The sequence below is a fragment of the Sphingomonas pseudosanguinis genome (genome assembly GCF_014196255.1).
GTDB lineage: Bacteria > Pseudomonadota > Alphaproteobacteria > Sphingomonadales > Sphingomonadaceae > Sphingomonas > Sphingomonas pseudosanguinis.
Window position 1 is genome coordinate 114,504 of sequence record NZ_JACIDH010000002.1, and the last position, 57,305, is coordinate 171,808.

General features: G+C 66.8%; 48 protein-coding genes (2 of these 48 cut by a window edge). 21 read left to right on the forward strand and 27 right to left on the reverse strand.

Going from position 1 to position 57,305, the window contains the following annotated elements; translation table 11 throughout:
- Positions 1-146 carry the 3' end of a TonB-dependent receptor gene (locus GGR48_RS04655; protein WP_338110494.1) on the forward strand. It extends 2,242 nt beyond the left edge of the window, so only the last 146 of its 2,388 coding nucleotides appear in the window; its start codon lies off the left edge, out of view; the stop codon is at positions 144-146.
- On the opposite strand, the gene GGR48_RS04660 is transcribed toward GGR48_RS04655, so the two are convergent.
- Positions 147-1,379, reverse strand: coding sequence for an SGNH/GDSL hydrolase family protein (locus GGR48_RS04660; protein ID WP_183950730.1), 1,233 nt, complete (start codon positions 1,377-1,379; stop codon positions 147-149).
- Positions 1,380-1,495: 116 nt separating this feature from the next.
- Between GGR48_RS04660 and GGR48_RS04665 the strand changes: the two genes are divergently transcribed.
- Positions 1,496-3,961, forward strand: a complete 2,466-nt coding sequence (locus GGR48_RS04665) for a glycosyl hydrolase 115 family protein (RefSeq protein ID WP_183950731.1) — start codon at positions 1,496-1,498, stop codon at positions 3,959-3,961.
- A gap of 6 nt (positions 3,962-3,967) precedes the next feature.
- On the opposite strand, the gene GGR48_RS04670 is transcribed toward GGR48_RS04665, so the two are convergent.
- Together GGR48_RS04670 and GGR48_RS04675 are read right to left on the reverse strand one after the other, a co-directional pair.
- Positions 3,968-4,972, reverse strand: coding sequence for a cupin-like domain-containing protein (locus GGR48_RS04670; protein WP_183950732.1), 1,005 nt, complete (start codon positions 4,970-4,972; stop codon positions 3,968-3,970).
- The gene (locus GGR48_RS04675; protein WP_338110493.1) at positions 4,969-5,658 is read right to left on the reverse strand and encodes a SapC family protein; all 690 of its coding nucleotides are present in this window, start codon (positions 5,656-5,658) and stop codon (positions 4,969-4,971) included. Before GGR48_RS04675 ends, GGR48_RS04670 begins: the two co-directional genes overlap by 4 nt.
- A 265-nt stretch (positions 5,659-5,923) precedes the next feature.
- Between GGR48_RS04675 and GGR48_RS04680 the strand changes: the two genes are divergently transcribed.
- Both GGR48_RS04680 and GGR48_RS04685 read left to right on the forward strand, forming a co-directional pair.
- Positions 5,924-8,953, forward strand: coding sequence for a TonB-dependent receptor (locus tag GGR48_RS04680; protein WP_183950733.1), 3,030 nt, complete (start codon positions 5,924-5,926; stop codon positions 8,951-8,953).
- Between the two features lie 69 nt (positions 8,954-9,022).
- The gene (locus tag GGR48_RS04685; protein ID WP_183950734.1) at positions 9,023-10,567 is read left to right on the forward strand and encodes a tryptophan halogenase family protein; all 1,545 of its coding nucleotides are present in this window, start codon (positions 9,023-9,025) and stop codon (positions 10,565-10,567) included.
- A gap of 220 nt (positions 10,568-10,787) precedes the next feature.
- On the opposite strand, the gene GGR48_RS04690 is transcribed toward GGR48_RS04685, so the two are convergent.
- The 6 genes from GGR48_RS04690 to GGR48_RS04715 all read right to left on the reverse strand — a co-directional run bounded on the left by GGR48_RS04690 (position 10,788) and on the right by GGR48_RS04715 (position 20,669).
- Entirely contained in the window at positions 10,788-12,344 is a 1,557-nt protein-coding gene (locus tag GGR48_RS04690; protein WP_183950735.1) for a glycoside hydrolase family 43 protein, read from the reverse strand.
- Positions 12,341-14,005 (reverse strand): glycoside hydrolase family 43 protein, encoded by a 1,665-nt coding sequence (locus tag GGR48_RS04695; protein WP_183950736.1) that lies wholly within the window; start codon positions 14,003-14,005, stop codon positions 12,341-12,343. Before GGR48_RS04695 ends, GGR48_RS04690 begins: the two co-directional genes overlap by 4 nt.
- Positions 14,002-15,111, reverse strand: a complete 1,110-nt coding sequence (locus GGR48_RS04700) for an endo-1,4-beta-xylanase (RefSeq protein ID WP_240455986.1) — start codon at positions 15,109-15,111, stop codon at positions 14,002-14,004. The genes GGR48_RS04695 and GGR48_RS04700 overlap by 4 nt, the downstream gene beginning before the upstream one ends.
- Before the next feature lie 105 nt (positions 15,112-15,216).
- Positions 15,217-17,139: an NPCBM/NEW2 domain-containing protein gene (locus GGR48_RS04705; RefSeq protein ID WP_183950738.1), complete on the reverse strand. Its 1,923-nt coding sequence runs from the start codon at positions 17,137-17,139 to the stop codon at positions 15,217-15,219.
- A 108-nt stretch (positions 17,140-17,247) separates the two neighbouring features.
- Positions 17,248-19,584: a glycoside hydrolase family 95 protein gene (locus GGR48_RS04710; protein WP_183950739.1), complete on the reverse strand. Its 2,337-nt coding sequence runs from the start codon at positions 19,582-19,584 to the stop codon at positions 17,248-17,250.
- Positions 19,584-20,669, reverse strand: coding sequence for an alpha/beta hydrolase (locus GGR48_RS04715; protein WP_240455985.1), 1,086 nt, complete (start codon positions 20,667-20,669; stop codon positions 19,584-19,586). Before GGR48_RS04715 ends, GGR48_RS04710 begins: the two co-directional genes overlap by 1 nt.
- Before the next feature lie 327 nt (positions 20,670-20,996).
- On the opposite strand from GGR48_RS04715, the gene GGR48_RS04720 reads away from it, so the two are divergent.
- Genes GGR48_RS04720 through xylA form a run of 3 tightly spaced genes read left to right on the forward strand, consistent with a single transcriptional unit; the run spans position 20,997 to position 24,914 of the window.
- Positions 20,997-22,139: a glycoside hydrolase family 43 protein gene (locus tag GGR48_RS04720; protein WP_240455984.1), complete on the forward strand. Its 1,143-nt coding sequence runs from the start codon at positions 20,997-20,999 to the stop codon at positions 22,137-22,139.
- A gap of 9 nt (positions 22,140-22,148) precedes the next feature.
- Positions 22,149-23,597, forward strand: a complete 1,449-nt coding sequence (gene xylB / locus GGR48_RS04725; protein ID WP_183950740.1) for a xylulokinase — start codon at positions 22,149-22,151, stop codon at positions 23,595-23,597.
- Positions 23,598-24,914: a xylose isomerase gene (gene xylA / locus GGR48_RS04730; protein ID WP_183950741.1), complete on the forward strand. Its 1,317-nt coding sequence runs from the start codon at positions 23,598-23,600 to the stop codon at positions 24,912-24,914.
- Between the two features lie 219 nt (positions 24,915-25,133).
- Here xylA and GGR48_RS04735 read toward each other — a convergent pair whose 3' ends face one another.
- On the reverse strand, positions 25,134-26,324 hold the full coding sequence (locus tag GGR48_RS04735) for an amino acid aminotransferase (protein ID WP_183950742.1): 1,191 nt from the start codon (positions 26,322-26,324) through the stop codon (positions 25,134-25,136).
- A 541-nt stretch (positions 26,325-26,865) separates the two neighbouring features.
- Between GGR48_RS04735 and GGR48_RS04740 the strand changes: the two genes are divergently transcribed.
- The 4 genes from GGR48_RS04740 (at position 26,866) to GGR48_RS04755 (ending at position 30,276) form a co-directional block, all read left to right on the forward strand.
- Positions 26,866-27,585, forward strand: a complete 720-nt coding sequence (locus GGR48_RS04740) for a Crp/Fnr family transcriptional regulator (RefSeq protein WP_183950743.1) — start codon at positions 26,866-26,868, stop codon at positions 27,583-27,585.
- Positions 27,586-27,719: 134 nt separating this feature from the next.
- Positions 27,720-28,310, forward strand: a complete 591-nt coding sequence (locus GGR48_RS04745; protein WP_183950744.1) for an SRPBCC family protein — start codon at positions 27,720-27,722, stop codon at positions 28,308-28,310.
- Complete coding sequence (locus GGR48_RS04750; protein ID WP_183950745.1) at positions 28,307-29,482, forward strand: zinc-dependent alcohol dehydrogenase; 1,176 nt, start codon at positions 28,307-28,309, stop codon at positions 29,480-29,482. Before GGR48_RS04745 ends, GGR48_RS04750 begins: the two co-directional genes overlap by 4 nt.
- 11 nt (positions 29,483-29,493) lie before the next feature.
- Positions 29,494-30,276 (forward strand): SDR family NAD(P)-dependent oxidoreductase, encoded by a 783-nt coding sequence (locus GGR48_RS04755; RefSeq protein WP_183950746.1) that lies wholly within the window; start codon positions 29,494-29,496, stop codon positions 30,274-30,276.
- A gap of 114 nt (positions 30,277-30,390) precedes the next feature.
- Here GGR48_RS04755 and GGR48_RS04760 read toward each other — a convergent pair whose 3' ends face one another.
- From GGR48_RS04760 to GGR48_RS04810, 11 genes are all read right to left on the reverse strand, one after another.
- Positions 30,391-31,098 carry a ZIP family metal transporter gene (locus GGR48_RS04760; protein ID WP_183950747.1) on the reverse strand — a complete coding sequence of 236 codons (708 nt, stop codon included), beginning with the start codon at positions 31,096-31,098 and terminating at the stop codon, positions 30,391-30,393.
- 114 nt (positions 31,099-31,212) lie between these two features.
- Positions 31,213-31,944: a 3'(2'),5'-bisphosphate nucleotidase CysQ gene (locus GGR48_RS04765; protein ID WP_338110492.1), complete on the reverse strand. Its 732-nt coding sequence runs from the start codon at positions 31,942-31,944 to the stop codon at positions 31,213-31,215.
- On the reverse strand, positions 31,941-33,854 hold the full coding sequence (gene cysN / locus GGR48_RS04770) for a sulfate adenylyltransferase subunit CysN (protein ID WP_183950748.1): 1,914 nt from the start codon (positions 33,852-33,854) through the stop codon (positions 31,941-31,943). Before cysN ends, GGR48_RS04765 begins: the two co-directional genes overlap by 4 nt.
- Entirely contained in the window at positions 33,854-34,753 is a 900-nt protein-coding gene (cysD, locus tag GGR48_RS04775) for a sulfate adenylyltransferase subunit CysD (RefSeq protein ID WP_183950749.1), read from the reverse strand. The genes cysN and cysD overlap by 1 nt, the downstream gene beginning before the upstream one ends.
- Positions 34,754-34,802: 49 nt before the next feature.
- Positions 34,803-35,021: a hypothetical protein gene (locus GGR48_RS04780; RefSeq protein WP_183950971.1), complete on the reverse strand. Its 219-nt coding sequence runs from the start codon at positions 35,019-35,021 to the stop codon at positions 34,803-34,805.
- 43 nt (positions 35,022-35,064) lie between these two features.
- The gene (locus GGR48_RS04785) at positions 35,065-36,312 is read right to left on the reverse strand and encodes an N-succinylarginine dihydrolase (RefSeq protein WP_183950750.1); all 1,248 of its coding nucleotides are present in this window, start codon (positions 36,310-36,312) and stop codon (positions 35,065-35,067) included.
- Positions 36,313-36,317: 5 nt separating this feature from the next.
- Complete coding sequence (locus GGR48_RS04790) at positions 36,318-37,337, reverse strand: arginine N-succinyltransferase (RefSeq protein WP_183950751.1); 1,020 nt, start codon at positions 37,335-37,337, stop codon at positions 36,318-36,320.
- Positions 37,334-38,527 carry a hydrolase gene (locus GGR48_RS04795; protein ID WP_420854055.1) on the reverse strand — a complete coding sequence of 398 codons (1,194 nt, stop codon included), beginning with the start codon at positions 38,525-38,527 and terminating at the stop codon, positions 37,334-37,336. The genes GGR48_RS04790 and GGR48_RS04795 overlap by 4 nt, the downstream gene beginning before the upstream one ends.
- 60 nt (positions 38,528-38,587) lie before the next feature.
- Positions 38,588-39,499 carry a DUF481 domain-containing protein gene (locus GGR48_RS04800; protein WP_183950753.1) on the reverse strand — a complete coding sequence of 304 codons (912 nt, stop codon included), beginning with the start codon at positions 39,497-39,499 and terminating at the stop codon, positions 38,588-38,590.
- A gap of 11 nt (positions 39,500-39,510) precedes the next feature.
- On the reverse strand, positions 39,511-40,026 hold the full coding sequence (locus tag GGR48_RS04805; RefSeq protein WP_183950754.1) for an RNA pyrophosphohydrolase: 516 nt from the start codon (positions 40,024-40,026) through the stop codon (positions 39,511-39,513).
- A gap of 2 nt (positions 40,027-40,028) precedes the next feature.
- Positions 40,029-41,009 (reverse strand): alpha/beta hydrolase, encoded by a 981-nt coding sequence (locus tag GGR48_RS04810; RefSeq protein WP_183950755.1) that lies wholly within the window; start codon positions 41,007-41,009, stop codon positions 40,029-40,031.
- A 19-nt stretch (positions 41,010-41,028) separates the two neighbouring features.
- Here GGR48_RS04810 and GGR48_RS04815 point away from each other — a divergent pair, with 19 nt between their 5' ends.
- Together GGR48_RS04815 and GGR48_RS04820 are read left to right on the forward strand one after the other, a co-directional pair.
- On the forward strand, positions 41,029-41,952 hold the full coding sequence (locus GGR48_RS04815) for a histone deacetylase family protein (protein WP_183950756.1): 924 nt from the start codon (positions 41,029-41,031) through the stop codon (positions 41,950-41,952).
- Positions 41,953-41,959: 7 nt separating this feature from the next.
- The gene (locus tag GGR48_RS04820; RefSeq protein WP_183950757.1) at positions 41,960-43,327 is read left to right on the forward strand and encodes a cryptochrome/photolyase family protein; all 1,368 of its coding nucleotides are present in this window, start codon (positions 41,960-41,962) and stop codon (positions 43,325-43,327) included.
- A gap of 93 nt (positions 43,328-43,420) precedes the next feature.
- On the opposite strand, the gene GGR48_RS04825 is transcribed toward GGR48_RS04820, so the two are convergent.
- From GGR48_RS04825 to GGR48_RS04835, 3 genes are read right to left on the reverse strand one after another with little or no spacing between them, the layout of a single operon-like run.
- Positions 43,421-43,561: a DUF2256 domain-containing protein gene (locus tag GGR48_RS04825; protein WP_183950758.1), complete on the reverse strand. Its 141-nt coding sequence runs from the start codon at positions 43,559-43,561 to the stop codon at positions 43,421-43,423.
- Entirely contained in the window at positions 43,561-44,661 is a 1,101-nt protein-coding gene (aroB, locus tag GGR48_RS04830) for a 3-dehydroquinate synthase (protein WP_183950759.1), read from the reverse strand. The genes GGR48_RS04825 and aroB overlap by 1 nt, the downstream gene beginning before the upstream one ends.
- Complete coding sequence (locus GGR48_RS04835; RefSeq protein WP_183950760.1) at positions 44,658-45,200, reverse strand: shikimate kinase; 543 nt, start codon at positions 45,198-45,200, stop codon at positions 44,658-44,660. The genes aroB and GGR48_RS04835 overlap by 4 nt, the downstream gene beginning before the upstream one ends.
- A gap of 81 nt (positions 45,201-45,281) precedes the next feature.
- Here GGR48_RS04835 and GGR48_RS18285 point away from each other — a divergent pair, with 81 nt between their 5' ends.
- From GGR48_RS18285 to GGR48_RS04850, 4 genes are read left to right on the forward strand one after another with little or no spacing between them, the layout of a single operon-like run.
- On the forward strand, positions 45,282-45,416 hold the full coding sequence (locus GGR48_RS18285) for a hypothetical protein (protein WP_276207995.1): 135 nt from the start codon (positions 45,282-45,284) through the stop codon (positions 45,414-45,416).
- Positions 45,400-47,244 (forward strand): hypothetical protein, encoded by a 1,845-nt coding sequence (locus GGR48_RS04840; RefSeq protein ID WP_240455983.1) that lies wholly within the window; start codon positions 45,400-45,402, stop codon positions 47,242-47,244. The genes GGR48_RS18285 and GGR48_RS04840 overlap by 17 nt, the downstream gene beginning before the upstream one ends.
- A complete protein-coding gene (locus GGR48_RS04845; protein ID WP_183950761.1) occupies positions 47,241-48,140 on the forward strand; it encodes a tyrosine recombinase in 900 nt (299 codons plus the stop codon). The genes GGR48_RS04840 and GGR48_RS04845 overlap by 4 nt, the downstream gene beginning before the upstream one ends.
- Positions 48,141-48,153: 13 nt before the next feature.
- Entirely contained in the window at positions 48,154-49,104 is a 951-nt protein-coding gene (locus tag GGR48_RS04850; protein ID WP_183950762.1) for an acetyl-CoA carboxylase carboxyltransferase subunit alpha, read from the forward strand.
- Positions 49,105-49,229: 125 nt separating this feature from the next.
- On the opposite strand, the gene GGR48_RS04855 is transcribed toward GGR48_RS04850, so the two are convergent.
- A complete protein-coding gene (locus GGR48_RS04855) occupies positions 49,230-49,406 on the reverse strand; it encodes a Flp family type IVb pilin (RefSeq protein WP_183950763.1) in 177 nt (58 codons plus the stop codon).
- 126 nt (positions 49,407-49,532) lie between these two features.
- Positions 49,533-49,727: a Flp family type IVb pilin gene (locus GGR48_RS04860; RefSeq protein ID WP_183950764.1), complete on the reverse strand. Its 195-nt coding sequence runs from the start codon at positions 49,725-49,727 to the stop codon at positions 49,533-49,535.
- 32 nt (positions 49,728-49,759) lie between these two features.
- Between GGR48_RS04860 and GGR48_RS04865 the strand changes: the two genes are divergently transcribed.
- Positions 49,760-50,227: a (deoxy)nucleoside triphosphate pyrophosphohydrolase gene (locus tag GGR48_RS04865; protein WP_183950765.1), complete on the forward strand. Its 468-nt coding sequence runs from the start codon at positions 49,760-49,762 to the stop codon at positions 50,225-50,227.
- Here GGR48_RS04865 and GGR48_RS04870 read toward each other — a convergent pair.
- Positions 50,173-52,917 carry a DUF5695 domain-containing protein gene (locus GGR48_RS04870; RefSeq protein ID WP_183950766.1) on the reverse strand — a complete coding sequence of 915 codons (2,745 nt, stop codon included), beginning with the start codon at positions 52,915-52,917 and terminating at the stop codon, positions 50,173-50,175. The two genes, GGR48_RS04865 and GGR48_RS04870, sit on opposite strands and share 55 nt — an antisense overlap.
- Positions 52,918-53,018: 101 nt before the next feature.
- Here GGR48_RS04870 and GGR48_RS04875 point away from each other — a divergent pair, with 101 nt between their 5' ends.
- The 3 genes in view from GGR48_RS04875 to GGR48_RS04885 are tightly spaced (at most 15 nt apart) and all read left to right on the forward strand, a layout consistent with a single transcriptional unit that may run on beyond the window.
- A complete protein-coding gene (locus GGR48_RS04875; RefSeq protein ID WP_338110491.1) occupies positions 53,019-55,394 on the forward strand; it encodes a beta-L-arabinofuranosidase domain-containing protein in 2,376 nt (791 codons plus the stop codon).
- On the forward strand, positions 55,391-56,401 hold the full coding sequence (locus GGR48_RS04880; protein ID WP_183950767.1) for an Ldh family oxidoreductase: 1,011 nt from the start codon (positions 55,391-55,393) through the stop codon (positions 56,399-56,401). Before GGR48_RS04875 ends, GGR48_RS04880 begins: the two co-directional genes overlap by 4 nt.
- A gap of 15 nt (positions 56,402-56,416) precedes the next feature.
- Positions 56,417-57,305: the 5' portion of a DUF885 domain-containing protein gene (locus GGR48_RS04885; RefSeq protein ID WP_240455982.1), read on the forward strand. The gene runs 914 nt beyond the window's last position; 889 of the gene's 1,803 nt are visible here — the first part of the coding sequence; it begins with the start codon at positions 56,417-56,419; its stop codon lies beyond the right edge, outside the window.

Here is a 57,305-nt window from a genome sequence, read left to right on the forward strand (position 1 = left end):
CGTTCGGGCTGAGCGCCAGCGTCACCAATCTGGCCGATGTACGGGGCAACCGCTTCGCGCTGGGCACCCCCTTCACGACGGGGCGCGACCAGGTGACGCCGCTGCGCCCCCGGACGCTGCGCATCGGCCTCGACACCGCCTTTTGATCAGCGGCGCGGGGTGGTGAACAGCGACAGCGGGATGGCCGCCGCCATGGCCTTGTAGCCGGCCATGCTCGGGTGGAGGTGATCGCCCGAGTCATAGGCCGCCAGCAGCCGGTCGGGACGCGCCGGATCGCGCACCGCCCGGTCGAAATCGACGACGCCGTCGAACACGCCCGAGGTTCGGATGAAGCTGTTGATGGCCTGACGATCCGCCTCGGTCTCCGGGCCCGGGTGATAATAGTCGCTGCCTTGGAACGGCGTGATCGTCCCGCCGATCAGTCGGATGCCATGCGCATGGGCGCGCGAGGCCAGCTGGCGATAGGCGGTGGTGATCTGCTCGACGATGGCCCGGTGGCTGGCCTGGTCGACGGGATGCTCGCGGGTCAGTACGCCCAGATCGTTGACGCCCTCCAGCAGGATGACGTGGCTGACGCCCGGACGGGCGATCACGTCGCGGTCGAAGCGCGCCATCAGGTTCGGGCCCAGCCCGTCCAGCAGCACGCGGTTGCCGCCGATCCCGGCATTGACCACCGAGAAGCGGCGCGTGGCGGCATTCGCAGCCAGCCGCCGGGCGAAGTCGTCGGGCCAGCGGCTGTTGCTGTTATCGGTGATGCCATAGCCGTCGGTGATCGAATCGCCGATGGTGACGATCGTCGCGGTCTGGGCGGCGTCGCGGACCTCGACGTCCGACAGCGCCCACCAGCCGCCGATCTTCTCCGCCTCGGGCAGGGCGGGGCGCGTGGTGGCGTCGCCGGACGTCAGATAGGTGGTCGACCGGGCACCCGAATGGCCGGTCGGCAGGGTGACGGCCTCGGGGAAATAGAGGCTGACCGTCACATCGCTGCCCGGCGTGACCGGCAGGGCGATGTCGTCTGAATACAGCTCCGCGCCCGGCGGGATGAGCACTGAGGACAGACCGCCGAACCGTACGGGCAGGATTTGCGCGACCTCCGACCGGCCCGGCGTGCCGGCACCGATGGTGGCCGCCCCGATCCGCAGCGGCGCGGTGCCGGCGATGTTGGAGAGGCGGAGGCGCAGGACGCGGCCGCCGGCGGTCAGGTGGACGGTCTGGCGGATCGTCGCGGGGCCGGCCTTGGCCAGCTTGTCCGCATTGGGACCGTCGATCCGCATCTGCGACGAGCCCCAGGCCGGCGTCCAACGCGCGTCGTGCGCGGTCGCGCCACCGGGTAGTGCCACCGCCAAGACGGCCGCCGCCGTGAAGCCCCAACGCGTCATATTCGATCCTCTTCCTGTCCATCCGCGCTTGCGGCGCGGTATGTGGTAGCGATATCAGGAAGAACGCCAAAGGAAAACGCCCGCCGCTGTCACGCGAGACGGGATCGGGAGAGACGATGCCCCATCTGCTACTGTCCGCCGCGCTGATCGCGCTGTTGCCCGCCGCCGCGCAGGCTATGCCCGCCTGTCCGCAGCCGGTCATGGCGTGCGAGCGCGCGACGCCCGGTGGCCTGGCGCTGATCCTGCCGGGGCGGGTGTCCACCGTGGTGGTCGACGATGCCGATGCACCGGGTGTCCGCCGCGCGGCGCAGGATCTGGTCACCGACCTGAAGGCGGTGGGCGGCGGCGAGGGCCGGCTGGCGAATGTACCGGTGGCGGGCGCGACGGTGATCGCGGGGACGCTGGGCCAGAGCCCCGTGATCGACGCGCTGGTGCGGGCCGGCAAGATCGATGTCAGCGGCCTCAGGGGCCAGTGGGAAGGCTATGTCAAGCAAGTTGTCGACAACCCCGCACCGGGCGTATCCCGTGCGCTGGTGATCGTCGGCGCGGATCGGCGCGGCACCATCTTCGGTCTGTACGACATCAGCGCCAAGGCCGGGGTCAGCCCCTGGACCTGGTGGGCCGATGTTCCCGCGCAGCGCCACCCGAGCCTCTATCTGACGGCGGGGCGCGTCGCGGATCATCCGGTCGTCAAATATCGCGGCATCTTCATCAATGACGAGGAACCGGGCTTTGGCGGCTGGGCGCGCGCCACGTTCGGCGGCGTCAATCACCGGGCCTATGAGAAGGTTTTCACCCTGCTTCTTCGCTCCAAGGCGAATTTCCTGTGGCCGGCCATGTGGGGCAAGTCGCTATGGGAGGACGATCCCGCCTCCGCACCGCTGGCGCAGGAAATGGGGGTGCTGCTCGGCACCTCGCACCACGAACCGATGCAGCGCGCGCAGGCCGACTGGAAGCGTGAGGGCAGCGGGCCGTGGGATTACACCAAAAATGCCCCCGCGCTGCGCACCTTCTGGCGCAAGGGTATCGAGCGGCGGGGCAAGGCCGAGGACCCCGTGACCATCGGCATGCGCGGCGACGGCGACGAGCCGATGACCGAGGGGACCGCGATCGACCTGCTGCAGGGGATCGTCGCCGACCAGCGCAGCATCATCGCCGACGTCACCCAGCGCCCGGCGGCCGAAACGCCGCAGGTCTGGGCGCTCTACAAGGAGGTGCAGGATTATTACGACAAGGGGATGCGCGTCCCCGACGACGTGACCCTGCTGTTCGCCGACGACAATTGGGGCAATATCCGCCGTCTGCCGCCACCGGGGCAGACGCGCGCGGGCGGCGCGGGCGTCTATTATCATTTCGATTATGTCGGCGGGCCGCGCAATTACAAATGGCTCGACACGAACGCCGTGCCCCGCGTCTGGCAGCAGATGCGGATGGCCAGCGATTACGGTGCGGACCGGCTATGGATCGTCAATGTCGGCGACCTGAAGCCGATGGAATATGCGACCAGCTTCTTCCTTGCCATGGCGTGGGACCCGGCGCGCATGGACCTGGCCGCGATGCAGGCCTATCCCGCCCGATGGGCGACGCAGCAATTCGGGCCGGCGCAAGGTCCCGCCATCGGCGCGCTCCTGACCCGCTATGGACAACTTGCCAGCCGCCGCAAGCCCGAGCTGATCGACGCGACGACCTATGACTTGCCCAGTGGCGAATGGGCGCGGGTGTTGGCGGAATGGAACGCGCTCGACGGTGATGCCCGGCAGGTCGAAGCGACGCTGCCCGCCGCCCGGCGCGACGCCTATTATGAACTGGTGCTCCACCGCATCGAGGCGATGACGAACCTGCACCGGCTCTATCACGCGGTCGCCGCCAACCGTGCGGCGGCGAGTGCCGGAGACGGCGCGACCGCCGAGCGCATGGCGCAGGCGGCGCGCGGCTTCTTTGCCCGCGATGCGGCGATCCGCCACCGCTACGAGGTCGAGATGGCGGGCGGCAAATGGACCAGCATGATGGCGCAGACCCATATCGGCTATACCGGCTGGCAACAGCCCGACACCGACACGATGCCCGCACTGGCGACGGTGGCCAAGCCCTTGCCGCTGCCGGCGTCCACGCTCCGTGCCGCCCAGACGATCGCGGCCGATAGCGGCCGGGCGGTCGATGGCGGCGGCGTGCGGTGGCAGCGTGTGGCGGGCTTCACGGCGGCCGGTGCGGCGATGATCGCCACGCCCACCACCGCGCCCGCGATCGAGCGGCCGGGCGGGGCCAGTCCGCATATCGTCTATGACGTCCGCTGGGATCGCGCCGGTCCGATGACCTTGGGGGTGGTCGCCGCACCGGGGCTGGACGCCCGGGGGAACGGCAAGCACCGGGTCGCGATCTCGATCGACGGTGGCGCGCCGGTGATGCTCGATCTGATGGCCGGCGAGACGGCGGAGACTTGGGAGCGCTCGGTGATCGAGAACCGCCGGGTCGCGACGACCACGCTACCGGCGGTCACGGCCGGGCGGCATCGCATCACCCTGTGGCTGGTCGATCCCGAGGTGGTGATCCAGGGTTTGACGCTCAGCCCAGCCGGGAGCTGAGCCGGCTCAGCCGCCGCGTAGCATCCGCATCGCCTGCGCCCGGAGCATTTTCATATTCTCCGGGTTGTCGCCGAGCACGCCGTGTCGCTCCTCTGGCAGATGCGCCAGCGGATGGCCATCGGGGCGAAAGGCATAATGGTCGAACCATGCGGCCCAGGCCGCCCGCTCGGGCGCGGGGCGCGCGGCGATCGCACTCATCGCCAGCAATAGTGTGACGAAGGGCTGATCGGGCCCGACCGGAAACGCATCCCACCAGTAATTGACCAGCAGGTTGAGCGCGCCGCGCGCCTCCACCCGGTGCCACCAGAGCTTGGGCATGTAGAGCGCATCGCCCGGCCCCAGATCGACTGTGATCGCACGCGCCGCCGCGTGTTCGAAACGCGGATAGCGCGGGTCACCCGGCGTGGCCTCTGCTGCCAGCGCGACCGGCTGGCCCGCCATGGTGTGGTCGATCGGGCCGACATAGAGGTCGCCGATCGCATCCGGCGGATAAAGCGTGAAGCGCCGCTCCCCCGCGACCACGCAGGCGATATTGTCCAGCATGTCGTAATGGCAGGCGATGGTCGAGGCGTGACCGATCCACAGCCGGGGCGACACACCCGCCGGCGCGAAGGGCAGGGCGTTGTCGGCCGCCAATCCCGGCAGGAAGACCTCGGTCGGCAGCGAGCCGGCATAGACGCTTTCGGTCGCTTCGCCCGGCTTGGTGATGCGCGCGACCGCCTCGCCCAGCGCCATGCGTTCGCGCCGGAAATTGAACCCCGCCAGATCGTCGGTGTAGTGGTAGCGGCCGGCGATCGCAGGATCGCCGACAAAGGCCTCGACCGGATGGCCCGCTTCGAAGCGCGCCAGATAGTCGCGTAGCGCCGCACCGTCCTTGACCGCTTCCGCCAGTGGCCATCCGGCGACCGCGCCACGTATCACCACCGGCTGGCAGGGTTCGGCGACCAGCCGGCGGAAGGCCGCCGGATCGGTGAGCGCCGCGCGATCGATCTCGACCGCTGCCCCGCTCACGCCGCCAGTCCGCTCAACCGGTCGTTGCGCCGCCGGGCGAGCGTGGGGATGTGGCGGACCGAATTGGTCTGAGCATAGATCAGCTGCATGTCGCCCGACCGGAACAGCGACAGCGCGACGTCGTCGGGCAGCGCATGGAGCGCATCGAGGCTGATCGTATAGAGCGAGTCGAGTTGCAGGCTTTCGCCATTGTCGAAGCGGAAGCTCAGGTCGATCGGCTCGACCAGCTTGTGCGCCAGCAGCGCGGTGACGAAGCGTTCGGTCTCGGGCAGCCCCTTGTGCAACCGGCGCAAGGCCGCCTGGACCCGCTGCAACATCGGGGTCGGTGCACCGTCCGCATCGAATACCGGCTCGCCCCCGGGCTGCCGCAGCGCGGCGTGATGGGGATCGATCGCGATATTCTCGCCCGAGACGTAGAAACCCTGCCGCTCCAGATCGGCGGCGCGATATCCCACCAATGTGCGATCGGCGTTCAGGCAGAGATTTTCGTCCGGCACCAAGCCCATCAGCGCCCCCGGGTAGAGGTCACCCGTCTCGGGGTGCCGGGTGAACAATATGGGATAGTGGAGCGAGGCGGCGATGAACTCCTCGGCCACCAGCTGCACGAAATGGCGCGTCGCGTCGGGTGCGGTGGATACGCGCAGGGCCGCATGCCGCGCGCTGTCGAGCAATTCCATATCGGCCATGGTCGTCGGTCCTCTCGCGTCGCACCCTCTCATGACCCCGGGCGGATGCGATGCCGGCCGGGGCGACGATGGCGGGATTGTGTCTGGGGCGGGGTTGTGTCCGGTCCCTCCGTCCTTCGTCAAGCCATGCCGATACCGGCATTCGCGCACTCTGACAAATCGCTTGTTATAGCGCTATCATAGCGTTACCATCCTGGCATCATGTGGGCGGTACGGCGGCATAACGTCGGCCGCCCATGGACATAAACATGAAGGAGAGGGGAAGATGGTGGTTCGCACTGTTCTCGTGAGCACGCTGACGTCGCGGCGCAGGCTGATGACCGGCGTGTCGCCGCTGATGGCCCTGGCGCTGCTGTCGCCTGACGCGGCCTTGGCCCAGACCGGAGCCGGTGTCCGCCCGGACGTCGCGGTTCAGGCCAACACCACCACCGCCCAGGAGGCAGGCACGCCCCAAGGGCAGGCCACCGACCCCGCCGCGCAGGATAACAGCCCGTCGCCCGATGGCGAGGCGAGTTCGGCCGACATCATCGTCACCGGCCTGCGCAGTTCGCTCCAGCGCAACCTCGACATCAAGCGTACCGCGACCGGCGTCGTCGATGCTATCTCCGCGGAAGACATCGGCAAATTTCCCGACTCGAACGTCGCGGCCTCGCTCCAGCGTCTGCCCGGCGTATCGATCCAGCGCTCGGGCGCACGCGGCGAGCCTACCGGCATCACCGTTCGCGGCTTTGGCGGCGACTTCAACACCACGCTCTATGACGGCCGCCGCATCTCGACCGCGACCGGTGGTCGCCAGATCGACTTCAGCACCGTCGGCTCGGATTTCATCGGCGGCATCAGCGTCCTGAAGACGCCCGACGTGTCGCTGGCGTCCAGCTCGATCGGCGCGACCGTCGACATCCAGTTCCCCAAGCCGTTCGACCATCCCGGCTTCCGTGCCGCGGTCAGCGCCTCGGGCTCGTTGCAGGACCGTGCGGGCCATGTCGTGCCGACGCTCGGCGCGCTGGTCAGCGACACCTTCGCCGACGATACGCTGGGTATCCTGTCGAGCTTTATCTACACCCGCCGTGATACCGATACCAATCGCGTCTTCGTATCGGGCTGGCCGGGCAACGGCTTCGCTCCCTGCCAGTTGCAGGGCAGCACCGCCGCCACCTGCGCGCCGACGAACGACGTCAATGCCGCACCCTCGAACCGGCGGACGCTCACCGGCTGGTTCCCGCAGCAATATGGCGCGGAACAGCAGCGCGTGCAGGACGAGCGTGTCGATGGCCGCATCGCGCTGCAATGGCACCCTTCCGAAGGGGTGATGGTCACGCTGGACAACAACTTCTCGCGCCAGACGCTCAACACCGACGTGTACGGCTTTGGCGTGTGGTTCAGCCAGGAGTCGCTGCGCAACGTCAAGCAGGACGCCAATGGCACGGCGGTCAGCTTCACCCAGGCGGGGTCGCCGACTGACTTCACCAGCGCGCATAACCGCCAGATCCTTCAGACCAACCAGACCGGCCTGAACGTCAAGTGGGACGTCACCGAAAAGCTGACGGTCGAAGCCGACGGCGCCTATGCCAAGAGCTGGCTGAACCCCGGCAATGTCATCGGCAGCCAGAATGGCGACATCGGCTATGGCGGTCGCCTGGGCACCAATCTGGGCTTCAACATCACGGGCGACAGCAACAAGGCGTTCCCGACGATCAGCAATTTCGGCCCGGCCGGAAACGCGGCGGCCTGGGCCGATCCCGCGCTGATCGGCTCGCACGTCACGGTCAACCAGACCCAGCAGAATACCGACGAGCTCAAGCAATTCCGCGGCGTCGCGACGTGGAAGGAAGAGAATATCACGCTGAAGCTCGGCGGCCAGTATGTCGAGGACAATTTCCAGCTGTTGAACCGCAGCACCTTCACCAATAATTTCTGGCAGGCCTATTCGGGCTATGGCGCGCCGTCGGGTCAGGGCGGTGGCGTGTCGCCGCTGCCGTCCAGCCTCTATCAGGGTACGATCAGCCTCGACAAATTCATCCCCGGCTTCGCGGGCGGCCTGCCGCCGTCCGTCCTGATCTACAGCCCGCAGGCCTATCAGGCCTATCTGTCGGGGCTGGGCAATCCCTATGCCCAGAATATTCCGGGGTTCAATTATCCGGGCGCCACCGACACGGCGAACGGGCTGCGCGGGTTCCGCGGCCAGTTCACCGAGGCGGTCGACCCGGCGAGCATCCTGACGGTCAACGAAAAGACGCTGTCCTTCTTCCTCAGCTCGGCGATGGAAGGCCGGATCGGCAACATGCCCCTGCATGTCGCGTTCGGCGTGCGCACCGAGAATACCCGTCTGCGCTCGATCGGGCAGGGACGCCAGCCGACGTCGATCACGCGCAGCACGACCGACCCGTCGCTGCTGACCATCGGCTTCTCCGACACGCAGCCCGTGGCGCGCCGCAACAGCTACACCTATGTGCTGCCCTCGGTCGACGCACGACTGGAAGTGACCGACAATCTGCAGCTGCGCTTCGACGCGTCGCGTACGCTGACCCGTCCGGGCCTCAACCTGCTGAACCCGGTGCTCAACGTCGGTATCGGCCAGCGCGTCGGTGCGCTGTCGGGCAGCGGCGGCAACCCCAATCTACAGCCCTATCTGGCCGACAATTTCGACGTCGCGGCCGAATGGTACTACCAGCGCAACTCGTACCTCGCGGTCGACTTCTTCCTGAAGAACGTCAGCAACTTCATCGTCGGCGGCGTGACGCGCCAGACGGTGAACGGCGTGATCGATCCGACGACCGGCCAACCGGCGAGCTTCGCCATTTCGGCGCAGGTCAACGGTCCGGACGCAACGGTGCGCGGTGTCGAAATCGCCTGGCAGCAGGTGTTCGGCGACAGCGGCTTCGGCTTCCAGGCCAATGCGACGCTGGTCGATACCAACAAGCCCTATGACGCGACCAACATCTCGCAGACGGGCTTCGCGGTCACGGGCCTGGCCAATTCGGCCAACTTCGTCGGCTTCTACGACAAGAACGGCTTTCAGATCCGAACCGCGCTCAACTGGCGTGACGAGTATCTGGCGGGCTTCGGCCAGAACCAGAATACCGGGGCGTACGGCGCCGAGCCGACCTTCGTGAACCAGAGCTTCCAGGTCGATCTGACCAGCAGCTATGACGTCACCAAGGACTTCTCGATCTTCGGCGAAATCCTGAACCTCAACAACAACAAGCAGAGCACGCATGGCCGGTTCAAGAACCAGCTGCTCGATGTGTTCGACTATGGCCGGCGCTTCACGCTCGGCGCGCGCTACCGCTTCTGACGATAGCGCGAGGGCGGGGATGTCGGGCTTCGGCTTGACATCCTCGTTCGCTTTTGGACCTTCTCGACCATGGTTCAGCCCGTACAGAATATCGTGATCGTCGGCGGCGGCACCGCCGGCTGGTTGACCGCCGGTGTCATCGCCGCGCGGCATCAGGGGCGGCGGCCGCATGGCTTTACCGTCACACTCGTGGAGTCGCCCAATGTGCCGATCATCGGCGTGGGTGAGGGGACTTGGCCGACGCTGCGCACGACCTTGCGCAAGATGGGCGTGTCGGAGACCGCGTTCTTCCGCGAATGCGACGCCTCGTTCAAACAGGGCGCGCGCTTCAACCGCTGGACGACGGGTGCGGCCGATGACGGCTATTACCACCCGCTGATGCTGCCGCAGAGCTTCGGACAGGTAAACCTGGCCCCTCACTGGCTGGCGGCGGGCGAGGAGACCAGCTTCTGCGACGCGGTGACGCCGCAGGGGCGGATTTGCGACGCAGGGCTGGCACCCAAGACGATCGCGACGCCCGAATATGAGGCGCTGGCCAACTACGCCTATCATCTCGATGCCGGCAAGTTCGCCGACTTCCTGCGCCGCCATTGCTGCGAGACGTTGGGCGTGCGGCATGTCCTGGCCGATGTCGAAGAGGTGTTGCTGACCGAGCAGGGCGACATCCGCGCGGTCCGCACGGCGCAGGCGGGGGAAGTGACCGGCGACCTGTTCGTCGACTGTACCGGTTTCCGCTCGCTCCTGCTCGGCGAGGCGATGGGGGTGCCGTTCAAACCGCTGGGCGATGTGCTGTTCTGCGATACCGCGCTCGCCATCCAGGTGCCCTATGACGATCCCGAGGCGCCGATCGCCTCGCACACCATCTCGACGGCGCAGTCGTCGGGCTGGATCTGGGACATCAGCCTGCCGACCCGGCGCGGGGTGGGGCATGTCTTTTCGAAAAGCCATATCGGCCGCGACGAAGCCGAGCGCGAGCTGCGCGCCTATCTGGGTGACGCGGGGCGTGATCTGCCGGTGCGCGAGTTGAAGATCCGGGCGGGACATCGGACGCGCTTCTGGGAACGGAACTGCGTCGCCGTCGGGCTGGCGGCGGGGTTCCTGGAACCGCTTGAGGCCTCGGCTATCGTCCTGATCGAACTGTCGGCCAAGCTGATCGCCGAGCAGATGCCGGCGTGCCGCGAGGTGATGGATACCGTCGCCCGGCGGTTCAACGACACGACCCTGTACCGCTGGGGCCGGATCGTCGATTTCCTGAAGCTGCATTACGCGCTGACCCAGCGGACCGACAGCGACTTCTGGCGGGACAATTGCCGGACCGAGACGATGCCCGATCGCCTGCAGGACCTGATGACGCTGTGGCGCTATCAGGCGCCGTGGATGCATGACGAGTTCGACCGGGTGGAAGAGGTGTTCCCCTCGGCCAGCTATCAATATGTCCTGTACGGCATGGGCCAGCGCACCGAGATCGCGCCGGGCAGCCTGGCGGCCGAGACGATCGTCGCCGAGCGTGCCCGGCGGAAAAATGACGTGCAGACCGGGCGGATGCTCGCCGGTTTGCCAAAGCACCGTGACCTGATCCGCAAGATCGTCGAGCGGGGGCTGCCGACGATCTAAAGCAGGATGACATAAAATGAACCCACCCCTCCCCTTCAGGGGAGGGACTCGCGTTGATTGGATGCAATGTCATCACAATCCAGATGGTCGGCGTTTCGCGTGGCCTTCGACTTAGCTCAGGCTGAACGGAGCGGAGGATCGAAGGCCATATATTCCAACCTCCGTTCAGCCTGAGCGAAGTCGAAGGCCAAGGGAGGGCGAGCCACTCCGCCCGGCGGGCTTACCGCCCCGACAGCGCGAAGCTGTCGACATCCATCCACCCGCCTTTGGCACCCGGATTATAGCAGAACAGCGCATATTGCTGTCCCTGGAACGTCCCCGTCCGCCAGTCGAAGGCGAGAGGGAAATCGCCGCCCAGCGTCCGCCAGTCGCGCCCGTCGACGCTATAGGCGACGCTGCCCCGATCGGTCTTGAAATCCATGTCGGTGCGCAGGAACAGCCGCTTGGCGGCGATCGGCTGGGCATCGACCCGGACGTCGGTCTTCTGGGTGTCGGCCAGATCCTCGATCACGCGCATGGTGAGCGTCAATCGGCCATCGCGTCCCCGGCCGACCGCGATATGGCCGTTATATTTGCCGAAGGTGCCGAAGCCGCACTGGTCGCCGGCGGCGATATGCGACGGGTCGATCGCCACCATACCCCGGCTGAACGGTCCCTGTCCCTTTTGCAGCAGGGTGTTGCGGGCGCTCCAAAGGGCGGGAGCTTGGCCCGCGCGCAGTCGCATCCAACCCGGCCGCTCGGTCAGCGACCAGCCGCTGGCGACGGGATTGTGGTTCCACTGCCATTGCAGGCCCAGCTTGGACGCCGCGAAATCGTCCGAGGCGGGGAGCAGGCTGACCGGCTGGCCCTGGATCGGTTTGGTCGCGGTGGCGGGCACGCGGCCAGGCGCGTCCGGCGTGCCCCAGACCGGCCAGCCGTCCTTCCAAAAGACGGGGCTGATGTTCGTCATCCGTCCGACCGCACCGGCATCGATCATCACGAAGCCATAATCCGTGCCATCGGGCAGATCCACGATCGCACCCTGATGCCCGCCGGTCTTGTCGTCGATCTGGTCGTGCGTTTCCCACGGCCCGAACAGGCTCTTGGCGCGCGAGACGGTCATGCCCAGCCGGAAGGGAATGGCGTTGAACATGTAATAATAGTCGCCGCGCTTGACGAGCTTCGAGCCCTCGGCGCCCTTGTTGAAATAGACGACACGCTTGTCGGTGACGGTGCGCAGGTCACGGTCGAGGCTGAGCAGCGTATTGGTGCCGTCCGACCCGACCGAGGTCATGATATAGGCGCTGCCGTCGGTGTCGAAGAACAGCCCCGGATCAAAGGCTTCCTCGCTGATCCGGTTCATCGTCCAGGGGCCGCGAATATCCTTCGAGCGATAGATACGCGTCTTCTCGCCGACCGGCGTCACCGCGATGTAGAAGACGCCGTCGCGGTAGCGCAGGCTGGGGGCGAAGATGCCCTTTCGATAGGCGCCGCCCTTCTTCAGCTCATATTCAGGCAAGACCTCGAGGCGATCGATGACATGGCCGACGAAGCGCCAGTTCACCAGATCGCGCGAGGTCATGATGGTCAGGCCGGGGACGTTGGCGAAGGTCGTGGTGATGAAGTAGAAGTCCTCGCCCACCCGGATGATGTCGGGATCGGGATAATCGGCATAGAGCGGCGGATTGGCATAGGTGCCGTCGCCGCGATCCGACTGCCAGGCTTGTGCACCAGCCATGGCGGACAGCCCGGCCAGCGATACCGCCAGCGCGATCGCGAAAGGTCGCTGCGCCGTCATCGCGGCGTATACGCATAAGGGCCGATGACCGTGCCGACGAACCCGCCCGCGCGCGCGGTGCTGAGGAAGCGGACATCGACATCGGATGTCAGCGTCATCGGCTTGCCGCCTGTCTGATAATCGAACGTCATCATACCGCCTTTCGCATGGATGCTGAGCGTGACCGGTCCCTTTGCGGTCAGCGGCGCGGAGGCCACCAGCCTTTCGGGCGCGGCTTCGTCGCGCGTGTTCTTGCCCTCCCGGACATAGAGCGCGATGCGCGGCTGCCCGTCGATGCGGGTCAGGCCGAAGAACAGATAGGCATAATCGTTCTGGATCGCCGCCAGCCCGGCGCGTGCGCCGTCCCTGGTGGGGGTGAAGGTCAGCGTCGTCGCGACATCGGCGACCACATGCTGCTGGCGACGCCCGACAAAGGCGGGCACGCCGCTCCGATCGCCCAGCGGCGCGCCGCTGTCGATCGACAGGCGGCCATTGGCGACGCGGTAGAAGGGAGTCTTGGGTGTGCGGATGCCGATCCACGGCATGGCGAGCCTGTCGCCGTCGAAGCTGTCGACATAGCCGAAGTCGCCGCTGGTCGGCAGTTTGGGGGCGGGGCTGGCGGGCAGGTCGGGCTTGGCATGGGTCCAGGGCACGGGCTTGCCGGGCTCCAGGATCATCGGCCATCCGTCTTTCCAAGTGACGGGCAACAGGAAGGTCTCACGCCCGATATTGTAGAAATCCTCGGCATAGGGGCGCGTCGCGAGGAAGGTCGCCCACCAGTCGCCATTCTGCGTCTGGACCAGCTCGGCATGGCCCGCCGCGCTGATCGGATGCGGGCGGTTGGGGTCGAGGTCGCGTTGGGTCAGGATCGGATTGCCGGCGAAGGGCACGAACGGTCCGCGCAACGCCTTCGAACGGAAGACGACCTGCGAATGGTTGACGCTGGTCCCGCCCTCGGCGGCGGTCAGATAATACCAGCCGTCCTTCTTGAAGATGTGCGGTCCTTCGATCCAGACGGGCTTCTTCGACAGGTCGACGCCACCATTGATCAGCTGTGTGCTCTCCCCCACCATCTTGCCGGCGCGCCAGTCATATTCTTGGACCCAGATGGCGCGGTGGCCATCATAGCGCGGCGTCTCGTCGGGTGCGCGGTTGTTGACGATATAGGCGCGGTTCCCCTCCCAGTAGATGGACGGGTCGATCCCCTCGAAGGGGAGCCAGATCGGGTCCGACCAGGGCCCCGCCGGGTTCTTGGCGGTGATGACGAAATTGCCCCGGCACTGAACGCAGGTGTTGACGATGTAGAAGGTGCCGTCGTGATAGCTGATGTCGGGCGCGAACACCGCCTCCGAAATCGCGCGTCCCGAAAAATCGAGCTGCCCCGGCCGATCGATCGCATTGCCGATCTGCGTCCAGTTCACGAGATCGGTCGAGTGGAAGATCGGCAGGCCCGGATAATGGGCGAAGGACGAATTAACGAGATAATAGTCGTTGCCGACCCGCGTGACCGAGGGATCGGGATAATAGCCTGCGACGATCGGGTTCAGATATTCGCCCGGTCCCGGCTTTACCTGCTCCAGCGAACGGCCCTGATAGCGGAAGTCATCGAACTGCGCGGTCTGCGCGACGGCGGGCCCGGCCAGGCTCAGCGACAGGGCGAGGAGCGTCAGGCGGCGGATCATGCGATGGTCTTTCGAACGGGCGCGGCGCGCAGGGCATCGGCGATGGCCGCGCGCAGCGGCTTGGGGTGCAGCGCGTCGTCATAGGGAAGGGGGCGCTGGGCGACGCCGTCAGGGCGCGGCGCGAACCCCTGCAGCCAGCTAGGCTTGTCCCACAGGCCCCAGCACAGGAACTGGTCGAGCTGCGGATAGGCGAACATGCGATCGAGATAGTCGCGCGCGACGGCGGCGACCTGCGCGTCGCGGCGGACGGGATCGGCCGGGAGTTCGCGGTCGTTGATGTCGAACTCGGTGATCAGCAGGCGATAGCCCATCGCCACCACCGCATCGATGAACTGCTTCCACTCGGCGCGTTGGGCGCGCGAATGGCTGCCGTCATTGCCGAGATGGCTCTGGATGCCGAGCGCGTCGACCGGCACCTTCTCGCGCCGGAACCGCTCGAGCAGGCGCAAGACGCCGGCGCGGTGCTTCTCGTTGCCGACCTCCCAGGACATATAGTCGTTATAGACCCGCTGGGCGTGGGGAGCATGTTCCCTGGCCGCTTCGAACGCGATCTTCAGCGCGTCGAAGCCGAGTGCCTGGGTGAAGACGGTGTCGCGAATTTCGCCGGTCTTGGGATCGATCGTCTCGTTGACCACGTCCCAGGAATAGATGCGATCGCCGAAATGGCCCGCGACGCTGGCGATATAGGCGCGCAGCCATTTTTCGGCACCGACGCTCCGCACCCGCTCGGCGAGCGCCGGCGAGATATATTTGCCATAATTCCACAGCAAGGTGTGGCCGCGCAGCTTCATGCCATGGTCGCGCGCATAGGTCGCGATCACGTCGGCCGGGCCGAAGTTCAGCGCCTGCGGGTCGTTGCGGACCACATAGACCTTCATCTCATTTTCGGGAACGACGACCCCGCATTCGCGCGCGACGATCGCGCCGTACGCCGGATCGTTGATCGGCGAGGAGCGCCCGGCGTTGATCGCGGTGCCGAACAGGATTCCCTTGGCCGCCGCCAGATCGCGTAACGGCGCATCGACCTGCGCTATGAGTGGCGACGGGAGCGCTCCCATCATCAGGCCGCCGGTCATCCCGACAAGCTGTTGCCGACGCGTCAGCATCGGGCCTTGCCCCTTGGGTTCCATCACCCTCTCCTTTGTGCTTTGCGGCGACATTTGCATGGTGATGGTCAAACGGCAAGGCCCTGATCAGGCGGGACAATCGCGTCAATCGAGCAGCCGCGCCTCGCCCCAGGCGACGGGCAGAGCCGCGTCGGGAGCGCTATCGGCGCGGGCGACCAGTTCGATGAGCTTGCGACCGCGCACATCGGCCTCGATCGTCGCTGGCGTTCCGTTCAGCGTCGCGGGCTGCGAGCGGGCGAGGAGCTTGCCATCGCCATAGACTTCGAACACCACGCGCCGGCCGCGTGCGGTGGCGGAATCGTCGATCCCGACGGTGGCGGCGAACCGCGACTGGCCCGGATTGCGCACCTCCAGCCGCGAATTGGCGAGGACGCCAAGGCCCGTGTCATACACCTTGCCCGCCATGCGCAGCGGCCGGCCGAAGGGCGTGCGATCGGCCTGCGCGCCGCCCCAGCCGCCATATTGCGGGAAGTCGCCCGGCCCGTTGCTGCCGCCCCAGGGGCTGAGTTCGTGATGGATGGTCGGATCGCCCTCAGGCGTGACGACGCCGTCCTCGGCCGGGTTCACGTCGCCGGGCGTCTCCGACAGATAATGGCCGCCCGTCAACCTGCGCTGGCCGGTGACGCGATAGATCAGCGTCTGGTGCGGCGCGACGGTCAGCCGGGTATTGCCCGTGAAGCTGGCCTTCTGACCGCTCCACAGGTCGGTCATCGCCACCGGCCGGTCGCCGCGCAGTTTCAGATGATCGGCGGTCAGCGTCGGCTGGACCGGCGCGGCGGTGCGGTTGAGGATCGCCACCGCCTTGTCGCCATTGGCCAGCGTCTTCACGAAGATCTGGACATCGTCCGACAGATAGGCCGGCACCGCCTGATGTCCGGCGGCATCCTGGTTCAGCGCGATGATCGCCCGGTTGCCCAGCAGCGCCAACTGCTCGGTATTGGCCTTGCGCAGGTCGAAGCCGATCAGCATCGGCGCGTTCATCATCGCCCATAACGCGAAGTGCGAGCGGGCCTCGGTCATGTGATCGGCGTCGAACTCGCCCGACCCGACGAACAGCATGTCGGGGTCGTTCCATGTATGCGCATGGGCATAGAGCGCACGGGTCGCGCTGGTGTCGAAGTTTGTCAGCATCCGCGACCAGTGCGGCGTGATGTCGTCGCTGGTGCGCGAGACATTGCCGATCTGCTTGCCCCAGTTGCGCACATTGGACGAGCCCCAGAGGCACAGCGAGAACAGATAGTCGCCATCCGGGTTCTCGCGCTTCAACGCGGTCGCGACATGATCATAGAGCGCGCGCACCGCCGGAATGTCGGTCCGCGCCAGCGAGTTCATGTCGATCAGCGGCGCCAGTTCGCGATAATCGCCCTTGCGGACATGGTCGCTGTCCTTGCCCAGCCCGCGAATGCCGCAACCATCGACCTTGATGTAATCGAACCCCCATTCGCGGAAATACAGCGCGATGTCCTGGTCGATATGGCCGTACAGCCCCACCTCGCGCTCGGCGACGGTGCCCTCGGGCTGGTTGGCGAAATTGGGGGTGTAGACCTGGCCGCAGCTGTTGCGGCCGATGTCGGAATAAATGCCCGCCTTGAACCCCATGGCATGCAGCCGGTCGGTCAGCGGGCGAAAGCTGGTCTGCTGGTTGGCGCCGGCCTTGGCGGAGGGGAATTTGTCGGCGCGGATCACCAGCCGGCCATCGGGCTGACGCCGCCGCAACCACCAGCCGTCATCGATGTTGATGTACCGATAACCGGCGGCGGCCAGCCCCTTGTCGACGATCAGCTGCGCCGAGGCCATGACCTTTTCCTCGTCGACATCGCTGTTGAACGCGTTCCAGCTGTTCCAGCCCATCGGCGGCAATGCGGCCTGACCATCCTGATTGGCGGTCCAGCGGCCGGTGGGCGCCAGCGGATCGGTCTTCGCCGGGGCCGTCTGCGCGATGCCGGTGGATGACAGACACGCGACCACCGCCGCGCCCGCCAGACAGGCCTGTTTGATCCGTCGCATTGCCTCACCCGCTTCGTTATCGTTGCCGCCATCTTGTCGGACTAAAGTGGGGCTGTCCAGTCAAGCTGTTTCGATTACGGTGTTTCGCGTCCGAAGTCTCTCAACGCGTTAGACAAAGTCGGCTTCGCGCAACCGGATGGGTTTGCCGGGTGTCAGCGTGACCCGCGTCTGGCGATCACCCAGCCGGACGATGCGTTCGCCCGCCAGATCGCCGACTAGCATCGCCGACACGAGCCGCCCCTCGCGCCAGCGCAGGTCGACCCGGCACCGCCCGCGTGCGCGCAGGCCGCTGACCGATCCCGTCGGCCAGGCGCGGGGGAGCGCGGGGAGCAGCAGCAGTTCGTCGTCACGGCTCTGCATCAGCATCTCGACGATCGCGCGCGTGCCGCCGAAATTACCGTCGATCTGGAACGGCGGATGCGAGTCGAACAGATTGGGATAGGTGCGCTGCGGCCCCAGCAGATAGGCGATGATCCTGTGCGCATGCTCGCCGTCATGCAGCCGCGCCCACAAATTGGCGCGCCACGCGGTGGCCCAGCCGGTCGACTGGTCTCCGCGTATTTCCAGCGACTTGTGCGCCGCTCTTGCCAGTTCCGGTGTCCGGTCGGGGGTGATCTGGTCGCTGGGGAACAGGGCATAGAGGTGTGAGACATGGCGGTGATGCGGATCGGGCGCGCGGGCGTCCCAATCCTCCTGCCATTCCTGCAACTGTCCCTCTCGGCCAATCCGGTCGGGGGCGAGGCGGGCGCGGGCCGCCTTCACCTGCGCGGCGAACTCGGCATCGATGTTCAGGATCGCGGCGGCACGCGCCACCTGATCAAACAGGTCGCGCAGGATCTGCTGGTCCATCGCCGGCCCCGCGCAGATCGAGACACCGGGCGAATGCTCGTTCTCGGGCGACAGCGACGGGCTGGTGACCAAGTGACCCGTTGCCGGATCGGTCTGCAGCGTGTCGAGGAAGAACAGCGCCGCCCCGCGCATCAGCGGATAGACCGAGGCCAGGAAGGCCGGATCGCGGTGATAGTCGTAATGCTCCCACAAATGGGTGCACAGCCATGCGCCGCCGGTCGGCCACATGCCCCAGGGTGCGCCATCGATCGGCGCGGTCGCGCGCCATAGATCGGTATTGTGGTGGCAGACCCAGCCGCGCGCGCCATACATCTCCCGCGCCGTCCGTTCGCCGCTGATCGCCAGTTCGCGCACCATCTGCACCAGCGGCGCGACACATTCGCCCAGCCCGGTCGGCTCGGCGGGCCAGTAGTTCATCTCGGTATTGATGTTGACGGTGTATTTGGACCCCCAGGGCGGGTTAGTGCTCTCGTTCCACAGCCCCTGGAGGTTCGCCGGCTGCCCGCCCGCGCGCGACGACGCGATCAGTAGATAGCGGCCATAGTTGAAATAGAGCGTGGCCAGCGCCGGATCATCCACGGCGCGATCGGCGCGCACCCGCTCGTCGGTGGGGCGCAAGCCCTGGGGGCTGGTGCCGAGATCGAGCGCGGTGCGGCGGTAGAGCCGACGATGTTCGGCCAGCGCATCGGCCGCGACTTTCACCGCTCCGCGCGCCAGCGCCCGGTCGATCGTCCGCGAAACGTCCGCCAGCGGATCGCCGGACAGATCGTCCGAGCCGCGACGGCTGGTCGCCATGGCGAGGAACAGCGTCACCGATCGCGCGCCGCGCACCGCCAGTCCCTCGGCGGCCGTCACCGTGCCGCCGTGCGCCACGACACCCAGCTGTGCGGCGAAGCGCAGTGCCGCCTTCACGCCGGCATGATCCGCATTGCGCCCGGTGAGGGTCAGCCGATCACGGGTAGTCTCGACCCGAATATCCTGTTGCGGGGAGGTCAGGGCGATGTCGAGATCGAACGGCCGGTCGGCCTCGATCGTCATCATCAGCACCTGGTCGATCGGCGAGGCGATCACCGTTCGCCGGTGGGTGACGCCGCCTGCCGAGAAACGCGTGGTCGCGGCGGCGCCGTCGAGATCGAGCTGCCGGTGATAGTCGCTGGCCGCATCGTCGGTCAGCCCCGGCCAGCGCAGGATCAGATCGCCGAGCGGCTGATAGGGCATTTGCGTGCGCGGCGTGCCGATCAATGTGCGATCGGCCAGTGCCTGCGCCTCCTTCAGCCGCCCTACCGCGATCAGTCGTCGCACCTCGGGCAAGGCCTGGCGCGCGGCGGGATTGATCGGATCATAGGGCCCGCTCGCCCACAGGCTGTCCTCGTTGAGTTGCAGCCGTTCGCGCGCGATGCCGCCAAAGACCATCGCCCCCAGCCGGCCATTGCCCACCGGCAATGCCTCGGTCCAGGCCTTGGCGGGGGCGCGATACCAGAGGCGATGCGTCGGATCGGGCGCGGCCTGGGTGGCAGCGCCGGCGGGTTTGGTCAGCCCGCCACTGATCGCGCCCGCCGCCAGCCCCTGGAGCACGCCGCGCCGCGACGCGCGCATCAGCGTCGACCCGCCGGCTGACCGAGCAATATCCTGCCGAAGAAGGGCAGAACCTTGTCCTGAAAGCGCATGCCGATCCGGTTAACGTGATCGCCCTCATACACCTCAAACTGATGAGCGATGCCATAACGGTCGAGCGCGGCGTGCAGCGCCTCGGCATCGGGCTTCAACCCGTCCTGCGACCCGACATCCAGTCCGATCGCGCGAAAGCTGCGCAAGGGGGCGATATATTGATCAACAAAGGCAAGCGGCGTGTTCGCCAGCCACTTGGCCATGATGTCGTCGCGCAGCTTGCCGTCCTTGATCGGCAGGTCGAGATAGAGCGGCGGGTTCTTCGGATTGGGCGACCAGGCGGCCGACGCCGCCAGCATGGCGCGCTTGCCCCAGTTCAGCTTGGCCGAATCCTTGGGCGAGGTCAGGCTGGTCAGCGCGGCCTCGTTCCTGGCATCGGGCTGCGCCATGGCGCGGGGCGACAGGCAGCAGGGGCTCATCATATAGATGGCACCGTACATGTCGGCATGCTTCATCCCGATCCGCGCGGTGCCATAGCCACCCATGGAATGGCCGATCAGCCCGCGCGCCTCGCGCCGGGCAATGGTGCGATAGCGGGCATCGATCGCGGTGATCAGGTCGTGGCTGATGAACCGCTCGAAGTCGCCGACCGTCTGCGACGAGGAATACATCGATCCGTTATGCATCGTCTTGCTGTCGGGAAAGACGAGGATCATCGGCGCGACGCCGCGCGCGAAGGCGCCCTCGATCGAGGCGGGGACATGGATTTCGCTAGTCCATTGCTCCGCGCCGATCGAGTAGCCGTGCAGCGCATAGACGACCGGATAGCGGCGCGCCTTGTCGGCGGCATAGCCCGGCGGCAGAACGACGATGACGTCGCGGTCGGCGCTGTTCCCCTCCAGATTGCCTTCGATGGCGGCCGAATGGACCTTGATCCGCTCTATCGTCACCGGCTTGGCACCAGGCACCGTGGCGGGTGCCTGGGTCGCCATCTGCGCGGGCGCGGCGGCGAGCGGCATCAGGGTCAGTGCGGCGGCCAGCATCCACCGGGCGCGGGAAGGGCGTAGGGCCATGCGTGTCATCCTCTGTCCTGGGTTCGCGCCGACTTTGGGGGGCGTCGGTCTGCGTCTTTTGTCCGGGTATCGTTACCAACAGTTCGCAGTGGGTATTGTCAAGGCGTGGGGCGGGGGATTCCCGTGGCCTTCGACTTCGCTCAGGCTGAACGGCGTCGGGGAAGGGAAATCGTATCCCGCCCCCCGTTCAGCCTGAGCGAAGTCGAAGGCCACGCCCAACCTAACCCCACCCATCGCAAAACGCCGAACCGGCCTTGCATCCCATATCCTGATAGCGCTATCGTCCGGTCAAAGCCCCGAAGATGGGGCGCTTGGAGAGGAAAAGCGATGAAGCGCTTGATGATGGCCAGCGTGGCTGTGCTGGGTCTGTGCACGGCGGCCTGCGGAACGTCGAACGAGGCGGGCAACACCGTTCAGGCCAACACCGCCACGGCGGCGAACGAGGCGAACCCGACCGCGCCCGATGGTCGCCATTACCTGTCGCAGCCGCTGGTGCGCGAGATCTTCACCGCCGATCCCTCCGCGCATGTCTGGCCCGACGGCAAGCTCTATATCTATCCCAGCCATGACGTGCCGACCGACACGCCGAACGACGATCTGGGTAACCAGTATGCCATGCGCGACTATCGCGTGCTGCGCATGGACGAGCCGGGCGGCAAGGTCACGATCGGCCCCGTCGCGCTCGATGTGAAGGACGTGCCGTGGGCCTCGCAGCAGATGTGGGCGCCCGACGCCGCCTATAAGGACGGTACCTATTATCTCTATTTCCCGGCGCGCGATAAGTCGAAGGATCGCAATGGCCTGGGCGCGTTCCGTATCGGTGTCGCCACCTCGAAGAACCCGATGGGGCCGTTCAAGGCCGAACCGGAGGCAATCCCCGGCAGCTTCTCGATGGACCCGGCGGTGTATCAGGACACCGACGGCACGGCGTATATGTATTTCGGCGGCATCTGGGGTGGCCAGCTTCAGCGTTGGAAGGACGGCAAATACGATCCGAATGGCAGCGACACCGACCTGAAGCAGGACGACCAGCCCGCCATCTCGGGCAAGATCGCCAAGCTGAACCCCGACATGAAGACCTTCGCGGAGACCCCGCGCGACGTCGTGATCCTCGACGAACGGGGCAAGCCGGTTCTGGGCGGCGACCATGACAAGCGCTTCTTCGAGGCGTCCTGGGTCTTCAAGCGCGACGGCAAATATTATTACACCTATTCCACCGGCGACACGCATTTCCTGAACTATGCGATCGGCACCAGCCCGTACGGCCCGTTCACCTATAAGGGCCATATCCTGAAGCCCGTGCAGGGCTGGACCACCCATCACTCGATCGTCGAGTGGAAGGGCAAGTGGTGGCTGTTCTACGCCGATACTCAGTTGTCGGACAAGAACCATCTGCGTAACGTCAAGATGACCGAGCTGAAGTTCAACCCGGACGGCACGATTCCGACCATCGATCCGTTGGTGAAGTAAGGGACGCGGATGTTCTTAGGGATCGATATCGGCACGTCCGGCGTGAAGGCCGTCGTGCTGGACGAACATGGCGCGGTGGTGGGGCAGGGGACGGCGGCGCTGACCGTGCAGCGTCCCCATCCGCTCTGGTCCGAACAGGACCCGGAGGCCTGGTGGCAGGCGACAACCGCCGCCGTCCGCGCGATCGATCCGGCGGTGCGTCGGGCGGTGCGCGGCATCGGGCTGGCCGGGCAGATGCACGGCGCGACCCTGCTGGGCGCGGACGATCAGGTGCTGCGTCCCGGCATTCTCTGGAATGACGGCCGCAGCCATGCCGAATGTGCGGAGCTGGAGGCCAAGGCCTCCGATCTGCACCGGATCGCGGGCAATCTGGCGATGCCGGGCTTTACCGCGCCCAAGCTGCTATGGGTCGCGCATCACGAGCCGGAGACCTTCGCGAAGATTCGCACCGTGCTGCTGCCCAAGGATTATGTCCGGCTGCGGATGACCGGTGAGAAGGCGTCGGACGTATCGGATGCCGCCGGCACGCTGTGGCTGGATGTCGAACGCCGCGAATGGAGCGACGACATCCTCGCCGCCACCGGCCTGACCCGCGAGCAGATGCCGCAGGCGGTCGAGGGCACGGCGCAGACCGGCCGTCTGCGTGCCGAAGTCGCCGAGGCCTGGGGCATCGATCAGGTGCCGGTCGCGGGCGGCGGTGGCGACAATGCCGCCGGAGCCGCCGGCGTGGGGGTGGTCAAGGACGGCGATGCGCTGCTGTCGCTGGGCACGTCGGGCGTGATCTTCGCCGCCACCAAGGAATTCCGCCCCAATCCGGCGGGCGCGGTCCATGCCTTCTGCCACTGCTTGCCCGGCGTCTGGCATCAGATGTCGGTGCATCTGTCGGCGGCGGCCTGCATCGACTGGGTCGCGCGGCTGACCGGCACGCCCGGTGCCGCCGAGCTGTTCGCCCACGCCGAAAGCGTGGGACCTGCGAGCGGGCCTGAAATCTTCCTGCCCTATTTGTCGGGCGAGCGGACGCCGCATAACGATGCCGAGGTGCGCGGCGCGTTCCTGGGGCTGGACCACGACACCACGCCGGAGCGTCTGGCGCAGGCGGTGCTGGAGGGCGTGGCGTTCGCGCTGGCCGACGGCCTGTCGGTGCTGCGCGATGCCGGGACCGAGCTGGCGCAGCTGTCGGTCATCGGCGGCGGGGCTCGCTCGTCCTATTGGGGCCAGACACTAGCCGCCGCGCTGAACGTCGAACTCGTCTATCTGAAGGGCGGCGAGGTCGGCCCGGCACTCGGTGCGGCGCGTCTCGCCCAGCTGGCGGTCGATGGCGGCTCGCCGGAAGAGGTCTGCGCGCCGCCGCCCGTCAGCCACACCATCGCCCCCGACGCCGCGCTCGTCGAGCGCTTCGCCCCCAAGATCGCGCGCTTCCGCGACAGCTATTCCCGTATCACTCCGAGGAACGTTTAAATGGCTACCGACTTTTTCGCCGACATCCCGACGATCCGTTACGAGGGTCCGGACAGCGAGAACGAACTCGCCTATCGCTTCTATGACAAGAACCGCGTCGTGCTGGGCAAGACGATGGAGGAGCATCTCCGCTTCGCCGCGTGCTTCTGGCATACCTTCTGCTGGCCGGGTTCGGACGTGTTCGGTGGCGGCACCTTCAACCGCCCCTGGCATGCCGGCGCCAATGACAGCGCGGCGGCCGCGCAGAAGCGGGAAGTGGCGTTCGACTTCTTCTCGAAGCTCGACGTGCCTTATTACTGCTTCCACGATGTCGACGTGATGGCCGATGCGCAGGGCGTCGCCGAGCATCGCCGCTATTTCGCCGAGGCGGTCGATCACCTCGAAAAGCTCCAGGCCTCGTCGGGTCGCAAGCTGCTCTGGGGCACCGCCAACCTGTTCAGCCACCCGCGCTTCGCCGCCGGTGGCGCAACCAACCCGGACCCCGAAGTCTATGCCTTCGGCGCGATGCAGGTCCGCGACGCGCTGGAAGCGACGCACCGTCTGGGCGGCGCCAACTATGTGCTGTGGGGCGGTCGCGAGGGTTACGAGACTCTCCATAACACCAACATGAAGCGCGAACTGGACAATCTGGGCCGCTTCCTGAGCCTGGTCGTCGAGCACAAGCACAAGATCGGCTTCAACGGCACCATCCTGATCGAGCCGAAGCCGCACGAGCCGACCAAGCACCAGTATGACTTCGACACGGCCACCGTGTACGGCTTCCTCAAGGCGTACGGCCTCGAGAACGAAGTGAAGGTCAATATCGAGGCGAACCACGCCACGCTCGCGGGCCACACCTTCGAGCATGAGATCGCGACCGCCGGCGCGCTGGGCATCTTCGGGTCGATCGACGCCAATCGCGGCGATCACCAGAATGGCTGGGATACGGATCAATTCCCGAACTCGGTCGAGGAACTGACGCTGGCGGTGCTGGAGATCATCCGCGCGGGCGGCTTCACCACCGGCGGCTTCAACTTCGACGCCAAGGTGCGTCGCCAGTCGATGGATGCGGTCGACCTGTTCCATGGCCATGTCGGCGGGATCGACGTGGTGGCCAAGGGGCTGCTGAACGCCGCCGCGCTGATCGAGGACGGTCGTCTGGATGCGATCAAGTCCGAGCGTTACGCCGGTTGGGACGGTGATTTCGGGAAGCAGGTCGGTGGCCTCGACCTCGCCGGGATCGCCGACCTCGCCGAACAGAAGGCGATCGACCCGAAGCCCCGCTCGGGCCGTCAGGAGCGGATCGAAAACATCGTCAACCGCATCGTCAACAAGTGACCGGTCGGGCCGGGTGATCCGGCCCGTCAGGTATGAAAAAGGGGCGCGTCCGGTGATCGGGCGTGCCACTTTTTTCTTAGCGTTCCGCGTGGCCTTCGACTTCGCTCAGGCTGAACGGGTGTCGTGGAATATGTCCGAGTCCCAACCTCCGTTCAGCCTGAGCGAAGTCGAAGGCCAAGGGAATCCCGCCGCCCATGACGAACGGCGGGACGGGCGAGATTACGCCACCTCGTTCGCCGCCATGTCCCGCAGCGCATCGTGAAAGCGGCCCACCGCCGCGACATTGAACCCGGCGATGTTGATCCGGCCCGACCCCGCCATATAGATGGCATGCCGATCGCGCAGCCATTCGACTTGGGCGGGCGACAGCGGCAGCGTGGCGAACATACCCTTGCCGTGCGCGACCGCGCCCAGATCGACGGTGCCGATCCGACCGCCCTCTGCCAGCATCGCGCGCAGGCTTTCCAGCCGCTGTCGCATCGTCTCCAGTTCGTCCCGCCATTCGGCGGTAAGCGTCTCGTCCTCCAGGATGATCCGCACGATCGCCGCGCCATGATCGGGCGGCATCGACCAGTTGGCGCGGGCCAGCGCGAGGAGATTGCTCAGGACGACCGCGCCGGCATCGGCATCGGGGGTGATGGCGAACAGCGCACCGGTCCGCTCACGATACAGCCCGAAATTCTTGTCGCAGGAATAGGCGAGCAGCGCCTCCGGCACGGCGGCCAGGATCGCGCGCGCGCCGGCTGCGTCGCTATCGAAACCGTCACCCAGCCCCTGATAGGCCAGATCGACCACCGGGATCAGCTTCTGCGCGACGACCCGCTCGGCGATCGCGGCCCAGCCGGCGGCGTCGGGATCGATGCCGATCGGATTGTGGCAGCAGCCGTGAAGCAGCACCGCGTCCCCCTCGGCCGCGCCGTTCAGCCCGGCGAGAAAGCCCTCCAGATCGAACGTCTGGCTGGTCAGATCATAGCAGGGGATCATCGCCGGCTCGACACCCGCTTGGCGATAGATGGGCGCATGATTGGCCCAGCTCGGGCTGCCGATCCAGATGCGCGCGACGCCCGCGCGCGCCAGCAGCTCGGCGGTCAGGCGCAGCGCGCCGGTGCCGCCGGGCGTCTGCAATCCGACATAGCGGTCGCTCGGCACCGCATCGCCGATCACGATCCGGCCCAGCGCCTGGACGAAGCCCGTATCACCCTCCGGCCCCAGATAGGATTTGCTGGCCTGCGTCTCCAGCAATCGGGCCTCGGCCGCCTTGACCGCCGTCATCACCGGCGTCCGCCCCTCTTCGTCGCGGAATACGCCGACGCCCAGATCGATCTTGTCGGGGCGGGGGTCGGCGGCGTGCTGGCCGATGATCTTCAGCAAGGGGTCGTCGGGCTGGCGGGTCAGGGTCGCGAAACGCATCGTAAAACCTTCTGGGAATGGATCGCGGCACCATAGGGCCATGACCGCGAAATGGAATGCACCGGGCGGTTCGTTGCGTCGACCCGGCTGTCGGCGATATTCGCATTTCCGGCCATAATGAGGTGAGCGGGTTCACGTCACCGATAGAATCGTTCCGTTCATCCCGTTTATTCGGCTAAATAGCGAAAAATCCGCGATATTGATGTGTATTATGGAGATCGCGAAGAGATGCTTCCTATATTGTTTTGGAAGGACAACGTTACTCGGCCGTCATGGCGTGACGAGCAAAAGCTGGCTCTCTTTGCAGGTGGGTGCTTAGCCGTGTCCGATCATATGCCAAGTTTCCATTGTCACGGCAGGTGATGACGCAGCCTTTGCGTCATCCGATCCGGGCGGTCGCTCGGGTGTCGATGGCGGAAGGAGGATTGTCCGTGAAGACCATCGAGCCGCAGCAAAGTCACCCCGATCCTCGCGATGCCGTGTCGTTGCCACCGACTTCTTCCTCGACCGGTGGTCAGGTCGGCGACGTGGAGGACCGGGCATGAACCCCACGCAGATACGCCCCGCCGCCCGCTTTTCGCCCGCGCTGAACCGGCTGTCGAAACTGGCGCGGCTGGATGCGGCCGCCCATTCGGCCTTGAGCGATGCGATCGCCCGTCCGCAGGTCCTTCGCCCCCGCCGCGACCTGCTGATTGAAGGGCGCGATGTCCCTCATCCGCAGCTGATCCTGTCGGGTTGGGCGGCGCGGGTCCGCATCCTGCCCGACGGGCGGCGTCAGTTCCTGAACTTCCTGCTGCCCGGCGACCTGATCGGGCTGTATCATCATAGCCGCCCGGTATCGCCGACGACGATCGTCACGCTGACCGAGGTGACGGTCTGCGTGCCCCCGGCACCGGGCAGCCATGCGACGCTGGACGAGGCCTATGCGCTCAGCCAGGCGCTCGACGAAGCGCATCTCCTGTCCCAGATCGCCAGGCTGGGTCGGATGAACGCGATGGAGCGGATCGGCGACCTGATGCTGGAGCTGCATGAGCGGCTCAGCCTGAGCGACCTGACCCAGGGCCGCAGCTATGAACTGCCCATCACGCAGGAGACGCTGGCGGACGCGCTCGGATTGACGGCGGTGCACGTCAACCGGATGCTGCAGGCGGCACGGCGCGCAGGCGACCTGATCTGGTCGACCCGGTCGATGACGATCCCCGATCCCCAGCAGTTGGCGCGCAAGGTGGGGCGGTCGCCCGTCCGGGTCTTGGCCCCCTGATCATCGCTTCGCCGCCATCAGGCAACAGGTGATGATCGGTATCATTGATGCGTATCAAGATACTGAAAAACAATATGAAGTGCCGGAACATCGTGCGCGGCCCGACGCTGTCCTTCTAGAGCAAGGAGAGCCCGATGTCAGACATCGCCGATCGACCCTTTGACGATGCGCCGGTCACGACGGCCAAGGATCAGGGGGCTGCCGTCCGGATCGCGACCCACGAGACGATCGAGGATCGCGGTCATAGCCTGACCGCATGCGCCACCACGATCCGCCGCCCGGCGGCCGAACTGTATGCCTGGTGGCGCGACTTTTCCAACCTCGCCGGCATCATGGAGAATGTCGAGCGGATCGAGGTGATCGACACCACCCGCTCGCACTGGGTCGTCAAGGCGCCGGGCGGCGCGACGGTCGAATGGGATGCGGTGGTGACCGAGGAAGAGGAGGGGCGGCTGATCGCATGGGCCTCGGCCGAGGGGGCGGATGTCGCGAACTCGGGACGCGTCACCTTCGACGATGCGGGCGCGCGCGGCACGGTGGTGACCGCGACCATCCTCTATGATCCGCCAGCGGGCGTAATCGGCAAGCTGGTCGCCAAGCTGTTCCAGCGCGAACCCGCGATACAGGCCCGGCGCGATCTCGCCCGGTTCAAGCAACTGATGGAAACCGGCGAAGTGGCGACCAACGCCATGACCCGGAAACAGCGTGAGGAGCAGGGCGCATGAAGGCACTGACCTGGCATGGCAAGCATGACGTCCGCATCGACAATGTCGATGACCCCGAGATCGTCAATCCCCGCGACGCCATCATTAAGGTGACCGCGACCGCCATCTGCGGCTCGGACCTGCATCTTTACGACGGCTATATCCCGACCATGCAGTCGGGCGACATTCTTGGCCATGAATTCATGGGCGAGGTGGTCGAGACGGGATCGTCCTCGACCCTGAAGAAGGGGCAGAAGGTCGTGGTGCCCTTCACCATCGCCTGCGGTTCCTGCTATCATTGCGGCAAGCACCAATATTCGGGATGCGAGAACGGCAACCCGGCCGACAATCAGGACATCGCGCGCGCACTCTACGGGCATCCGATGTCGGCGCTGTTCGGCTATAGCCATATGACGGGCGGTTATGCAGGCGGGCAGGCGGAATATGTCCGCGTGCCGTTCAGCGATACCGGCCCGATCGTCATCCCGGACGGGGTGGAGGATGAAAAGGTCCTGTTCCTCTCCGACATCCTGCCCACCGGCTGGATGGCGGCGGAGAATGCGCAGATCGAGCCTGGTGACATCGTCGCCGTCTGGGGCTGTGGCCCGGTCGGGCTGTTCGCGGTCCAGTCGGCTTTCCTGATGGGCGCCGAGCGGGTGATCGCGATCGATCATTTCCCGCACCGGCTGGAACTGGCGCGCAAGTTCGGCGCCGAGACGATCAATTACGAACAGACCGATACCTATGACGCGCTGATGCAGATGACCGGCGGGATCGGCCCCGATGCGGTGATCGACTCGGTCGGACTGGAGGCGCACGGGCTGTTCGTCGACAACGCCATCGACCAGATCAAGGCGTCGACCTTCCTGGGCACCGATCGCATCCATGCCATCCGCCAGGCGATCATCGCGGTCCGCAAGGGGGGCCGCGTGTCGATGCCCGCCGTCTATGGCGGCTTCGTCGACAAATTCCCGCTGGGCGCGGTGATGCAGAAGGGGCTGACGCTCAAGACAGGACAGACCCATGTCCAGCATTATCTGCCCGGCCTGCTCGATGCGATCATGGAGGGGAAGATCGATACGACCTTCCTGATCTCGCACCGCCTGCCGCTGGAACAGGCGCCCGAGGGGTATCGCATGTTTCATGACAAGCAGAATGAAGTGACCAAGATCGTGCTGAAGCCCGGTCAGTGAAGGACATGGCCATGACCAACAAATTCGCGATCGTGACCGGTGCCTCGACCGGTATCGGTTATCACCTCGCGGCGTGTGCGGCGGCGGAAGGCTATGACCTGCTGATCGTCGCGGACGAGCCCGCCATCCATACCGCCGCGAGCAAGCTGGCGGCGGACGGCGCGCAGGTGCAGGCGGTGCAGGCCGATCTGGCGACGCTGGAGGGCGTCGATACGCTGCTGGCGGCGGCGGATGGTCGCCGCATCGATGTGCTGTGCGCCAATGCCGGCAACAGCATGGGCGGGCCGTTCTTGGATCAGTCGGTCGAGGTCTGGCGGCGCTCGGTCGACACCAATGTCACCGGCACCGTCTATCTGTTGCAGCGTGTGCTGTCGGCGATGGTGCGACATGGCGAGGGCAAGGTGCTGGTCACCGGCTCGATCGTCGGGTTCATTCCGGGGCCTTTCAACGCCATCTATAATGCGACCAAGGCGTTCATCGACAATTTCACCGAGGCGCTGCGCAACGAGTTGAAGGAGCAGAAGGGCGTCACCCTGACCACGCTGATGCCCGGCCCGACCGAGACCGAGTTCTTCGCGCGTGCCGGCATGCTCGACACCAATGTCGGCCAGAGCAAGAAGGACGATCCCGCCTGGGTCGCGCGCAAGGGCTGGAATGCGATGCAGGCGGGTGAGGGGCACATCACCCCCGGCCTGAAAAACAAGGCGCAGGTCGCTGGTTCCGGCGTCGTGCCGCAATCGGTGCTGGCCGAGGCGCATCGAAAAATTGCGGAGCCGGGTTCGGCCGATCGCTGATCCCGTGCGTTCATGAGATGGCGCAAGGGCTTGCCGGCCACGTCCCCGGGACCGCCGCATGCCCTTCAAGCCACGGCACCGCCGCCGGATCACCCTTCCCCGGCGGCGGTGCCATCAATGCGCGAAGTGGGTGACGCCCAGCATCAACAGGATGCCCAACAGGCTCGCCACGCCGGTGCGTATCCGGGGATCGAGCGCCCGGCTGCGCGGCAGCAATTCGCAGGCGCCGATGTAGAGGAAGATGCCGGCGAACACGCCCATCAACGGGGCGAGCATCGTGGCCGGAATGGCGATGGCGAGCCCGAGCAGCACGCCCAGCATCGGGGCGACGCCGTTCACCACCAACCAGCGCCGCGCTGCCGCCTCCGACCGCGCCGCCAGGCTGAGGCTGACGGTATTGACGCCGTCCGCCACGTCATGGGTCAGCACCGCCAGCGCGATCATCCACCCGGCACCCGTATCGATCTGAAACGCCAGCCCAATGCCCAGCCCGTCCATCAGACTGTGCAGACACAGCATCGCCGGGCCCAGATGGCCGCGCCAAGACTCCTCGGCACGCGGAATGCTCGCCAGCACCCGGTCGAGCAGCATATAGCCGCCCAGACCGGCCGCGACGAAGATCATCAGGCTGCGCACCGACCAGCGATCGCCGGCCAGCCCCATCGCTTCGGGCACCAGATCGAACAGTGCCACGCCGATCACGATCCCGGCAGTTATGCCCAGGATCAGGCCGATGCGGTGCTGCAACCGCAGCGCCAGCAGCCCGCCCGCCAGCGTCGCCGCCATTGCCGCCAGGCCAAAGGCGAGGGGGATCAACGTCATCGCGCAACGATCCCCGGCCAGGGGCAGAGACAGGAGACAGGCAGGGGCCGCATCCCTTGCCCATGGACCAGCCCATGTGACGTTACAAGGTCACCTTTTGCCAAGCGAAGTCGATCAGCCCCGCGCGATGGCGTCGAGAACGGTCGCGGCGACTTCCTGCCGACAGATCAACAGGTCCGGGAGCAAGGGGTTCTCGCAATTATAGACCAGCGGGCTGCCGTCGATCCGCGAGGCGTGGAAGCCGGCGGCGAGCGCAACGGCGGCGGGGGCGCAATTGTCCCATTCATATTGGCCGCCGTCATGCAGATAGACATCGGCGCGCCCCTCGACGACCGCCATCGCCTTGGCGCCCGCCGACCCCATCGGGATCATCGTCGCGCCCAGCCGATCGCCGACGCAGCGGGCGATGTCGGGCGCGCGACTGCGGCTGACCACGACGCGCAAGCCGGCGGGGCAGGGCGGATGCCGTGGGGGCAGGTCGTCGGTGGCGAACACCTGATCGCGGTCGGGCACCGCCACCGCGCCCAGCGCCGGGCGGCCATCGATGGCGAGGCCGATATGCACGGCCCATTCGCTCGACCCGCTGGCATATTCGCGGGTGCCGTCGAGCGGATCGACGATCCAGACGCGCCGGGCGGCACAACGCGTACGGTCGTCGATCGACTCCTCCGACAGGATGAAGTCATCGGGCCGTTCGGCGCGCAGGCGATCGAGGATCAGCGTGTTCGCATCCCGGTCGCCGAGCGCCCCCAGCGCCGCGCCGTCCAGGCCGCTCGACGTGCGAATGGCTTTGAGCAGGGCGCCGGCTTCCACCGCGACCGCGCGGGCGAGTTCGGCGTCGGTCACAGATCGTAACTCCAGATGCCCAATACATGCTCGACGATCCGGGACGCGGCCTGTTCCGCCGTTTCCTTCGTCGTGTCGATGCGGATTTCGGGGCGCTCGGGCGCTTCATAGGGGCTGGAGATGCCGGTGAACTCGGCAATCTCGCCAGCGCGCGCCTTGGCATAGAGACCCTTCACATCCCGATCCTCGGCGACGGCCAGCGGCGTGTCGATGAAGATCTCGACGAACTCGCCCTCGGGCAGCAGGGCGCGGACCATGTCGCGTTCGGCCCTGAAGGGCGAGATGAACGCGGTCAGCACGATGAGGCCGGCATCCGCCATCAGTTTGGCGACCTCGCCCACCCGGCGGATATTCTCGACCCGGCCCGCCTCGGAGAAGTCGAGGTCGCGGTTCAGGCCATGGCGGATATTGTCGCCGTCCAAGAGGAAGCTGTGGCGGCCCATGGCGTGCAGCTTCTGCTCGACCATGTTGGCGATGGTCGACTTGCCCGATCCCGACAGGCCGGTGAACCAGAGGACCTTGGGTGCCTGCCCCTTTTGCCGGGCATGCGCCTCGCGCGTCACGACGGCGGACTGCCAGTGGACGTTCTGGGCGCGGCGCAGTGCATGATCGATCATGCCCGCCGCCACGGTCGCATTGGTCGCGCGGTCGATCAGGATGAAGCCGCCGAGCGCGCTGCCCTTCGCATAGGGTTCGAACACGATCGGGCGGTCGGCATAGACCTCGGCCAGCCCGATGTCGTTGAGCGCGAGCGTGTCGGCTGGGCGCTCCTCCTGGCTGTTGACGTCGACGACATGGCGCGGCGGCTGGACGGTCGCGCCGACCAGTTGCGTGCCGAGCTTGAGCGAATAGCTGCGCCCCGGCACCAGCGGCGTATCGGCCATCCAGACGATCTTGGCGACGAACTGGTCCGCAATCTCCGGCGGGTTCTCGGCCGCCGCGATCACGTCGCCGCGCGAGCAATCGACTTCCTCGGCCAGCACCAGCGTCACCGCTTCGCCTGCGATCGCATCCTGCCGGTCGCCGTCATAGGTGACGATCCGCGCGATGCTGGTCGTCTTGCCCGATGGCGCGATCCGCACCCGGTCGCCGACCGACACCCGGCCGCTGGCGATCAGGCCCGCAAATCCCCGGAAGTCGAGGTCGGGCCGGTTGACCCATTGCACCGGCATCCGGAACGAGGCCGCCACGGCGCGGTCGCCGTCGATCGCCACCGTCTCCAGATGCGGGAGCAAAGCGGGGCCGTCATACCAGGGCATGTCGGGCGAGGCCGTGGTGACGTTCGCGCCGGTCAGCCCCGACAGCGGAATGGCGGTGAAGCGCTCGATCCCGATGCCACGCGCGAAGGCGGCATAGTCGGCGACGATGGCGTCGAAGACCGATTGGTCATGGCCGACCAGATCCATCTTGTTGACCGCCAGCACGATCTCCTTGATCCCGACCAGATGCGCCAGATAGCTGTGCCGCCGCGTCTGGGTCAGCACGCCCTTGCGCGCGTCGATCAGGATCACGGCCAAGTCGGCGGTCGAGGCGCCCGTCACCATGTTGCGGGTATATTGCTCATGGCCGGGGGTGTCGGCGACGATGAACTTGCGCTTCTCCGTTGCGAAGAACCGGTAAGCGACATCGATGGTGATGCCCTGCTCGCGCTCGGCCGCCAAGCCGTCGACCAGCAGCGCGAAGTCGATATTCTGCCCTTGCGTGCCGACGCGGCGGCTGTCCGCCTCCAGCTGGCTGAGCTGATCCTCGAAGATCGTCTTCGAATCGTAGAGCAGCCGCCCGATCAGCGTCGACTTGCCGTCATCGACCGAGCCGCAGGTGATGAGGCGCAGCATCGACTTGGCGGCGTGGGTGGCGAGATAGGCGTCGATGTCGGCGGCGATCAGCGCATCGGGTTGATAGGCGGTCATCAGAAATACCCCTCGCGCTTCTTCTTCTCCATGCTGGCGGCCTGATCATGATCGATCGCGCGCCCCTGCCGCTCCGACGTGGTGGTCAGCAGCATTTCCTGGATGACTTCGGACAAGGTCGCCGCCTCGCTCTCGACAGCACCCGTCAGCGGATAGCAGCCCAGCGTGCGGAACCGGATCGAGCGGTCGACCGGCACTTCGCCGGGTTGCAGGCGGAAACGGTCGTCATCGACCATCAGCAGCATGCCATCACGCTCCACCGTCGGGCGGGGGGCGGCGAAATAGAGCGGCACGATCTCGATGCCCTCCTGCAGGATATACTGCCAGATATCCAGTTCGGTCCAATTGGATATGGGGAAGACGCGGATGCTCTCCCCCTTGTGGATGCGGCTATTGTAGAGGTTCCACAGCTCGGGCCGCTGCGCCTTGGGGTCCCAGCCATGCGCGGCGGAGCGGAAGGAGAAGACACGCTCTTTGGCGCGGCTCTTCTCCTCGTCGCGCCGCGCACCGCCGAACGCCGCGTCATAGCCACCCGCAGTCAGCGCCTGTTTCAAACCTTCGGTCTTCCACATATCCGTATGGCGGCTGCCATGGTCGAAGGGGTTGATGCCCAGCGCCTCGGCCTCCGGATTGCGGTGGACGATCAGCTCCATCCCCGCCGCCTCGGCCGCGCGGTCACGCAGCTCGTACATGGCCTGGAATTTCCAGGTCGTGTCGACATGCAGCAGCGGAAAGGGCGGGCGCGCCGGGAAGAACGCCTTCTTCGCCAGGTGCAGCATCACGGCCGAATCTTTGCCGACCGAATAGAGCATCACCGGACGCTCGGTCTCGGCGACGACTTCGCGCAGGATATGGATGCTCTCGGCTTCGAGGCGTTGCAGGTGGGTCAGTCCAGTCATCGGATTGTCAGATAATGTCGCCAGCGAACCGCGCGACCAACTTATCCTGTCAATCGCGATAGTCCCGCTCCAGTGCGTCGAGGATCTTGGCCCCCGCCATGAACACCGCGATCGGGCAGGCCGCGAACAGGATCTTGCCCGGCCAGCCTGGATATTGGACCAGATAATGCTGGCCGCGCTCCACCGCGCCGACACCCAGCCCGTAGATCACGAGAAAGGCCTCGAACTTCGTCTTGATCGTGAACAGGGCGACCAGGCGGGACCACATGGGCATATTTTGAACCCCCATGCCCGCCCTGCCAAGCCTGAAGCTAGGCCAATATGAGACAGTCGAGCGCTTCCAGCAACGCCAGCCTGGCGGCTTCGATCCCGACGATCAGGTCCGGATTCGTAATCATCGCGGGGTCGATCGCCTCGGGCCAATGCCGCTCGACGATCGCCGCGATCCGGTCCAGCCGGGCATGGTCGACCAGGAAGCGGGGATCGACCGTGGCCGGATCGGCAACGACGCGCAGGCGAAGGCACGCCGGGCCGCCGCCATTGGCCATCGATTCGCGGACATTGACGACCTCGAGCTGCCGGATCGGCCCGTTGCCGGCGACATGCGCCTGCAACCAGCGCCAGACGCTGGGCGTGTCGCGTGCCTCCTGCGGCAGGATCAGCGTGGTCTCGCCGCTCGGCGGGGTGACGAGCTGCGCGTTGAACAGATAGGAGGATATGGCGTCGGCCAGGCTGACCTCGGCGGCGGGAACCTCGACGATCGCCACCTCGGGCATCAGGCGGCGGAGTTCGGCGTATAGCCGGTCGGGTTCGGCAAAGGCCTGTTCGTGGGCGAACAGCACGCGCTCATTCGCGACGGCGACCACGTCATTGTGGAACGCGCCCGCCGCGATCGCCGCTTCGGACTGGCGGGCGAAGACGGTGCGGTCGGGGGACAGGCGATGCGCGCGGGCGACCGCTTCGCAGGCTTCGCGGTGCTGGCGTGCGGGGAAGGGGCCACCGCCCTCGCCATAGACGAAGACTTCGACACCCGGCCGGTCATGCGCGGCGCACAGCCGCATATGATTGGCGGCGCCCTCATCGCCGAACGGGGCGGGCACGGGGGCGTGGACCGCAAAGGCCGGGTCGGCGAAGGCGAGGCGGAGCTGCGCCAGCGTCGCGGGCCATTCATGGCTGCGATGCGGCATGGTGACCAGGTTGGCGACGGTCAGATGGCACCGCCCGTCGCCGCTGTCGGGCGCGGGCGAGACGGTCGCGGCATTGGCCGCCCACATCGCCGAGGCGGACAGCGCACGCGCCTTGAGCACCGGCGAGGCGGCGTCGTAATCGGTCGACAGGCGGCGCAGCCAGGGGTGATCGGGACGCGGATGGGGCAGGAATATGCCCTGCACCAGCCCCAGGTCCAGGTTCGCCCGCATCTTGGCGATCCCCTGAAGCGCGGCGGCGCGCGGGTGCGAGACATGGCCGGCGTTGCGCGTCGCGGCCAGATTGCCATGGCTCAGCCCTGCATAATTGTGGCTGGGCCCGATGATCCCGTCGAAGTTGATCTCTCTCAGCATCGTCCTCACCGATCGATATGCAGCACGGTGTCGCCGACCGTCAGGTCGAGCGTGCGCGCGGTGTCTTCCGACAGGATGATCCCGCCATCCCCGTCGCGGATGTCGGCGAGTGCACAGCGGAAGTCGGCCAACCGGCCGGCGGCGACCAGGGCTTCCCGGCCGGGCAACGCGTCGATCGCGACGACCGTGCTTTCGCGCGCGTCGCGGATGGTCCGTACGTGATCGGTCCGTGCGGTCATGGTCGGGCCGCCGTCGAAAATGTCGATATAATGTTCGAAGGCGAAGCCCTCATTCTCCAGCATCCGCATCGCGGCGCGGCCGGAGGGATGAGGCAGGCCGATCGCGGCGCGCGCGGTCTCGGTCAGCATCGCGGTGTAGATGGGGTGCTTGGGCATCAGGTCGGCGATGAACTGGTGCCCGTGGATCGCGTTGAACTCGTCCGCCTGCTGGAAATTCATCCCGAAGAAGCGGCCCGCCAGACCGTCCCAGAAGGGCGACCCGCCGGCTTCGTCGATCACCCCGCGCAGCTCGGCAAGCACGCGGTCGGCGAAGCGCGGACGGTTAGCGCGCATGAAGAGGTACCGGCTGCGGGCGAGCAGCAGGCCCAGGCCACCGGCGCGCTCGCCGGGGTGGAGGAACAGTCCGCCCACCTCGCTCGCGCCCTCCAGATCGGTGGTCAGCGACAGCATCTCGGCGCGGAAGGTGCGGTCGAGTTCACGGCTATGCTGGGTCAGCGTGCCGATGCGGTAGCTGTAAAAAGGATGCTTCTGGCCGACATGGGTGAAGATCTGGCAGGTGCCGCGCACGTCACCGGTCGCGCGGTCCTCCAGCATCAGGACGAACAGCTCGTCCTTCACCTTGCCGTCGCCATTGCTGGCAAAGGCGGCGTGGCTGCGCGCCAGCTTGGCGGTCAGCGCGCGGCGGTCGGGGGGCAGGTTGGTGAAGCCGCCGCCGGTCAGCTTGGCCATTTCATAGAGGTGGCGAAGGTCGGTATCGACGGCGGGGCGGATGCAAAAGCTGCTCATGCGGCACCAATGATGCGCAGGATGGTCAGCGCCGACAACCCCGCCCGTTCGGGCAGGCTGTCGACCAGCATAAATTCGTCCGGAGAATGGATGGCCCCGCCGCGCACGCCCATCGTATCGACCACCGGGACGCCGGCGGCGGCGATGTTGTTGCCGTCGCACACGCCGCCCGTCGCGCGCCAGCCGATGGTCAGGCCCAGATCGGCGCCAGCAGCACGCACCGTCTCGAACAGCCGGCCAGCACCGTCGTCGATCGGCTTGGGCGGGCGGTTGAAGCTGCCATGGACTTCGACGCCGACGTCATGCTCGGCGGCGATCCGCTCGGCGATCGCCTTCATGGCCGGGCCGGTGCGCTCGATCGCGGCGAGCGCGCGCGGACGGAAATTGACGTGCAGCATGGCGAGGTCGGGCACGACATTGTTGGGGCCGCCGCCATCGATCCGCGCGGGATTGACGGTGATGTCGTCGGAGCCGAGCTGCGCGAGTTCGAGCGTGATCCGCGCGGCGGCGACGATGGCGTTGCGGCCCTCTTCCGGGTTGCGGCCGGCATGCGCGCTGCGCCCGCGCACGACGATGGTGAAATTGCCGGTCCCGCCACGCGCGCCCGCCAGCGTGCCGTCTGGCAGGGCGGGTTCGTAGGTGAGGGCGGCGACCTTGCCCGCCGCCAGTCTGGCGATCAGCGCGGCGGAGGAGGCGGAGCCGGTTTCCTCGTCCGAGTTGATCATGACGTCATAGCCCAGCCGCCCGGCCAGCGGACTTTGCTCGACCGCCTGAAGCGCGGCGAACAGCAGGGCGAGGCCGCCCTTCATGTCGGCGACACCGGGACCGCCCAACCGCTCGGCATCGATCCGTGTCAGCGCCTGAAAGGGATGATCGACCGGATAGACGGTATCCATATGGCCGGTGAACAGCATCCGGACCGTCGCCTCGGGGCGGACCGACAGATGCAGGTGACGGCCATGGCCGATCTCCGTCAGCCGGCCGTCGGCGCCGACGCGCTCGACCCGCTCGGGCTCGACCAGCCGCAGCGTTCCGGGCAGCGTCCCGAATTGCTCGGCCAGCCGGTCGGCCATGACCGCAAGGCCGGTCAGGTTGCGGGTGCCGCTGTTGATCGCGGCCCACCCCTCGACCAGCGGCAGCATCGGATAGGCGGCGGCGGACGCCACCGCGTCCCGCTCGATCGTCGTCATTCTCTCCATGACGGACAGCCTAGGCCATGCGAGGGGTTCAGGTGAACCCCGGCGGGCAAATTAGAAGCTGTAGACCAGCGAGGCGCGGCTGATCGTGTCCGTCGTCTGGCGGCCGGCGGGCGGCTCGCTTTCATATTGGACATTGTAGGAGAATTGCGCCGACAGCGGCCCCCACAGCTTGGCGTTCAAGGCCGAATTGGCGCTGACCGTGCTGTTGAACTTCTGGACATAGGCCGAGGCGTTCTGGTTGAACGAAATGGCCGGCGTCAGCTTCCACGCGAAGTTCAGATTGCCGCGCGCGGCCAGGGCGCTCTCGATCCGGCCGTCGGTGAACTCGGTGTGCCGGAAGGCCGGACCAAGCTCGACGTCGAGCGTCACGCGCGGCTTGCGGATCGCGCTATAGCCCGCACCCGACGAGGCGGAGAAACGGTTGAAATAGCCGAGGAACCGGTCGCTTTCATATTGCGCGGCGCCATAGACGTAGTTGTTCGCGCTCAGTTTGAAATTGGGTTCGTAGGACGCGACATAATGCTCGCGGCTCGTGACGTCGAAGCTCTCCTGATAATCGCCCTGCAGGTGCAGCTTGTGCCGCCAGCGCAGGCCCTCGCGGGTCAGGTCGACGACGCCGGTCAGGCCGATATTGCGGCTGTTGCCCGTGGTCGCGAACCCGCCCAGCTCGACCCGCCCATTCCACAGGTCGAAGAAGCTCGCCTCGCGCAGCGTGCGGCTGCGGCTCGCGGTCTTTTCGTCGCGCCAGACATCGGCCATCGCGTCGATCGCATCGGCGGCCTCGGGCACCGCGTTGCGCGCATATTTGACGACCGTCGTGATGTCGGTCTCGTTCCCGCTGGCGATCGCGGCCTCCAGCATCGCCCGGATCTGCGGCGGGATCAGCGCGGGATCGGGATCGTTCGGGTCCGCATTGGCCAGCAGGCCAAAGGCCAGGGGAAGCAGCAGCAGACGCGTCGTCATGGCCCTATGCCTTATGCGTTCTGCCCGCCGCCGGGAATGGCGGCATCGCCACCCGCTGCGGCGAAATGGTCGGCGAAGACGACCAGCAGTTCCTCGTACAGCGCCTTTTTGAAGGGCACGATCATCGCCGGCAGCGTCGCCGGCTCGCTCCAGCGCCAGGCGCGGAATTCGGGATGTTCGGTCTCGATCCGCACATCGCTGTCCTCGCCCAGGAAGCGGTACAGGAACCAGCTTTGCCGCTGGCCACGCCACTTGCCCTTCCACACCTTGCCGATCATGTCCTCGGGCAGGTCATAGGTCAGCTCGCGCGGTGCGCGCGCAATCAGCTCGACCTTGTCGGCGGTGACGCCCGTTTCCTCGAACAGCTCCCGCAGCGCCGCCGTCTCGGCATCCTCACCGGGATCGATGCCGCCCTGGGGCAGCTGCCACGCCTCCAGCGTCGAATCGATCCGCTGGCCGACAAAGACCCGGCCGTCGCGGTTCATCAGGATGACGCCCGCACAGGGGCGATAGGGGAGATCGGTCATGACTATTGTCCATTCGCACGGGCGCTATCCGCCTCGACGATCATCGCGCGCAAAGCAAGCAGGAATGCAGCGAGATCTTGCACGCCCGAGGGGATCGCCTTGCGCAGGGTGGCAAAGCCGTGGATTGTCCCCCTGGCCTCCTGAAACGTGACCGCGACACCGGCGCGGACGAGCGCGGCGGCATAGGCGCGGCCCTGATCGCGGATCGGATCGTATTCGGCGGTCATGATGACGGCGGGCGGCATACCCGCCAGATCGCCCCGCATCGGCGCGGCGCGGATGTCGGTGAGGTCGGCGGCATAACAGGCGACGAACCAGTCGAGCATCGCGCGTGTCAGAAAATGCCCCTCGGCGAAATCGCGCAGCGACGGGTGCGCACGGCCCATATCGGTGGCGGGATAGAGCAGTCCTTGCGCGATCACCGGCACGGCGGCGGGATCGTCGCGCAGCCGCATCGCGGTGACGGTCGCCAGCGTGCCGCCCGCGCTATCGCCCATGACGATCAGGCCGGTCGCCATGTCGTCGGCCGCCAGCCAGCGCGCGGCCGCCTCGCAATCCTCGGGGGCTGCGGGCCAGGGATGTTCGGGGGCCAGCCGATAATCGACCGACAGGACGGGGAGGTCGAGCTGTCGCGCGATCTCGGCGGCGAGCGGCGCATGGGTGTCGATGTCGCCCATCACGAAACCGCCGCCGTGAAAGAACAGCACCACCGGTCCCGGCGCGCGCGCGGGCGCAGGCGCGGCGTCGAACAGCCGGACCGGTATGGACCCATGCGGACCGGCGATGGTGAAGGCCCGGTCGACCGCCAGCGGCCCCACCGGCGGGTCGGTCAAATCGCGCGCCTGACGCATCATCCGTCGTGCCGCCTCGGGGCCGAGTTCGTGATGCGGCGGGCCGGGCAGATTGTTGTAATAGCCCAGGAACCGCGCGACATCGGCGCGCAGGTCGGGCAGCGGCCGCTGGGGCCTCCTATCGCGGGTCATGGCTTCCTACCTAGGCGTCATGATCCATGTCGTCCATCACCCCGCCTATGTCACCGAGGCCCCCGCACGCTCGACCTATCGCTGGGGCAAGAATGGCGCGATCCGCGACCTGTTGCGCGGGCAGGGTGATGTCATCGCCTGGACCGAGCCCGCGCTGATTCCGCCCGTCTGGCTGGAGGCGGTACATGACCCCGATTATGTCGCCGAAGTGCTGGAGGCGCGGGTGCCGCCGGAAAAGACCCGGCGCATCGGCTTCCCGATCACCGAACAGGTCGCGCATCGCGCCCGCGCCGTGCCGGGCGGCACATCGACGGCAGCGATGCTGGCGATCGAGCATGGTTTTGCCGCCAATACGGCCGGGGGCAGCCATCACGCGCTGGCCAATACGGGGGCCGGCTATTGCATCTTCAACGATCTGGCGGTCGCGGCGGTGCGACTGGTCGAGGAAGGGACGGTCGGCCGGATCGCGATCGTCGATTGCGACGTGCATCAGGGCGACGGCACCGCCGCCTTGACCGCCGGACGGACCGACATCGTCACCTATTCGATCCATGCCGAGAAGAATTTCCCGGCGCGCAAGGCTCGCTCGACGCTGGATGTCGGGTTGCCGGACGGGGTGGATGACGATGGCTATCTGGAGCAGCTGGCGACGACCCTGATCCCCTTTCTCGACGAGCATGCGCCCGATCTGATCCTGTACCAGGCCGGGGTCGATCCCTTCGCCGGCGATCGGCTCGGCCGGTTGGCGGTCAGCGAGGCGGGGCTGGTGGCGCGCGATACGCTGATCGCCGACCTGGCGCTGGCCCGGAACCTGCCGCTCGCGAGCACGGTGGGCGGCGGTTATGGCGACGACGTCATGGCGATCGCCGAGCGGCATGTGGCCGCCATTCTTACCCTGGGTCAAAAATTGTCGGCGCGGAACCGCTTGCCCCTCGGCGCGTAGCGCGGGGATGACATCGCCGCATATCGTCTGGTTTCGCCAGGACCTCCGCCTTCACGATCAACCGGCTCTGTTGGCGGCGGCGGAGGCGGGGCCGGTCATTCCCGTCTATATCCTCGACGACGATACGCCCGGCGACTGGCGGATGGGCGGCGCGCAGCGTTGGTGGCTGCACCACAGCCTGACGTCGCTGGCGAAGGACCTGGAGGGGCTGGGGAGCCGGCTGGTCCTTCGCCGGGGCAGCGCGGTCGATGTGCTGGAAGCGCTCATCGAAGAGACGGGGGCGGAGACGATTCACGCCATCCGCCATTACGAACCCTGGTGGCGCAAGGCGGAAGAGGCGCTGGGTGATCGGCTGTGCCTGCACGACGGCAACCATCTGGCCCGGCCCGAACTGGTGACAACCGGCAGCGGCAAGCCGTTCCGCATCTATTCGGCCTTCTGGAAGGGGTTGCAGGGTCATGTGCCGCCCGAGCATCCCCTTGATCCGCCCAAGACGCTCTCGGCCCCCACCAAATGGCCCAAGAGCGAGACGCTGAACGATTGGGATTTGTTGCCCACCAAGCCCGACTGGGCGACCGGCTTCGATGCCGACTGGGTCCCCGGCGAGGCGGCGGCGCGCGAGCGTATGGCGGACTTCGTTGAGAAAGCGGCGGCTTATGACACCGCGCGCAACATGCCGTCCGAGGAGGGAAGCTCGCGCCTGTCGCCACATCTCCATTTCGGCGAGGTGTCTGCGCGCGCCGTCTGGCACGCGCTCGACCGGACGGCGGAGACCGAGACGTTTCGCAAGGAACTGGCGTGGCGCGACTTCACGGACGGCGTCGTCATGGCGATCCCGGACTATGCCGATCGCAACGGTCGCGACGCGTTCGACAAGATGCCCTGGCGTAAAGGTGCCGAGGCGAAGAAGGACCTGAAGGCGTGGCAGACCGGGCGGACCGGCTATCCGATCGTCGATGCCGGCATGCGACAGCTCTGGGCGACGGGCTGGATGCACAACCGGGTGCGGATGATCACCGCCTCCTTTCTGATCAAGCATCTGCTGATCGACTGGCGCGAAGGCGAGCGTTGGTTCTGGGACTGTCTGATCGATGCGGATTACGGCAACAACTCGGTCAACTGGCAGTGGGTCGCGGGTACGGGGATCGATGCCAATATGTTCGGCCGGATCATGGCACCGCTCAGCCAGTCGGAGAAATTCGATGCGGGGGATTATATCCGGGAGTGGGTGCCCGAGTTGAAGGGGCTGTCCGACGCCGCCATCCACGATCCGGACGAAGCGGGGTGCCGGCCGAAGGATTATCCGGCCAAGATCATCGGGCACCGCGAGGGTCGGGAACGGGCGCTGGCGGCGGGCAAATCGGTGCGGGGATAGGGCGGGGCGTGCGCTTCGACTTCGCTCAGCGTGAACGGGACTCAGTACCAACCTCCGTTCAGCCTGAGCGAAGTCGAAGGCCACGGGCCGATCTCAGCGCTTCCGTCGACACGCATCCGAACAATAGACGACCTGATCCCAGTCCCGCGCCCATTTCTTGCGCCAGGTGAAGGGGCGTCCGCAGGCTGGGCATGTCTTGCTCGGCAGATCCTGCTTGCGAACGCCATTGGGCATCAGCGAGCTTCCGCGTCCAGGAAGGCAGCGACGTCGGCCAAATCGACCGTCTTGTCGAGATAGGTCCGCCCGATGCCCTTGGCGAGCAGGAAGGGCAGGGTGCCTGCCGCCATCTTCTTGTCATGCTTCATATGCTCGACCAACGTCGCGGAGGGCGCATCGATCCCGGCGGCGGCCAGCCCATCGGGCAGGCCGACCGCCCGCAGATGCGCGGCCACCCGCTCGGCGTCCTGCCTCTCGCAAATGCCCTTGCGCACCGAATAGCGGAAGGCGAGCGCGCAGCCCGCCGCCACGCCCTCGCCATGGAGCTGCCGGTCGGAGAAACCGGCTTCGGCCTCCAGCGCATGACCGAAGGTGTGGCCGAGGTTGAGCAGCGCGCGGATGCCGTTCGTCTCATGCTCGTCGGCCGCGACGATCCGCGCCTTGGCGGCCACCGAATGGGCGATCGCATGCACTCGCGCATCGGCATCGCCTGCCAGCAGCGCAGGCGCGTTCGCCTCGCACCATTCGAAAAAAGCGAAGTCGTCGATCAGCCCGTACTTCACGACCTCGGCATAGCCCGCGCGCACGTGCCGCGCCGACAGCGTGTCGAGCACGTCCGGGTCGATCAGCACCATCGCGGGCTGGTGGAAGGCGCCGATCAGGTTCTTGCCGGCGGCAGTGTTGATCGCGGTCTTGCCGCCGACCGACGAATCGACCTGCGCGAGCAAGGTCGTCGGAATCTGCACGAAGCGACAGCCACGCTTGACGATCGAGCAGGCGAAACCGACCAGATCGCCGATCACCCCGCCGCCCAGCGCAATGACATGATCCGACCGCTCGATGCCCAGTTCCAGCAGCCGGTGGCAGACATGCTCCAGCATCGCCCAACTCTTGGTCTTCTCGCCCGGCGGCAGGACGATCGCTTCGCTCTCCACCCCGGCGGCGGTTAGTGATGCCTGGAGCGTGGCGAGGTGGGGCCGGACATTCTCGTCGGTGACGATCGCCATGCGTCGGCCGCGCGAGACGGGCGCCAGGAATTCGGCGGCGCGCGGCAGCAGTCCGGCCTCGATGTGGATGGGATAGCTGCGGTCGCCCAGCGACACGGTGACGGTCTTCATCGTCCGATGGCTTTCAATATGGCGTTGACGGTGGCCTCGTGCGGCCCCCGCTTGCTGGAGACATGGATGGGCGCGAGCGCGTAGATCGGGTTGCGCACCGCCGACAGCTCGCGCAACACCTTCAGCGGGTCCTTCCCGCGCAGCAGTGGGCGCGTGTCGCGGCGGCGCACGCGTTCGGCCAGCACCTCGGGCGAGGCGTTGAGCCAGATCGCGGTCGCCTGTTCCAAGATCAGCGCGCGCGTCTCGTCATTGATGAACGCGCCGCCGCCGGTGGCGATCACCTTGGGCCGGCCGTCGACGAGGCGGGCGATCACGCGCCGCTCGCCGTCACGGAAATAGGGTTCGCCGAACTGCGCGAAGATTTCGTTCACGCTCATGCCGGCGGCTTCCTCGATCGCATGGTCGGCATCGACGAAGGGCACGCGCAGCCGGTTGGCCAGGCGACGGCCCACGGTCGACTTGCCCACGCCCATCAGCCCGACGAGCACGATGGGTGAACCGGTCCAGCTTGAATCAACAGGGTTGTGGCTTTGCAACATTGCCGTCTGCGCTATACAGCAGGCGCGCGCCCGGCAACACCGACCGGGCTTTCACGGGTCCATTATAAGGTTTTGCGTTTCATGTCCCGTACCGTCGTTTCGCTCATCATCCTGCTGGTCATCATCGTCGGTGGGCTGTTCTTCCTGTCCGGCCGGGCCAGCGAGCGGCCGACGACCCAGGTCGAAAAGGCGGTTGCGCTTGGCAACCTGCAATAAGCGCGGTCGCGCTTTTCGCCATCTGCCCCGGGCCGTCGCACTTCTGATGGCGGGCGCGGCGGCACTCGCCGCGGCGCAGGACCGTCCCGAATCACTATTGCCCCCCGGGTTCGGCCAGTCGCCGGCCCCGACGCAGCCGCGCGCTACCCCCAGGCCGGGGCCGAGCGGCACGGCGGCGCCGGCGCCCGCGACCACCCCGACACCGCGGCCGACGCACGCCGATGCGGTCGGGGCGCTGATCGACTCGCTGGCCACGCCGACACCGGTGGCGACACCCTCGGCCACGCCGACGCCGACGCCGACGATCGATCCGGCCACGCTCGCCGAATATGAACTCCCCGCCTCCGCCCGGCGCTCGCTGGCGGTCGTCGGGCCGGCGGGACCGCGCGAGGGCGCGCTGGGCGCGGATGTCTTTGCGGGCGCCGATGGCCGCGTCGCGGAAGTGCTGATGCGCCGACTGTCGGCACCCCTGCCGTCGCGCTGGATGTCGATCCTGCTCCGCCGCACGCTGGCCGCGCAGATGGAGACGCCGCGCGGCGTGAACGGCGCCGACTTCGCGGCCGAACGCGCCTGGCTGCTCCTGCGCATGGGCGAGGCGCAGGTCGCCCGCGCGGTCGTCCAGTCGGTCGATGCCGGCAATTACACGCCCAAACTCTATCAGGTGGCGATCAATGCGCTGCTCGCCTCGAGCGACCCGGCCGGCCTGTGCCCGCTGGCCGATCGCGGCGCGGCGGTGACGGGGCTGGGCGGATACCGCGTCGCGCAGGCGATGTGCGCCGCGCTGGTCGGCGATGCGTCGCGGGGCAGCACGCTGTTGCGCCAGGTGCGCCGCCAGCGGATCACCGACGATTTCGATCTGAAGCTCGCCGAAAAGCTGATGGGCTCGGGCGCCAATGGACGCCGCGCGGTGACGGTCGAATGGGCGGGCATCGATCGGCTGACGACATGGCGTTTCGGGTTGTCCACCGCGACCGGGGTGACGATCCCCGAGGATTATATCTCCTATGTCGGGCCGCAGGTGCGCGGCTGGTTGGCGACCTCGCCCACCGTCGCCGCGACCGAACGCGCCGCGATGGTCGATCAGGCGGCGAGCTTCGGCGTCCTGTCCAACGTCGCGCTGGTCGATTTCTATGCCGGGCTTGCCGATAACGAGCAGGGCAGCCGTGCCCAGTCCGCCGTCGCCAACGATCTGGCCAATGCTTATGGCGGCAATGACGAGGATGCGCGGCTGGCGGCGATCCGTTCGCTTTGGGGGGACGCGGCACGTACCCCCTATGGGCGGCTGATCCTCACCGCCCGCGCGGCGGCACGCCTGCCGGTGGTCGCGGACCGCGCGGAGGCGGATCGACTGGTCGCCTCGATGCTGTCCGCCGGTCTGGACCGCAGCGCCGCGCGCTGGGCCGGGGCCGTCAAGGAGGGCGGCGATGGCTGGGCGATGATCGCGCTCGCCGACCCCGATCATCTGAGCGGCGTCGGCTATGATATGATCACCAGCTATGCCGGATCGGGCGATGCCAAGTTCAAGCAGCAGCTGTTCTTTGCCGGCATGGCCGGGCTGGGCAGGCTGAGCCGTGCGGATACCGAGCGCGGGGCCGAGGCACTCGACGTGCGGATCGGGCAGCGCAATGCGTGGACCGAGGCGATGGACGAGGCGGTGGCCGATGGCCGGACCGGCATGGTCGTCCTGCTTTGCGCGGTCGGCATGCAGACCGGCAATTGGCGCGGGGTGCCACCCCAGGCGCTGTACCGGATGGTCGAGGCGCTGCGCTCGGTGGGGCTGGATGCCGAGGCGCGGATGATCGCGGCGGAGGCGATCGCGCGGGCATGACCGCTGGCGACCGGGCGCTCGTCGACCGTTTCCTCGAAATGATGGCGGCGGAGGCGGGGGCGGCGGCTAATACCATCGCCGCCTATCGCTCCGACCTGACGCTGGCGGGCGAGGCGATGGGCGGGTTGGCCGACGTGGACGAAACGGCCCTGCGCCGCCTGTCCGAAAGCTGGTCGAGCCTTGCCACCACCACCGTCGCGCGCAAGGCGGCGGCCCTGCGGCGCTTCTACGCCTTTCTGCACGAAGAGGGGTTGCGCGCCGACGACCCGGCCAGCGCCCTGCCGCGCCCCGGCCAGCGTCGCTCGCTGCCCAAGGTGTTGAGCCATGCCGACATCGACCGCCTGTTCGCCGCGATCGCCGAGCGGGTCGAGGTAGCGCATCCCGCCCCGCATGACCTGCGCCTCGCCGCGCTGATCGAGTTGCTCTACGGATCGGGTCTGCGCGCCAGCGAATTGGTGGCGTTGCCTCGCCATGCGATCCATCCCGACCGGCCCTTCCTGATCCTGCGCGGCAAGGGTGGGGCGGAGCGGATGGTGCCGATTTCGGACCGCGCGCGCGCGGCGGTCGCGGCGTGGCGGATGCATGTGCCCGCCGACAAGGCCTGGCTGTTTCCCGGCGGCAAGCGGCATTTGTCGCGCATCCGCCTTTATCAGCTGGTCAAGGCGCTGGCGGCGGAGGCGGGCATCCCGCCCGACCGGATCAGCCCGCACGTGCTGCGCCATGCCTTCGCCACGCATCTGCTGGGCGGGGGGGCGGACCTTCGCGCGGTGCAGGCGATGCTGGGCCATGCCGACATCGCGACGACCGAAATCTATACCCATGTCGAGGCGTCACGGCTGGTCGAACTGGTCAATGCCCGTCACCCGCTCGTTGATTTTCCGATCAACCGCCCCTAGGCGCTACGCTATTATGTCAACGAGCTTCCTCGATTTCGAGAAACCGATCGCCGAGCTGCAGAGCCGGATCGACGAACTGCGCGACACGACCGCCGACAGCGCGGTGGATATCGGCGCGGAGATCGCCAAACTTCAGGCCAAATCGGACAAGCTGCTGCGCGATACTTTCGCCAAGCTGACCCCGTGGCAGAAGACGCAGGTCGCCCGTCATCCGCAGCGCCCGCACTTCAAGCATTATGTCGCCGGGCTGTTCGATGAGTTCGTTCCGCTCGCCGGCGACCGCGCCTTTGGCGACGACCAGGCGATCATGGGCGGCTTCGCCCAGTTTCGCGGCCAGCGCGTCATGGTGCTGGGCCATGAGAAGGGCGAGGACACCGCCAGCCGGCTGCGCCACAATTTCGGCATGGGCAAGCCTGAGGGCTATCGCAAGGCGATTCGTCTGGTCGAGCTGGCCGATCGCTTCGGCCTGCCGATCGTGACGTTGGTCGATACCTCGGGCGCGTTCCCCGGCATCCAGGCCGAAGAGCGTGGCCAGGCGGAAGCCATCGCCCGCTCGACCGAGGCTTGCCTTGCGGCGGGCGTACCGGTCGTCTCGGCAATCGTGGGCGAGGGCGGCTCGGGCGGCGCGGTGGCACTGGCGGCGGGCAACCGCGTCCTGATGTTCGAGCATGCGGTCTATTCGGTGATCAGCCCCGAGGGCTGCGCCTCGATCCTGTGGCGCACCGCCGACAAGGCGGCGGACGCGGCCGAGGCGATGCGCGTCACCGCGCAGGACCTGAAGCATTTCGGCGTCATCGACACGATCGTGACCGAGCCAGTCGGCGGCGCCCACCGCGATCCGGGCGGCGCGATCGCCAATCTGGGCGATGCGATCCAGAAGGCGCTCGGTGAGTTGAACGGCCTGGGCCGTGACGAACTGAAGCGCGGCCGCGCTGCCAAATTCCTAGCAATGGGGCGGCTTTAAGAGCTGTTCTAACGAACGCCTATTGATAGTCTTATACAAAAGGGCCGACGATCGCAGATAGCGGCGTCGGCCCTTTCGTTATTCAAGCACTTAGCGATGAAATGTTTCTATCGCTATTAGCTCGATTAGCTCGGCTTGTTTGCATCAAGCTTGGTGTTGATACCAGTGAACAGACCATTCAGCGAAGTGCCGAGGGTCTTCATGGCGCCGATGGCAGCAACAGCGATCAGAGCAGCGATCAGGCCATATTCGATGGCCGTTGCGCCCTTGCTGTTCTTGATCATCTTGCGAAGGGTAGTCATTCCGGTCTCCGTCCGAATCAAAACGTGCAGTCACCCAACTGAACCGGAGCGCCGGATCAGCCCACGCACCCTAGGCGCGGACTGGTTGACGAATATTTAACTCGGGCCGGATCGGTGCAAAATAAACTAGCGGAGTGCAGCGCCCAGCCGGTCGCCGAGATAGGACAGAACGCCCGCCAGATTGACGCCGATCTGCGACAGCACGGCGAAGATGCCCAGCATGATGCACGCGATGACCAGGCCATATTCGACGACCGTGGCACCGCGACGGTCGGTCGCGACGCCGTGAAGGCGCTTGAACAGGATCGTAAGCATGTTCATCGCGGTCGACGCTAAAGGAATAGGGTTAACAAATGACTATCCCGCAACATCCCGGTCATCCGCTATTCCCCGTGGTCGCCGCTGCACTGGTCGACGATGCGGGGCGTGTGCTGCTTCAGCAACGGCCCGAGGGCAAGGCGCTGGCCGGCCTGTGGGAGTTTCCAGGCGGCAAGCTGGAGCAGGGCGAGACGCCGGAGGCCGCGCTCGTCCGGGAACTGCTAGAGGAACTGGACATCGCCGTCTCTCCGGCCGCTCTGGAGCCGGCCGGTTTTGCGAGCGAACCGCTGGCCGATCGCCACTTGCTGCTGATGCTCTATGTCGTCCGCGACTGGGCGGGAACGCCGCGCGCGCTGGAGGCGGACGGACTGGTCTGGTGCCGGCCGGAGGACATGGCCTTCTGGCCCATGCCCCCCGCCGACGGTCCGCTCGTCCGCCAGTTACACGCTTATCTGGGCTTCAGCGCGATGACCGAGGCCCCGGGCGACAGCGGAATGGTGTAACCGCCCCGCTCGAGCGTGCCGCCATCCGGGCGATAGCTCCGCCCGCTCGGCGTCGTGGTGTCGACGAACAGGCGCGCGTTCGGCGTCTGCGGCTGGGCCGGATCGAAGACCAGCCGGACTTCGCCGGTTCGGGGCGTGTAGCGCGCCTCGGCGAACTTGCCCGCCTCCAGCGTCAGCCATAGTCCGGCCGGGGCGATGAACAGCCGGCTGCGTGCGCCGTCCTTGGGCGCGATGCGGATCGTCTCCCCGGTTTCCAGCAGATTGCCGCCATAGCCCAGCCAGCCGAGCGTGGGATCGTCCACCAGATAGGTCGCCGCCGCATAGGCATGGCCGAAAAAGCCCATGCCATAGTCGCCGCTATACGGGTCCCAATCCATCTTGTCGGGCCAGCTGTGGAAGGCCGCCGAGGATGCGCCCTGCTGATCGATATTGGTGATCCCGCCCATCAGCCCGCCATAGGCGACACGTAGCAGGTGCATGTCGGCGGGATTGCGGCGGAACGAGTCGAACAGCGGCACGGCGTTCAACGTCGAACCGTAGTGATGGATCTGGCGCTCGAGCCGGGGATATTTGCCGCCATAGAGGAAGTCCCAATAGCGCCGCGCATTGCCGTTATAGCCCCAGTGCGGGATCGATGGATCGTAACCCAGGATCACCTCACGGGTGACGTCGGCCTGCGGGCCGTATCCGAAATAGCGCATCCAGGCATAGACTTCCGCCTGACCGGTCGAATCCCACGCCATCTCGCTGCCAAAAGGATAGCGCAGCGTCTTCCAGTGATCGGCGCGCGCCTTCATCAACCCCTCGACGGTCGCGGCCTGCTGGGTCCAGCCTTCGCGCTTCAGATCGGTCAGGATGTCGACGAAGACATCGCCCTCCATCAGCCCGAACTGCGCATAATGCGGCGCGTCGCGCATCATCGCGACGATCGTCTCATAGGCATGGTCGAGATACCATCGCCAGTCATGCACGCGCGTCAGGTCGGGATGGTTGCGCGCGGTGCGATAGAGCACCCAATGCCCCGCCGCGACATGCGGGTAATTATAGGCGCGGCCCAGATCGTCGGCCTGATCCTTCTTCCACGAGGTCCAGCTCTGCCACTCCTTGGTGGGCTGATAGAGATTGGGTAAGGCGGCGGGATCGTAATAGAATAGGCTCTTCTTGACGCCGCCCGCCTGCGGACCCTCGGCGACCTGGAGCCGGCCGACAATGGTCGTGTCGACCATCTGCTCGATCCGCGCGATCTCGGCGGCGTCCGGATTGTCGAGCTGCTTCATGATCGCCGCAACCCAGCTGCCCGCACCGCCCTCGTCGCTCATGCCCGAAATCCAGACGCGCGGATCGGCGGTGACGATGCGGTTCGCCTCGCGGTCATAGGTCAGGATGCCGGGGCTGCGGCCGAAGGGATCGCCCTTGCCCTCGAACCATTGTTTCGTCGTCGAGAAGCGACCGAGATCGGCCATGGTCTGTTCGAGCGGCTTGGTAACGAAATACTGTACCGTCTGCGCCGAGCCGTCGGCATAGCGCAGGGTCAGTCGCGCACGGCCCCATTGATGCCCCCGCACCGCCAGCCGGGTCCAGCCGGGCTTTGCCTCCTGCGTCTTGACGGTCAGCGCGCCCGCCGGATAGCTGTCGATCCCCGTGATCGCCGAGGGCGCGCGGACGAACAGCGTCGCATCGATGTCCGTGGGCACGACATAGCCGGGCACGCCGATCGCGACGGGACGCTTCTCGGCCATCAGCGTCGGCTCGATCGCGCGGATGCTGGGCGCGGTGACGAAGCGCAGCCCGATGGTGCGGCGCTCGCCGGGGGCCAGGCGGATGCTCGTCGGATCGTTCCAGGGCTTGCCGGCCTTGGCCCAGTCGCTCTGGGCATAGGCGGTGCTCGCCACCGTCCAGTCGTAAAAGCCTTCCGAGGTCTGCGCGCGGGGACTCGCCTCGACGATTACCGCCTTGCCGCCCGTCTCGCGCAGCGTCGGGATGGGGACATAGGCCTCCAACGGGGTGGCGCGCTCGGGCAGGACCAGAAGCGCGGGGCCGGCGCCGTTCAGCCGCGTGACCTGCACATAGCCCGCATCGCGACCGATATAGGGATCGGCAAAGCTGGCCTTGGCATGCGCCTGCTCCAGATCGCGATCGGTGATGATGTTGTCGAACGTCATCGGCATGCCCAGCGCACCGATCTCGACCGGCTGGGCCGACGTGTTGGTTAGGGTAAATCGCAGCGCCGGGCCGTTGCCGTCCTTCACCCATTCGCGAACGATCCTGAGCGGCAGGCCGGCCCCCATCGACGCCGTGATGTCGGCGGCCGCGACCGTGCCGGGCGAGGCGGGGAGAGCGCGAACCGGGACACGCTGGCGCGACGACGAGAAGTCCCGCCACGCCCCTGTGCCGCTGCGCAGTTTCAGGTGAATATCGCCCAGATGGTTATAGCGGTTGCCCGACCGTTCGGCGGCCCGGCCGATGGGCAGAAAGTCGAAATCGGGGGTCGAAACCGGCGACAGTCCACGCGCCGTCTGACTGGCCGGGTCGAGCCGCAACAGGAAGCCGCCGACGCGGATCGTCTTCATGGCCGAGGCTTTGGCCGCCGTCTTTTTCTGGGCGGCGGAGGAGCCGCCACCGGGGTCGGTTGCGGCGATGGCCAGCGTCGCGAGCGTGAGTGACAGATAGCGAAACGGCAGGCGACGCATGGCTAATTCCCTAATTTCATGGGATATTGGTGCATCGCGCACTGGCGATTGACCCCCTCCCGCAGAGCCGATACGGTATACAGTATTTCGGGGAGATCAAGATGCGGCAGGCGAACAGGCGCGAATGGATGCGCGGCGCAGCGACGGTGGCGATGGTGGGGGCGGTGCCCGTACGGGCGATGGCGGCGGGGACGATCCTGCCCGACAAGGCCGAGCCGCTGCCGCTCGCCGCGGTCCGGTTGCGACCGTCCATCTATGCGACGGCGGTGGAAACGAACCGAGGGTATCTCTACCGGCTGAACCCCGACCGGCTGCTCCATAATTTCCGTCTCTATGCGGGGCTGAAGCCCAAGGCGGCGATCTATGGCGGGTGGGAGAGCGACACGATCGCAGGGCACACGCTGGGCCATTACATGTCGGCGCTGGTGCTGACTTGGCAGCAGACCGGCGATACCGAGATGCGTCGCCGCGCGGACTATATCGTCACCGAACTGGCCGAGGCGCAGGCCAAGCGCGGCACCGGCTATGTCGGCGCGCTGGGGCGCAAGCGGCCTGACGGTACGATCGTCGATGGCGAGGAAATCTTCCCAGAGATCATGGCCGGCAAGATCAAGTCGGGGGGCTTCGATCTGAACGGCAGCTGGTCGCCGCTCTATACCGTCCACAAGCTGTTCGCCGGCTTGCTCGACATCCATGGCGGCTGGGGCAACCCGCAGGCGCTCGACGTGGCGGTCAAGCTGGGCGGCTATTTCGCGCGGGTCTTCGCCGCGCTCGATGATGCGCGGCTGCAGGAGGTGCTGGGCTGCGAATATGGCGGGCTGAACGACAGCTTCGCCGAACTCTATCAGCGGACCGGCGACCGCCAGTGGCTCGCGCTGGCCGAGCGCATCTATGACAACAAGGTCCTCGACCCGCTCGTCGCGGGCAAGGATCAACTCGCCAACCTCCATGCCAATACGCAGGTGCCCAAGCTGATCGGTCTGGCGCGTATCCATGAAATCACCGCCAAGCCCGCGCCGGCCGCCGGCGCGGGCTTTTTCTGGGAGACGGTCACCGGGCATCACAGCTATGTGATCGGCGGCAATGCCGACCGCGAATATTTCTCCGCGCCCGACACCATCGCCCGCCACATCACCGAGCAGACGTGCGAGCATTGCAACACCTATAATATGCTCAAGCTGACCCGCCATCTCTATGGCTGGCGGCCGGACGGCGCGCTGTTCGACTATTATGAGCGCGCGCATCTGAACCACGTCATGGCCGCGCAGCATCCCGCGCATGGCGGCTTCACCTATATGACGCCGCTGATGACCGGCATGGCGCGCGACTTCTCGACCGTGAAGGACGATGCCTTCTGGTGCTGCGTCGGCTCAGGCATGGAGAGCCATGCCAAGCATGGCGAGTCGATCTTCTGGCAGGGCGGCGAGACGCTGCTCGTCAATCTCTACATTCCTGCCGAAGCGCGGTGGGAAAAGCGCGGTGCGACCCTGACGCTCGACACCGCCTATCCGATGGAGGGGGCGGCGAAGCTGGCCTTTACCCGGCTGGACCGGGCGGGACGTTTCCCGGTGGCGCTGCGCGTGCCCGGCTGGGCCCATGGCCAGGCGGCGGTCGAGGTCAATGGCAAACCGGTCACCCCGGTGTTCGAACGCGGCTATGCCGTCATCGATCGCCGGTGGAAGGCGGGCGACACGGTGGCGATCCGCCTGCCGCTCGACCTGCGGGTCGAGCCGACTCCGGGCGACGACAGCGTCGTGGCGGTGGTGCGCGGGGCGATGGTGATGGCGGCCGATCTCGGCCCGAGGGAAAAGGATTGGGACTCGCCCGATCCGGCGATGGTCGGCGCCAATCCGCTGACCGCCTTCCGCCCGACCGATCCGGCGACGGCGCGCTATGTCGCCAGCGGCGTGTTCCGCCCCGCTGACCTGACCTTCGTGCCCTTTTTCAGCCAATATGACCGGCGCAGCGCCGTCTATTTCAAGCGCTTCACCGAAAGCGGCTGGAAAGCGGAAGAAACCGCGTTCCTGGCGCAGCAGGCGCATGCACGCGACATCGCCGCGCGCTCGGTCGACGTCATGCATCTGGGCGAGATGCAACCCGAGCGCGATCATAAGCTTACCTCGGACATCTCCTACCCCGTCTCCTATCGCGGACGTCAGGGGCGTGATGCGCGGTCGGGCGGCTATTTCGAATTCACCATGGCGGTGAAGCCGGGGCCGCTGGTGTTGCAAGCGATCTATTGGGGCGATGAGCGCAAGCGCGACTTCGACATCCTGGTCGACAATGTGAAGATCGCTACACAACGTCTTGATTCCGATAAGCCGGGGCAGTTCTTCGACGTCGAATATCCGCTGCCCGAGGCGCTGACGCGCGGCAAGCAGAATGTCCGTATCCGCGTCGTGCCGCATGACCGCAGCAGCGCCGGGCCGATCTTCGGTATGCGGCTGTTCACCGCCAAGAAGGGCGTGACCGCATGAGCGGTGTGGCGATGACGCTGGACGAATTGCGGACGCTGGCGCGCGCCAAGCTGCTCGGCGCGGGACTGGCGCCCGCCCATGCCGAGGCGGTTGCGGAGACGATGGTGGCGGGCGAGCGCGACGGCTGCGCGTCGCACGGCATCTATCGGCTGCTCGTCGCGGTCGCTAGCATCAACAAGGGCGTGGTGGTGCCCGATGCGGTGGCGGTCCTGTCGCACCCTGCCCGCGCGCTGGTGCGAGTGGAGGGTGGGGGTGGCTTCGCGCAGCTCGCCTTTCAGACGGGCAAGCCCGCCCTCATCGAAAAAGCACGGGCCAACGGTATCGCCGCGCTGGCGCTGAACAATGTCGTTCACTTCGCCGCACTCTGGCCCGAAGTCGAGGAGCTGGCCGACGAAGGCCTCGTCGCGCTGGCCTTCACGCCCAGCCATGCCTGGGTCGCGCCGTCGGGCGGGGCCGAGCCGGTGTTCGGCACCAACCCCATCGCGTTCGGCTGGCCGCGCCCCGATGGGCCGCCCTTCGTCTTCGACTTCGCCACCAGCATGGTCGCTCGCGGCGAGATCGAGCTGCATCGCCGCGCCGGCAAGGCCGTGCCCGATGATTGGGGGGTCGATGCGGATGGTCGGCCGACCACCGATCCCGCCGCGATCCTGTCGGGGGCGATGCGGACGTTCGGCGGGCACAAGGGATCGGCGCTGGCGGCGATGGTCGAGCTGCTCGCCGGGCCGCTGATCGGTGATATGACCAGTCGCGAGTCGATCGACCGGGACGCCGGTCGCGGTGGCTCGCCACTGGGAGGCGAGCTGATTATCGCGATTGATCCCAAGGGCTTCTTAGGTGATCTTCTCCCCGAACATCAGGCGCGGGCGGAGGCGATGTTCGACGCCATCACGGGGCAGGGGGCGCGGCTGCCGTCTTCACGCCGCTATGCCGCGCGGGCCAAGTCGCTGGCCGACGGGGTGGTGATCCCTGCCGATCTGCACCGCGACGTCATGGCCCTACAGGGCTGAGCAAGGGGTTTGAGAATGACCAATCACATGACGCGGCTCCTCGCGGGCGTATCGTTGCTGCTGGCACCCGCCCTGGTTGGTGCGGCCCCGCATCCCGCACAGAAGCGTGCGTCAGCGGCCAGACCTGCAAACAATGCCGACGCCCGCTTCCGCACCCTGTCCGAGGCGGAGTATAAATGGCGGATCGACCAGAATGCCGCCGATGAGGACAGCGGCAGCGCCGGGTCGAAGCAATTGCCCGATGAGGGGCCACAGGCCCAGGCGGCCCGGCTCGCCCGGTGGGAGGCGACGGCCAAGGCGCTCGACGGCATCGATCCTGCGACGCTCTCGCCCGATGCCCGCATCGATTACATGGTCTATAAGGGGCAGATCGACGCGCTGCTCGCCGCGCAGCGTTTTCGCGATTACGAAAAGCCGCTGACCGCGGACACCAGCTTCTGGGGCAATCTGGCGAGCTGGTCGCGGGGCAGCTTCACCCGCGAAAGCCAGTATCGCGACTATCTGGCGATGATGCGCGCCATGCCGCGCTATTATGACCAGCAGATCGCCAATATGCGCGCCGGGCTGGCGCGCGGCTTCACGCCGCCCGCGATCACGCTGAAGGGGCGCGATATCGGCGTCGCGCAGGTGGTCGATGGCGGGGCCGGCGACGATCAGCCTTTCTACGCGCCGTTCCGCACCATGCCCGCGACGATGCCGGCCGCCATCGCCGCCGCTCTGCGCGCCGAGGCGAAGGCGGCGATCCGCGACGATGTGCTGCCCGCGCACCGCAAGCTGCTCGCCTTTCTGCGCAACGATTATATCCCGCACGCGCAGGTCAGCACGGCGGCCTATGACCTGCCCGACGGCAAGGCCTATTACCGGTCGAAGATCCGCGAATATGTCACCGCCGACATGACCCCCG

Excerpts from the sequence above, each read along its gene's own strand:
- GGR48_RS04660 (WP_183950730.1), bottom strand. The coding sequence starts at position 1,379 with ATGACGCGTTGGGGCTTCACGGCGGCGGCCGTCTTGGCGGTGGCACTA.
- GGR48_RS04665 (WP_183950731.1), top strand. The coding sequence starts at position 1,496 with ATGCCCCATCTGCTACTGTCCGCCGCGCTGATCGCGCTGTTGCCCGCC.
- GGR48_RS04675 (WP_338110493.1), bottom strand. The coding sequence starts at position 5,658 with ATGGCCGATATGGAATTGCTCGACAGCGCGCGGCATGCGGCCCTGCGC.
- GGR48_RS04680 (WP_183950733.1), top strand. The coding sequence starts at position 5,924 with ATGGTGGTTCGCACTGTTCTCGTGAGCACGCTGACGTCGCGGCGCAGG.
- GGR48_RS04685 (WP_183950734.1), top strand. The coding sequence starts at position 9,023 with ATGGTTCAGCCCGTACAGAATATCGTGATCGTCGGCGGCGGCACCGCC.
- GGR48_RS04690 (WP_183950735.1), bottom strand. The coding sequence starts at position 12,344 with ATGACGGCGCAGCGACCTTTCGCGATCGCGCTGGCGGTATCGCTGGCC.
- GGR48_RS04695 (WP_183950736.1), bottom strand. The coding sequence starts at position 14,005 with ATGATCCGCCGCCTGACGCTCCTCGCCCTGTCGCTGAGCCTGGCCGGG.
- GGR48_RS04700 (WP_240455986.1), bottom strand. The coding sequence starts at position 15,111 with ATGCTGACGCGTCGGCAACAGCTTGTCGGGATGACCGGCGGCCTGATG.
- GGR48_RS04705 (WP_183950738.1), bottom strand. The coding sequence starts at position 17,139 with ATGCGACGGATCAAACAGGCCTGTCTGGCGGGCGCGGCGGTGGTCGCG.
- GGR48_RS04710 (WP_183950739.1), bottom strand. The coding sequence starts at position 19,584 with ATGCGCGCGTCGCGGCGCGGCGTGCTCCAGGGGCTGGCGGCGGGCGCG.
- GGR48_RS04715 (WP_240455985.1), bottom strand. The coding sequence starts at position 20,669 with ATGGCCCTACGCCCTTCCCGCGCCCGGTGGATGCTGGCCGCCGCACTG.
- GGR48_RS04720 (WP_240455984.1), top strand. The coding sequence starts at position 20,997 with ATGAAGCGCTTGATGATGGCCAGCGTGGCTGTGCTGGGTCTGTGCACG.
- xylB (WP_183950740.1), top strand. The coding sequence starts at position 22,149 with ATGTTCTTAGGGATCGATATCGGCACGTCCGGCGTGAAGGCCGTCGTG.
- xylA (WP_183950741.1), top strand. The coding sequence starts at position 23,598 with ATGGCTACCGACTTTTTCGCCGACATCCCGACGATCCGTTACGAGGGT.
- GGR48_RS04735 (WP_183950742.1), bottom strand. The coding sequence starts at position 26,324 with ATGCGTTTCGCGACCCTGACCCGCCAGCCCGACGACCCCTTGCTGAAG.
- GGR48_RS04740 (WP_183950743.1), top strand. The coding sequence starts at position 26,866 with ATGAACCCCACGCAGATACGCCCCGCCGCCCGCTTTTCGCCCGCGCTG.
- GGR48_RS04745 (WP_183950744.1), top strand. The coding sequence starts at position 27,720 with ATGTCAGACATCGCCGATCGACCCTTTGACGATGCGCCGGTCACGACG.
- GGR48_RS04750 (WP_183950745.1), top strand. The coding sequence starts at position 28,307 with ATGAAGGCACTGACCTGGCATGGCAAGCATGACGTCCGCATCGACAAT.
- GGR48_RS04755 (WP_183950746.1), top strand. The coding sequence starts at position 29,494 with ATGACCAACAAATTCGCGATCGTGACCGGTGCCTCGACCGGTATCGGT.
- GGR48_RS04760 (WP_183950747.1), bottom strand. The coding sequence starts at position 31,098 with ATGACGTTGATCCCCCTCGCCTTTGGCCTGGCGGCAATGGCGGCGACG.
- cysN (WP_183950748.1), bottom strand. The coding sequence starts at position 33,854 with ATGACCGCCTATCAACCCGATGCGCTGATCGCCGCCGACATCGACGCC.
- cysD (WP_183950749.1), bottom strand. The coding sequence starts at position 34,753 with ATGACTGGACTGACCCACCTGCAACGCCTCGAAGCCGAGAGCATCCAT.
- GGR48_RS04780 (WP_183950971.1), bottom strand. The coding sequence starts at position 35,021 with ATGTGGTCCCGCCTGGTCGCCCTGTTCACGATCAAGACGAAGTTCGAG.
- GGR48_RS04785 (WP_183950750.1), bottom strand. The coding sequence starts at position 36,312 with ATGCTGAGAGAGATCAACTTCGACGGGATCATCGGGCCCAGCCACAAT.
- GGR48_RS04790 (WP_183950751.1), bottom strand. The coding sequence starts at position 37,337 with ATGAGCAGCTTTTGCATCCGCCCCGCCGTCGATACCGACCTTCGCCAC.
- GGR48_RS04795 (WP_420854055.1), bottom strand. The coding sequence starts at position 38,527 with ATGACGACGATCGAGCGGGACGCGGTGGCGTCCGCCGCCGCCTATCCG.
- GGR48_RS04800 (WP_183950753.1), bottom strand. The coding sequence starts at position 39,499 with ATGACGACGCGTCTGCTGCTGCTTCCCCTGGCCTTTGGCCTGCTGGCC.
- GGR48_RS04805 (WP_183950754.1), bottom strand. The coding sequence starts at position 40,026 with ATGACCGATCTCCCCTATCGCCCCTGTGCGGGCGTCATCCTGATGAAC.
- GGR48_RS04810 (WP_183950755.1), bottom strand. The coding sequence starts at position 41,009 with ATGACCCGCGATAGGAGGCCCCAGCGGCCGCTGCCCGACCTGCGCGCC.
- GGR48_RS04815 (WP_183950756.1), top strand. The coding sequence starts at position 41,029 with ATGATCCATGTCGTCCATCACCCCGCCTATGTCACCGAGGCCCCCGCA.
- GGR48_RS04820 (WP_183950757.1), top strand. The coding sequence starts at position 41,960 with ATGACATCGCCGCATATCGTCTGGTTTCGCCAGGACCTCCGCCTTCAC.
- GGR48_RS04825 (WP_183950758.1), bottom strand. The coding sequence starts at position 43,561 with ATGCCCAATGGCGTTCGCAAGCAGGATCTGCCGAGCAAGACATGCCCA.
- aroB (WP_183950759.1), bottom strand. The coding sequence starts at position 44,661 with ATGAAGACCGTCACCGTGTCGCTGGGCGACCGCAGCTATCCCATCCAC.
- GGR48_RS04835 (WP_183950760.1), bottom strand. The coding sequence starts at position 45,200 with ATGTTGCAAAGCCACAACCCTGTTGATTCAAGCTGGACCGGTTCACCC.
- GGR48_RS18285 (WP_276207995.1), top strand. The coding sequence starts at position 45,282 with ATGTCCCGTACCGTCGTTTCGCTCATCATCCTGCTGGTCATCATCGTC.
- GGR48_RS04845 (WP_183950761.1), top strand. The coding sequence starts at position 47,241 with ATGACCGCTGGCGACCGGGCGCTCGTCGACCGTTTCCTCGAAATGATG.
- GGR48_RS04850 (WP_183950762.1), top strand. The coding sequence starts at position 48,154 with ATGTCAACGAGCTTCCTCGATTTCGAGAAACCGATCGCCGAGCTGCAG.
- GGR48_RS04855 (WP_183950763.1), bottom strand. The coding sequence starts at position 49,406 with ATGACTACCCTTCGCAAGATGATCAAGAACAGCAAGGGCGCAACGGCC.
- GGR48_RS04860 (WP_183950764.1), bottom strand. The coding sequence starts at position 49,727 with ATGAACATGCTTACGATCCTGTTCAAGCGCCTTCACGGCGTCGCGACC.
- GGR48_RS04865 (WP_183950765.1), top strand. The coding sequence starts at position 49,760 with ATGACTATCCCGCAACATCCCGGTCATCCGCTATTCCCCGTGGTCGCC.
- GGR48_RS04870 (WP_183950766.1), bottom strand. The coding sequence starts at position 52,917 with ATGCGTCGCCTGCCGTTTCGCTATCTGTCACTCACGCTCGCGACGCTG.
- GGR48_RS04875 (WP_338110491.1), top strand. The coding sequence starts at position 53,019 with ATGCGGCAGGCGAACAGGCGCGAATGGATGCGCGGCGCAGCGACGGTG.
- GGR48_RS04880 (WP_183950767.1), top strand. The coding sequence starts at position 55,391 with ATGAGCGGTGTGGCGATGACGCTGGACGAATTGCGGACGCTGGCGCGC.